Source organism: Zoogloea sp. (genome assembly GCF_044344315.1).
GTDB lineage: Bacteria > Pseudomonadota > Gammaproteobacteria > Burkholderiales > Rhodocyclaceae > Zoogloea.
This window is the reverse complement of record NZ_JBIJDC010000026.1, coordinates 1-48,350: the sequence shown is the minus strand read 5'-3', so window position 1 is coordinate 48,350 and position 48,350 is coordinate 1. Positions and strand designations below refer to the sequence as shown.

Genomic DNA, 48,350 nt, shown 5'->3' with positions numbered 1-48,350 from the left:
CTGATCTGGAACGAGATCCCCACCGTACTGGGCAACCTGGTAGGCGGCCTCACCTTTGTCGGCGCCACCCTCTACTCCACCCACTACAAGACGGCCCCCAAGCGCCGCCTCGCCTGAGGCTCTGCTGTAGGGGCGAATTCATTCGCCCTCGGACGTTGGTCAACGGCTTGCCTGTGATCAACGGGGAGTTGGCCGACCGAAGTCGCCCCTACAAGTCGCCCTTACACATCAGCGTGGTGCGCCGTCGATGAAGAACAGCTTGCGCGTCACCCTCGGCCAGGCCTCCCTGGCGGGTGGCCACGCCACCAACCAGGATTTCCACGGCGCCCTCCTTCCGCGGGGGCACCAACTGGCCAGCAAGGGCATCGCCCTGGCCCTGGCCGACGGCATCAGCTCCAGCCAGGTCAGCCAGCTGGCCAGCCAGACCGCCGTCCGCTCCTTTCTCGAAGACTATTACGCCACCTCGGAAGCCTGGTCGGTACGCCGTGCCGCCGAACGGGTGCTGGGCGCCACCAACGCCTGGCTGCATTCCCAGACCATGGGTGGCGACGGGCGCTTCGAAAAGGACCGGGGCTATGTGTGCACCTTCAGCGCCCTGATCCTCAAGGGCCGTGACCTGCACCTGCTGCATGTGGGCGATTCGCGCATCTACCGCCTGCACCCCCAGGCCCTCGAACAGCTCACCGACGACCACCGGGTGCGCCTGTCCTCCACCGAGTCCTACCTGGGCCGGGCCCTGGGCGCCGGCCCTTACGTGGAGATCGACTACCGTGGCTGGGAAGCCGAGGTGGGCGAGTGCTACCTGCTGGCCACCGACGGCGCCTACGCCCATCTGCAGGCGGACGACATCCACGCCGCCCTGGGCCGGCACCCCACCGACCTGGACGCCGCCGCGGCCGAGCTGACAGGCCTGGCCCGCAGCCGTGGCTCCATCGACGACGCCACCCTGCAGCTGCTGCGCATCGACGCCCTGCCCGCCAGCGACGCCCCCCACCCCGGCCTGAGCCGGGAGGCCCTGACGCTGCCCCCCACCCTCGCCCCGCGCATGCACTTCGAGGGCTTCACCGTGCTGCGGGAACTGCAGGTCAGCGCCCGCAGCCACCTGCACCTGGCCGTGGACGACACCACCGGCCAACAGGTGGTCATCAAGACCCCGTCCGTCGACCTGGCCCAGGACCCGGACTATCTCGACCGCTTCGTGCTGGAAGAGTGGGTGGCCCGGCGCATCGACAGCCCCCACGTGGTCAAGGCGTGGGCCGGCGAGCGCCGGCGCAGCCACCTCTTCGTGGCCATGGAATACATCGACGGCCAGACCCTGGCCCAGTGGCGGGTGGATAACCCCCAGCCCTCCCTGGACAGCGTGCGCGCCCTCATTGAACAGCTCGCCCAGGGCCTGCAGGCCCTGCACCGGCGCGAGATGCTGCACCAGGACCTGCGCCCCGAGAACGTCATGATCGACCAGCAGGGCACGGTCAGGCTCATCGACCTGGCCAGTGCCCACGTGGCCGGCCTGGCCGAATACCACCCCGACGCCCACACCCTGGCCGTGCCGGGCACCCTGCAATACACCGCCCCCGAATACCTGCTCGGCGAAGGCGGCAGCCCGCGCAGCGAGCTCTTCGCGCTGGCCGCCATCACCTACCAGCTCCTCACCGGCCAGCTCCCCTACGGCCTCGACGCCGCCCGGGTGCGCAGCCCGCAAGATCTGCGCAGCCTGCGCTACATCCCCGCCCGCCACCACCGCCCCGACCTGCCCGCCTGGGTGGACGCCGTCCTCGCCAAGGCCCTCCACCCCAGCCCGGTCAAACGTCAGGAAGTCATCTCCGAGTTCATCCACGACCTCAAGACCCCCGGCCAAGCTTTCCAGAATCAGCGCAACCCGCCCCTGATCGAACGCAATCCGGTCAGGTTCTGGCAGGGGCTGAGTGCCCTCCTCAGCCTCGCCGTCATCACCCTCCTCGCCCTACGCGTCCTCGAACGCTGAATCCGGCCGGCAAGGGGGCTTGCCCCCGACGCGGATTGCCCTTGCCACGCCTTCCAGTCTGGCTATGCTGTAGGCGCACCCTGCGCCCCCGCGCGCGCCGTGCAAAGCAACCGACGCAGGACAGGAAAGATGGCAATGCCCAACCCCTACACCCTCACCGACATCGAACTCAACGCCCTGCTGACCGACGACGCCCCCTGGGGCGACGCCACGTCCTGGGGCCTGGGTATCAGCACGCTGCCCGGCCGCATGCACTTTCGCGCCCGCCACGCCCAGGTGGTGTGCGGCAGCGAAGAAGCCGCCCGCATGGGGCTACTGCGTGACCTGAAGATCGACGGCGAGGTGGTGCCCAGCGGCACGGCGGTGGAGCCCGGCACCCTGCTCCTCACCCTCAGCGGCCGCGCCGCCGACCTGCACCGGGTGTGGAAGCCCGCCCAGACCCTGATGGAGTACGCCGGCGGCATCGCCAGTGCCACCGCCGAACTGCTCTCTGCCGCCCGCCGGGGCAACCCCCGGGTGCGGGTGGCGTGCACCCGCAAGCACCTGCCCGGCAGCAAGTCCCTGTCGGTCAAGGCCATCCTCTGTGGCGGGGCCGCCCCCCACCGCTTAGGCATCTCCGACACCCTGCTGGTGTTCGCCGAACACCGCGCCTTCCTCGGCGATCTGCCCCCCGATCAAGCCGTCGCCCGCCTGAAACAGGCCTGGCCCGAACGCCAGGTGGTCGTTGAAGTGGCCAGCGCCGACGAAGCGGCCCTGTGGATGGACGCCGGCGCCGACGTCATCCAGTTGGAAAAGTGCTCACCAGACGTGGTGGCCCAGGTGGTCGCCCGGGCCGGCACCCGCCACTGCCAGATCGCCGTAGCCGGCGGCGTGAACGCGGGCAATGCCCAGGCCTATGCGGCAACCGGGGCGCAGATCCTGGTGAGCAGCGCGCCGTATCAGGGGGCGCCGCGGGATGTGGCGGTGACGGTGGAGGCGGCATCGGGTTGAGCTCGCCCACACGGGGGAGATCTTTCCTTCGAAAGCGAGCCCCTCAGACCATCGAAGCTGACGCTTGCGATCCAAGCTGAAAATTCCATTGTCATGTAAAGGAAGTCTGCCGGATAATCCATCGAGATATTCCACGCACTCATTCCCGACAGACACGCCGCCATGACCCGCACCCTGCTGCCCGCCCTCACCGCGCTTACACTTTTCACCGCCTGTGCCCCGCTGATCCCTCACCAGGGCCCAACCGTGTCCATCGGAGATGCGTCAGGCTTCACCACGACGGTCAATCTCAGGCGCAAGGATCTCAAGCCGGTATGCAGCCTCGAGCACTTCCGGGAAGGTTTCCGCTACACCTACATGAGCATGTGGAACAAGCGCGTCGAAACCATTTTGGAAGCGAAGCCGGCCCCGGATGTCACCGCCTACTACTCCGGCAAACTTTTCCACTCCGGGCCGGGCATCAAGGCAGCACTCAACGAGAACCCGCGATCACGCGATGGATATACCGAATGCCAGGAAGCCAGTCATCAGCAGGGCACGATGCATGGTTTCCTTTACGCGCTCGATGATCTGAAGAGCCTGGAAGAAGGCGCGCCGAAATAGCCGCTTTGCGGTGTCCTGTCCGATATCGGTCACGCCGCCAGCGTGTTTCATGTCAGGTACCCTAACCGTTACCATTCCGGCAAAAGTGTCCTCGACCATCGCCATGTACTCATCCACCTTCATCTTCGCCAAGAAGGAATACGACGAAGACTTTTACCGCCTGGACGAGGCCATTGCCCAGGCGGCCAAGGACATTCCCGGCTACCTGGGGGAGGAAAGCTGGGAGAACCCGAGCACGGGGCTGATCTCCAATGTGTATTACTGGGACAGCCTGGAGGCGCTGCAGGCGCTCATCCAGCACCCGACACACCTTGAAGCCAAGGCGCGTCAGGCGAACTGGCTGGACGGATACCGGGTGGTGATCTCCCAGGTTCTCAAGACCTACGGTGACGCCAGGCTGCCCCAGTCGCCATTGAGCCAATGAAGCGGCTCCTGGAGGCCCGGCGAGCCCTGCTGGCCACTGCCTTCCTGCTCTCCGGCCTTTTGCCCAGCCCACCAGCCAGCGCCGAGCCGGCCCCGTGGTTCCTGTGGCAGAGCACGCTCAACAGCCGGATCGTCTGCGCCCAGACATCGCCGGGCAAAGGCTGGATCCGGCTGCGTGGGCCGTTCCGGGATGCGGGCTGCCGCAAGGCTGCCGCATAAAGGCCCGTGAGGTCGAATTCATCCTGATTTCCTCCGTTTGACGCGTTGTCTGACGGTCCATGCGGTCTCTCAGTGGGCGACTGGTAGGGGCGACTTCAGTCGCCCATCCGCGCCTTGATCACAGGCATACCCTTGATCGACGTCCGCGGGCGACTGAAGTCGCCCCCACAGTCACGCCAGCAGCCCTCAGCGCGTCCCATAAACCCCTTCAGCTTCACCATCGGGTGATCCGGCCAGTGGAGAGCAAACCCGCGTCAGCAAAGGGTTTGCGTCTGCTTCGGGGAGGACAACCGAGGAAACAGGTTCATTCGACTCCACGGGAGAAGGCGCGCAGCCCTCTTTACTTCTAGAAATTCACCCCCAGGCGCAGGTAATAGGACGCCCCGTTGTAGCCGAAGGGGGCGTACTGGGAGTACTGGATCACCTTGCCCGCGCCCACCAGGCTGTCGTCGGTCTGGCCCCATTTGTCGGGGCGGACGTCGAAGAGGTTGACGCCCCCCAGGGCCAGGGTCACGTCCTTGGCGAGACGCAGGCACAGCTCGGCATCCAGGGTCCATTTGGCGGAGAAGGTGACTCGGTCGTAGGCGCTGACGCTGTGGAACTTGCCGAAACGGTTGAGGTTGAGGACCAGGTCATAGCTGCCGTGGCTGTATCTTGACCACAGCTTGATGGCGTCGGCGGGCTGGCTGCCTTCGATCAGCACCCGCGTGAAGGGGTCGAGGATCAGGTCGGTCATGTTCACACCCAGCACCTCCGGCGCCTGGTTGAGCTCGGTGATGCGGGTGCGGCTGCGCTGGTAGGCGGCCACCAGCTTGAGGCGGGCGCCCTTGTCCATCTCACGGCTGTAGTCCAGGCGCAGATCGACGCCCCGGGTGCGGGTGCCGATGGCGTTGGTGAAGTACACCGCCCCGTCGATGTTGTTCTGGGCCAGCACGGCGGCGGCCTGGGGGCTGAGGGACGACAGGCTGTAGGCCGAGATATAGCCGGTGGGCAGGATGCGGTCGTGGATGTCGGTGACGAACACATCGGCGCTGGCGGTGAGCTGGGACGAGGGCTGGAAGACCATGCCCAGGGTCAGGTGGCGCGACTTCTCGGGCTTGAGGTCGGTGGCACCCAGCGCCCGGGCCACCGGGTGATCGACGGCGAAATTGCCCCAGAACTGGGCGGCGGCGTCGTTGCTGTTGCGGTAGGTGCCGGTGTACGAAAAATGGCTCTGGGACAGGGACGGCGCCCGGAAGCCGGTGCTCACGCTGCTGCGGAAGAGCAGGTCGTCGGTGGCGCGGTATCGCAGGGCCAGCTTGCCGTTGAGGGCCGAGCCAAAGTCGCTGTAGTGCTCGGCGCGGGCGGCCGCATCCAGCATCAGCCGCTCGGTGGCGCTGTATTTCAGGTCGCCATACAGGGAATGGGCCTGGCGGCTGGCCGACACGGCGTTTTCCGGGCTGAAGCCCGGGAAGCCCTGGGCACCGTAGGCAAAGTTGTCGGCCGAACCCAGCATGTAGGACGCCGCATCGCCCTTGATGATGCGGTAGTGCTCCTGGCGGAATTCGTAGCCGCCGGCCACGGTGTGACGCCCGATCTTCTTGCTGAAATCGGCGTTGAGGATCTGCTGGGTGTAGCGGGTGGCGCCACTGTCGAAGGACGTGGGCGTGGCCAGGCCAAGGGAGGTGTTGAGGGAGTTGTTGACGTAGAAGTGGTAGTCGTTGTGCCCGTGGGTGTAGCTGAGGTCCCAGCGGGCGCCGCCATCGAGCACGCCGCGCACGCCGGCCGTGGCCGAGAAGTCGAGGATCTTCGGTTCGATCCGCGGCAGGAAGCCATCCGGGTAGATCGCCGCGATGTTGCGGGCGTCGCCTGCCGTGCGGTAGAAGGCGCCGGCGCTGCTGCGCCGCCGGTCGTAGAGGCCATGCAGGTAAAGGGTGGCGTCGCCCCGGGGCAGCTCGGCATTGAGGGCGAACAGGCCGTCCTGGGTGTCGGCATCGCCAAAGTGGGTGTTGATGCGGCCCCCATCACTGGCGTCCGGCCCGGCCCGGTTGGTGGCGCCCCGGTCGCGCCATTCGGCGGTGAGGTTGATGAAACCATCGCCCGCCAGGGGCAGCGTATGGAACAGGGTGCCCTGCCGGGTGATGCCGTCGCCCTCGCCCGTACGCCCGTAGGTCACGGTGGCCTGGCTGCGCTGGCCGTAGCCCTTGAGGATGATGTTGATGATGCCGGCGATGGCGTCGGAACCATACTGGGCCGCCGCGCCGTCACGCAGCACCTCCACCCGTTCGATGGCCCGCAGGGGGATGGTGGCCAGATCCACCCCCGAACTGCCCCGCCCCACCGTGCCGTTGTTATGCAGCAGCGAACTCTGATGCAGCCGCTTGCCATTGACCAGCACCAGCACCTGGTCGGGGCTGAGGCCGCGCAGGGTGAAGGGCGGCGCGTGGTCGGTGCCGTCGGTGATGCTGGGGCGCGGGGCGTTGAAGCCCGCCACCAGCACCGCCAGGGCGCGCTGCAGATCGGGCTGGCCGGTGGACTGGAGCTGGGCCGAGGTGATGATGTCGATGGGCACCTCGGCGTCCAGCGCATCCCGGGCGCCCCCGCGGGAGCCCACCGCGGCCTTGGCCTGGGTTTCCACCTGCAGCAGCTGCTCCAGGGGGCGGCGGTAGTAGTCGTTGCTCTCCTGAACCGCCTTGTCGCCGGCCAGGGCCGCGCCGGCCCCTGCCATGGCGAGACACAACACGACGCGATGGGGGGCGCTCATGGCTTGTCCCCCCGCAGAACCGTGGCAATCGTCAGCAGGGGCGCGCCAATGCGCAGACCCGACTTGAGGGCCGCCCCGTGGTTGATCTTGATGCGCGCCTTCTGCTCGATGAAATCCAGCTGGATGATGCCGCCACTCTCGGCAAAGCCCTTGGCCTCGCTGATAGTCAGGATGCCGTTGCGCTGGGCGTGGTCGATGGCGGCAGCCCGGGCGGCCGAGCTGGTCAGGGTGATGAACAGGGCGTCCGTCTCGCCCACCTGCTCCAGCCGGGTGGCGTAACGCAGCTCGATGGGCTTGTTGTGGATGCGCTTGTCCCGGTACAGATCATCCAGCAGGCTGCCGAAGGGGTTGTCGTCGAGCAGGGTGATCACGAAGCGGTCCCGGGGTTTGGCCGGCCACTCGATGTAGCTCGCAAAACGCCCGATGAACACCGCCTCGAGCTTGCGCTCCTCGTCGCCCGCCCATGCCCATGGTGCCTGCACACAGCACAGCAGGCCCAGCACCCACAAGACCATCCTCACCCGAGCTCTCCCCTTACGCCACCACGTAGCGGTTGCGACCGGCCTCCTTGGCACGGTACAGGGCCTTATCGGCAGCCCGGATCATTTCCTCAATGTCTTCCGCGCCGGCGCGGGGCACGGCGGAATACACGCCCAGGCTCACCGTCACCTGAAGCGCCTCACCCGCAAGGCCGGAGATCGGCCGCCCCTCCACCCCGGCGCGGATGCGCTCCGCCACGGCAGTGGTCACCTCCTGCGTGCCGCAGTCGCAGACCACCAGGAACTCCTCGCCGCCCAGCCGGGCCACCAGGTCGTAATCCCGCGCGCTCGCCTGCAGCACCAGCGACACCTCCTGCAGCACCAGGTCGCCCATGGGGTGGCCGAAGCGGTCATTCACGTTCTTGAAGGAATCGATGTCGAGCATGATGACGCCCAGCGGCTCATCCTTGCGCTGGGCCCGCGCCGCCATGGTCTGCATCACATCCAGAGCATGGCGGCGATTGGCCAGGCCGGTCAGGGCATCCGTGGTGGCCAGGCGGCTCAGCTGATCGTCGCGCTCCCGGATGTCGGCCAGCATTGCGCTGAAGCCTGAGTAGAGCGTGCCGAACTCATCGCGCCGGTCCGCCTCAAGGGCTGCACGGTAGTTTTTGGTGCGCGCCACATCCTGCATGGCCCCCACCAGACTCATGATCGGGCGGGTGAACAAGGACTGGAGCTTCACCGACAGGAACAGCAGCAGCACCAACGTCACCACCGATGTGGCCACCTGCAGCAGCACCAGCTCACGGATCTTCGCCCACATCAGCTGCGTATCCGACACCACCACCAGCAGGCCGATGGGCTTGCCGTCAAAGAACACCGGGCGCACCACGGCCATGAAATCGTTGTCGATGTGCTCGACAAACCCGTCTTCCCGCCGCAGCGCCTCGGCACTCTCAAGGATCCGGCCCTGCACCTCAGCCCGGAACAGCGGCTCGACCGTCGCCGACAAGCCCGCAGACCGATACTCCGCCAAGGCCCGCCCCGACTCGTCGTTTACCACTGCCAGCAGGATATGGGGATCGGCGCGCAGGGACGCCAGCATGGTGTTGGCGCTCCCCGCATCCGCAAAAGCCAGCGCCGCCCGCATGTTCTCGCTGATCACATCCGTCAGCTGGTGCAGTACCCGCAGCGACGACCGCGACTCGCTCAGGTAAGTCGAGTAGATCGTGATCGCCGACGAGATCAACAAGGCCAGCGCCGCGCTCAGGCCAAGCAGAACTATCAGCTTGTAGCGAATCGAGATCCTGTCAAACATCTGCTCTGCCAGTCATGCGCCCGCGTGGATCGTCGGGGCCGGAGAGCCCCCGCAGGGCTGTTCTTGTTTATTGTTGTGTTCGGGCCCGGCGGGTCTGCCGCACACGGCCTGAGGGTCTCCAGAGAGATGTTACCCCAAGCCCGGATGTGATCCTGCCTGTTGCGGGTGGGGGTGTCTATCGTTGTGTCGGAACCGCAGGGACAAGGCAAGGAGCAGGCGCTCAGACCGCGTCAAGGGGTGACACCACCCCGCGGCCGGCTTTGTTGAGCACATGGGTATAGATCATCGTGGTGGCCACATCCGCGTGGCCGAGGAGCTCCTGCACGGTACGGATGTCGTAGCCTCCTTGGGCCATGCGGGCCAGCATGGCATTGCCCCCATGCGTGTCAGCCCCAATGGAAGACTTGCAGGACGCTTCGTCCGAATCATTTTGACCAACTGGGGTGAATCCATTTCAAGCACTTCTCAATACAGAAACAGCAGCGCTGACGAGATATTGCGCAACACGGCAAGATCAATCAGAAACGCCACACGCACCTCACCTGAACGTCGCCTGTCATTAAATGGGATGAGCAGAATACTCGTTTGACATAAAATGCCTCCATCCGTATGCTTTGGTGCTTTAGACGCGGGCGGTCGCTAAGTTGATCAAGCAACTCAGGTGGCTGCGGTACATCACGGGAGGCATATCCTCGTCCCTGCATGCAATAAAGGAAGATTGAACAGCAGAAAAAGGGGGCAGACCGATTTCCGCCGCAGGAAAAAGCCGCAGAGCGTTAGCAACGCCCGGTATTGGGCATCATTTTTTAAGATCACCACAAGAAATGAAGATAGTTTTTTCTCTCCCCCTGATAGTCACGACCTTAATTTCAATCAATGGATGCGGCACTATTACTGCCAGCCTTGTAGATCTCTCAAAACGGTATGAAGATACTGCCGAGCCGCAGAAATCCAAATTAAGAGTTATTTATGACATGTTTGACAACATACATATATCTCCAAATGGCATTTGTTCAAATGAAGCCGACCCGCAGCAAGGAAGGTTGATATCCAAGCCTCTTGGGAAAAGCGGAATAAATATCGTATCTGGAAATAGTGTAACTTTTGAAGAAAAAACTCTTGGGATGCCACTCCCGCCATTCCCAATGACAAAAAATTCGTCCAGGGTATTTTCCGAATTTTATATACCCGCAAATCGAAAAGTACTTATAAAGTACGGAAGCCAACCCCAAGGAAACGGGGGTAGTTACTGCCCAGAAAAGACATATGCATTTACACCTGAACTGGGAAAAAACTACGAAACAGAAATAATTGTAGTTCGGAATAAATGCCTTTATCGTATGCAAGAGATTACCAACGAGGGACGAGCATTTATTCAAGATAATTTTTACCCGGCCGACCCAGCAAGTTGCACGACTGTCAATGCGCAACCAGGAAAATAGGGCTCCCTCCATGTGTTTCGCCTCCGGTGTTGAACTGGGAGGCGAGCAGGGAATCAAGAGACAGACCCCGGTATATCCAAGATTGGGTTGTTGCGGCGCTGAATGCCCATGCTGGATCAGCTAGCATCGTGCAGGTTGCCGAGCACATCTGGGCACACCATGAGAATGAGCTCCGCGGATCCGGTGAACTCTTCTATACATGGCAGTACGACATGCGCTGGGCATGCACCCGCTTGCGGAAGCGAAAATTGTCCAATCAACTGAGATTTCAAAGCGCGGGGAGTGGCGCCTTGCAGCTTGACAACTCATTCAAGCCGATGCCGCTTCGCGGTACGGCTTACTTCGAGCGTTGGGCGTCATGAAGATCCGGATCGGCCTAGTAGTCTCACTCTTGGCAGTAGCCCTCCAATGGCTGATCGTTATAGGTTTTGTCGCGCATTCATATACATTTTGGCTAAAGGCGGGCGACCCGGCTTTGACAGCGGGTATTGCGGGCACTGCTGTCTTTACTATTGGCTCATTGTTGACTGTGGTTTTTTCGCTGTGGGCACACGGGCAGTTTTATGAACAAAAGTCTCGCCTCAAGTATGTAGCGCAACGGCTCGGGATTGCGGGGCTAGCTGGCCTTTTGGTTTTCTTTGGCATGGTGTCCGTCGGCTATGTGTTGCTTGTCAACCGCTAGCTGCCCAACCCGGTGGTCGAGAGGGATGCGTCACCGACAGGCTGGCTTGCGCACCTCACTTCCACGTTGAACGTCATCGCGATGACTCGTGGCTTCTTCATGCAACTCGTACCGAAATCCAGGCTGGCGAACTATTTAGAGTTTCAAGTAATGGCGGCGGGCTGGAATGGCGATGCGTCGAAGATTGTTGAAGTCGGCCAACTTAGTCTGAATGTCCGCGCACAGACCGCAACTTTTTCACCCTCTGGCCCATGGAAAAATTACATCGTCGCCCAAGCATTTACGGAGCGCCCTATTGGAGTGCTTGACTCGGACGGCTTGTGGACGCGTTGGCTTCTTGAGCTTGGAGCGAGAGCTCTGGCAGGCTCACCTCATTTAACGAGGTTCGTCTAGTGCTGCCCACCCTACAGCCGTGATCAGCCTTAAACATCTCGCGTTAGTCACTCTTGGTGGCGCAGTCATGGTCTGTGGCCAAGTGGCAATGGCGATAGTCTTGCCACCGCTCGGTGCAGTGTTCTTTCTGATCACCATTGCGTTTCTTGAAGCAATCGAGGGGCGCGGCATTTCTACGCTTCAAGGTTCCCCGGATGGCTGGCCTATACCAACCCAATTGGGCTGGTGCTATGCAGTGGCGATCTGGTGGATGGTTTGGTCAGCAACGTTGGCACTGGTCATCTGGCGTCGCTCTCATCGGTCTTTGTGCCGCGATGTGTAACCCCGCGGCACCTCACCATGTTTGCTGTGTATCCCCTAGCCTTTCAGTCACCACTGAACTGGCACGTTGGGCGTCCCAAGATCCACAGTTTCGGAGCCCGCCATGAGCAGCCCCTTTGACGACTTCGATCTATCGGACTTTTGGGAGGACTCCGAGTACTCCCGGAGAGAGTATGAAGACGATCCACTCACGGCCGAGAAAATCGCGACTGTCGAGACGGCCCTGGGCTACCGCCTCCCTACTGCCTATATCGCGCTCTCGCAACTGCAGAACGGCGGCATGGTACGGAAGGATTGCCACCGCACATCAACGCGAACTTCATGGGCCGAGGATCACATCGCCATCACAGGCATCCTTGCCATTGGAAACTCGAAGCCTCGCGCCTTACTGGGTTCGTTCGGAAGCGATTTCTGGGTTACTGAATGGGGCTATCCTCCAATTGGCATTTACTTCGCCGACTGCCCTTCGGCTGGGCACGATATGGTTTGCCTTGACTACCGAGCCTGCGGGCCGACGGGTGAGCCTTCGATTGTTCATGTGGATCAGGAACGCGATTACGCAATCACTCATCTCGCAGACACCTTCGAGTCCTTCATTCGCGGCCTTGAGTCGAGCGAGAACTTTGACTGACACGACGCTCAAGCGCTCGCTCCACCGTAGCGGTCGCGGCAAGCTACACCAACTGCCGTGAATTCATATGCCAGGCCCACACGGGATGCAAGCATCAGGGGACTGATCACTACATGTATGGGATCACTTCCCGAGCGGGCTTTCTTCTACTGATCTACGTTTCTTGCATGCAGGGGCGATTCGGCAGCCGTTGAAGCGCGACAGTACAACCCCGACGAAATCCCTTTTTGCATACAATCACGACCCATCCCAAAAGCATGCCTGCCACGCCGGCTGTCCGCCCCATGCACCTCCAAGTCATGTATCGCGCCGCCGCAGTCCTCACCGCGCTGACAGTGCTCACGTTTGCCCCCCAGGCCCAATCCCTCCCTCCGCCGGCGAAGACCGTGTTCAAGTGCGAGGAGAACGGAAAAGTCATCTATTCCGACAGCCCCTGCCTCGGCGCGAAGACGGTGGATGTGGAGCCCCCGCGCGGGGTGAGTCGGCTGTCGGGGCAGGAGCGGGTGGGGTCGGCGGTGCAGCAGGAGCGACTTCGTGAGCATATTGCCGATGCCATGCGGCCGCTGACCGGGATGAATCCTAAGCAGTACGAGACTTTCGGACGACGGCAGAAGCTCCCCGCAGACACCCAGCGGGAGTGCCAGCGGCTGGATGGGCGGATTCCGTTGGTGGAGGCGGAGGAACGCCAGGCCAGCGGGGAGGCGCTGGTCGATATCCAGTTGCGGCTCCTCGGATTGCGAAAGCGCTTCAGGGAGTTGGCGTGCTGAGCACAGGGGGCGGTTCCCCGATGATCTGCAATGTCGCGGCCCGATGCTTCCGTGGGGGCGGGGGCGGACTCGCTCGGCGTTCACTTGCGGATGCGTTGGCCGCCTGCTGCTCCAGGCCCAAGGTCAACTGAAGAATTCGAATTCGATCCCCCGAGCCCTCCACCCATCCGGGGCAACGCACATTACCCACATCTCGCCGTCAGACCCATGAGTTCACACATCTCTCACTCGCTCCCCACCCTTGCGCTGGTCGCCAGCCTGTCGATCGGGGGCTGTGCGAGCACACCGGAGACGCGGGAGGCGGGCACTTACACCCAGGCAGGGAGCGGCCCGGTGGTGGTGTTCCAGTCCGGGCTGGGGGATGACCGGCAGGTGTGGCGGGATGTGCTGCCGGCGCTGTCAGCCAAGTACACGGTGTTTGCCCATGACCGGCCGGGCACGGGCACGGTGCCGGCCAAGGCGGGGCCACGAGACCCTTGCACGCTGGCCGCCGAGCAGCGGGCGGCGCTGCGCGCGGCGGGGCTCAAGCCGCCCTATGTGCTGGTGGGGCATTCGTTGGGGGGCTTGTATCAATATGCCTACGCCAGCCTCTATCCCGATGAGGTGGCGGGTTTTGTGCTGGTGGACCCGACCCATCCGCGCAACTGGGCCGAGATCCAGCGCCAGTTGCCGGGCACGGCGACGCTCCTGAAGGGGATCAAGTCGGTGGCCTTTGGTGCCGCCCAGGCCGCCGAGTTTGACGACCAGACCACCTGCCTCGACCGGCCGGAGTTCAAGCACCCGCCGGGCATGCCGGGTCGGGTATTGGTGGCCGGACGGCCACGCAGCGCCGACCCGGAGGAATACGAGGCGCTGCACCTGGCCCTGGGGCGTGAGTGGGCGGCGCTGGCCGGTGTGCCCAGGGTGGAAATGGTGTGGGATTCGTCCCACTACATTCAGCGAGAGCGCCCCGAACGCGTGATCGCGGCGGTTCAGCAGCTTGCGTCGCCCCAGGCCTGCGGAGAGGCCTGCCAGACGGCACCGCAAGGTCGCCTTCTGGGTGTCGAGATGGGCGGCCGCGATGCCTTCGACATCACTTTTGGCGAAACACGCCGTGCCCGGATCGAATCCCTTGTGGGGCCACCCCGCAAGACCTACCGGGATGACACCTCCCGGGGCGGCGAGGTAGGCGTCTATCACCACAAGCCGGCCAAGGTGCCGGTGGTCGTGGGCATGATCCCCGTGCTTGGCGATCTCGTGGAGGCCGTGGAGACGGTCCAATCCCTGCGGGAATGGCGGGAGTTGATTGTGGAGTACGACGCCTCGGGCGTGGTGCAGCGCGCGAGCCTGCGCCGGATCGACTAAGCCCCGGTGGCTCGGCACCCCGCAGAACTTGATTAAAATCCGGATGAATCAGCCCCTCCCGACCAACCCGCCCGGCGCATTCGCACCCATTAGCCGTCCGTACCATCGAGCCTACCCATGACAAAATGGATCGTCATTGCCCTGGTCGCTTTTGTGGCCTTCTTCCACTGGAATTCCGGCCGTACCGCACGCGCCTTTGAGAAGGCGACCGCCGAGCTGCAGCGGCGTGCACCTATGGATCTGACACCAGAGGTTCGCCTGGAAAAGGCAGAACTCAAGGGCAAGGAACTGGCTTTGTCCCTGACGCTGCGGGATGAAGACGCAGATACGCCCGAGGTTCAGCAAAGCCAGGGCATCCATCTGCTCAAGACGATGCTGACAAAGGGCTGGTGCGCCAACAAGGATCTCCGGCCTGCGATCAACGAAGGGTATGTGATTTCGGTGACTGCCCTGCGTGCCGATGGTTCGGTGCTTACCCGGCTAAGTGTGACGGAAGAGGAGTGCATCTGTGCCGTGCAAGGCGATGTCTGTGTGATCCGCTGAGAGGGTGTGAATAAATCTACTGCGCGGCCCGAGCTCTTGCCAACAATGCTGTATATGTATACAGTTTTATTGGCAGTTCGCCCGCTACCACCTCACACCAGGAGCAACCCAGCATGCTTGACCACATGACTTTCCGCGTAACCGACATTGCCCGGGCCAAGGCCTTCTACAGTGCGGCGCTTGCCCCCCTGGGTTACAGCGTCGTCTTCGAGGGCAACTATGGCATGAACATCCTGGGCTTCGCCTACCCGGACGCCGCGGAGCCCGACGGCAAGAAAGCCGACGTGTGGTTTATCGATGACCCCTCCCCCTATGGCGGCCCCCCGGCAACAACGGGCTGCCACCTGGCCTGGCGAGCCCTTGATCGTGCGCAGGTCGACGCCTTTCACCAGGCTGCGATCGCCGCCGGCGGCAAAGACAACGGTGCCCCGGGCCTTCGTCCGGAATACCACCCGCACTACTACGGGGCTTTCATCATCGACCCGGAAGGCAACAACATTGAAGCGGTGTGCCATCAGCCCGAGAATTGAGTCACCTACGGGCTTCGTCCTTCACATGTGCTTGATGCACGGCCCCGGCACCAGGGGGCGCACAACATTTCAAGTCCTGACACCATGCCAGCCGACCGCATCTCAAGATTGCTCGACGACATCCGCCTTCTCGATTCCGGGCGCTTCGAACTGGTTCAAGCACTGAGAGAAATCATCCTCGGTCTTGCCCCTTCGGTTTCCGAAGAGGTGAAGTACGGCGGGCTTCTGTTCTCATCGGGCAAGCCGTTTTGCGGCATCTTCTCCTACACGAAGCACGTTTCGCTGGAGTTCGGGGAGGGCGCATCGCTGCCCGATGCGTTCAAGGTGCTGGAAGGCGCGGGCAAGTTTCGTCGCCACATCAAATTGCTGTCGGTTGAAGACATCCGCGGCAAGCATGTCCGGGACTATCTCGTTCTGGCGCTTGGGCTGGCGGCAGAACCTTGAGCGCGGGCATCTTCCTGTCGACGGCTGGACAAGGCTAGAATGCGCCGCGGGCTGCCAGGACGCCCACCTCGCGAAAGCGCAAGCACCTTACATCGCAAGCCTTGCTTGCATACCCTCCGTGGCCAACGGCGAGACCGGCCACTCGACTTCGGAGTCGGTATGCCCATTTCATCATTCCAGCCGCCGTGCGCGGATCAGATCTCTTCCGTTCAACTGGTGCTGCGCGAGGCAAGACGCCTTCATCGCGCTGCAGCCTCGGACGCCCTTTCGGAGGCGCTCCCCATCCTCCGGCGACTCTTGGCAACCCATGCCGTGACAGACCGGTCGCTACCCGGCCTCTTCCACGCCCGCGGCACCGTACAGCGCAAACATGTACTCCGGGCGCTGGCCCGCGAAGCCGGGTACGCCAGTTGGGAGGATTACCGCCACGCCCTTCCGCATCTCGATGCCAGCGACCTTCAGCAGCTTGTCTCAGTGCAGCGCGGCACCTCCGTCCTGAAGCTCTGGTTCTCCGATACGTCGGCAGCGAGGCGTTTTGCCGCGGAACAGGGTGGGCAGGCCGTGCGTTTCGGCGCGCAGGCCGTCGTCCTTCCTGCCGCGCCATCCGACGACGCTGAGGCGGGGCAGCCACCAAGGCCGATACCATTGCCCGGCGCCTGACGCTAACCAACGGCCATCCCGAGCGGGATGGCCTCCAGCAACTGAGCCCCATTGAAAGCCAATGCACAAGAAATCCGCACTCATCCCCCTCTACCATGCGCTCGCCGTGGTCGGATTGTTGGCCACCTGGTATTACAACGGCCAATACATTCTGGGCGGAGGGGGTCTGGCGCCCGCTGAGTTCTTTGGAAGCGCATTTGCCAATGTACTCACGACGGCCATCACCATCGACGTGTACCTCTCTGCGGTGACGTTCTCCGTGTGGGTCGTCGTCGACGCACGGCGCAACGGCCTGAAGCGGCCCTGGCTTTACCTGGTCCTCTGTTTCCTTGTCGGCCTGGCCATTGCCCTCCCGCTCTATCTTGCGCACCGCGAACGCGCCCTTGGCATGAAGGAAGGCTGGGCCTGACCGGCCCGGGGTGATTCTCGCCCCGGGGCAAGCGCCGAGGACGGGGTTGGGCGCGTGGGCAGGTTGTCGCTAGCCGATCGTCCCCGGCTTGTTGCCCAGCATGGCGCGCAGGTTGGCAATGCGGGCCCTGGCGTCTTCCTTGGTCACGGGTTCGGCCGATTTGCGGTCGTTGCGCCGGATGCCTTCGGCGCCCATCTCGTCGATGAAGCGGGACGGGTCGCAGGTGCGCACGTCGCGGCCGGCCTTGCGGCGTTCGCAGTAGCTGATGGTGAGGCTGCGCTGGGCGCGGGTGATGCCCACGTACATCAGGCGGCGCTCTTCCTCGATCTTGTCTTCGTCGATGGATGACTGGTGAGGCAGCAGGCCCTCTTCAACGCCCACCAGAAAGACGTGCTTGAACTCCAGGCCCTTGGAAGCATGCAGGGTGGCGAGCTGGACCTGGTCGAGCTCTTCGTCGTCCTTGTCGAGCATGGTGATCAGGCTGATGGTCTGGATCATGTCCGACAGGGTCTTTCCGTCTTCCTCGCCCTTACGGCCCAACCAGCCGGTGAAGTCACCCACGTTGCTCCACTTGGTTTCGGCTTCGCGGGGTTCGCAGCTTTCGTACAGCCAGGCCTCGTAGTTGATGGCCTTGAGCATGTCGTTGATGACCTGCCCGGCGGGCTCCCGCGGGGCGCGGTGGGCGATGCGGTTGATGAAGTGGCAGAACTCGCGCAGGCCCTCCAGCTGGCGCGCGGCCACATGCTCGGCGGCGCCTTCCTCGAAAACGGCGGTGAACAGGCTGATGTGGCGGTTGGCAGCGTAGCGGCCCAGAGCTTCGATGGTGGCCGGGCCGATGCCCCGGCGCGGCACGGTGATCGAGCGGATGAAGGCCAGATCGTCATCCTCGTTGGCGATCAGGCGCAGGTAGGAGCACAGGTCCTTGATCTCGGCGTTCTCGAAGAAGCTGCGCCCGCCGGAGATGGCGTAGGGGATCTTGTGGTTGCGCAGCTGCTGTTCGAACAGGCGGGCCTGGTGGTTGCCCCGGTAGAGAATGGCGTAGTCCTTGAAGTGGGTGCGGTTCTCGAACTTGTGGGCGGAGATCTTCATCACCACCGATTCGGCCTCGTGCTCAGGTGTCTGGCAGGCCACCACGGTCACCGGCTCGCCGGCGCCGTGCTCGGACCACAGCTTCTTGTCGAAGAGCTTTTCGTTGTTGGCGATGACGGTGTTGGCGGCGTGGAGGATGCGCGTGGTGGAGCGGTAGTTCTGCTCCAGCTTGATGACCTTGAGCTTGGGGTAGTCCACCGGCAGCTGGCGCAGGTTCTCCACGTCGGCGCCGCGCCAGGCATAGATGGCCTGGTCGTCGTCGCCCACCGCGGTAAAGGCACCGCGCACGCCGGCCAGCAGCTTGAGCAGGCGGTACTGGGCGCGGTTGGTGTCCTGGTATTCGTCCACCAGCAGGTAGCGCAGCTTGTTCTGCCAGCGCTCACGCACCTCGGGGTGCTCGTCAAAGAGCTTCACCGGCAGGCGGATGAGGTCGTCAAAATCCACGCCCTGGTAGGCGCGCAGGGTCTTGTCGTACTCCTGGTAGAGCAGTGCAGCCGACGAGGAGATCTCGTCGTTGGCCAGGTGGGCGGCCTCGTTGGGCTCGATGAGGGCGTTCTTCCAGCTGGAGATCTGCCACTGCAGGGCCTTGGCCCGGTTCTTGTCCGTGCTGCCGATCATCTCGGCGATGATCTGGGTGGTGTCTGACGAATCGAGGATGGAGAACTGGGGCTTGAGGCCCAGCAGCTTGGCCTCCTGGCGCACGATGCGCACCCCGAGGGCGTGGAAGGTGCACACCGTCAGCCCCTTGGTGGCGCGGCCGCCCATCAGTTTGTTGATGCGCTCCAGCATCTCCTTGGCCGCCTTGTTGGTGAAGGTGATGGCGGCGATGTTGTGGGGGTTGAAGCCGCACTCGGTGATCAGATAGGCGATCTTCTGGGTGATCACCCGCGTCTTGCCCGACCCGGCGCCGGCCAGCACCAGGCTGGGGCCGTCCAGGTAGTGGATGGCTTCGCGTTGGGGCGCATTGAGGAGCAGGGCAGACATGGAGATGTGCATCGGGTGAAGCGGGAGGGCATTCTACCGCCCCGGGCAGCAGGCTCGCCCATCCCTTGGGGTCGAATTCACTCGACCCCGGACTTTGGTCAGCGGCGTGCCAGTGATTGGCGTGAGCAGGTCGAATGAATTCGACCCCACCGGAGTGGCTGCGGTAAGCTCCGGCCATCATGTCCGTCTTTACTCCCGTCACCGACGCCGATCTCGCCGCCTGGCTGAAGAACTACGCCATTGGCCGCCTGGACAACCTGCAGGGCATCTCTGCCGGCGTGCAGAACAGCAACTTCTTCGTCACCACCAGCCTCGGCCGCTATGTGCTCACCCTGTTCGAGACCATGCCCCGGGCGGAGCTGCCTTTCTACCTGCACCTGATGGCCCATCTGGCCCGCCACGGCCTGCCCGTGCCGGCCCCCATTGCCAACCGGGACAACGAGTACCTGGGCAGCCTGTCGGGCAAGCCGGCGGTGCTGGTCAGCCGGCTGGCCGGGCGCTCCGAAATGGCCCCGGACGCGGCCCGCTGCGCGCGCATCGGCGCCATGCTGGCCGGGCTGCACCTGGCCGGCCTGACCTTCGGGCGCAAGCAGGCCAACCCCCGCGGTGCCGAGTGGCGGCGCGACTGCACGGCCCGGGTGCGCAGCCATCTGCCGGCCGATGAGCAGGCCGAGCTGGATGCGGAGCTGGCCTTCCAGGCCGGCTTCGACCTGAAGGCCCTGCCCCAGGGCGTGATCCACGCCGACCTGTTCCGCGACAACGTGCTGTGGGACGGCGACTACATTGGCGGCGTCATCGACTTCTACTTTGCCGGGCACGACGCCCTGCTCTTCGACGTGGCCGTCACCGTGAATGACTGGTGCGCCGCTGCCGACGGCAGCCTCGACCCGGCACGCAGCACCGCCCTGCTGGCGGCCTATGCCGAATCCCGCCCCTTCACCGCGGGCGAGCAAGCCGCCTGGCCGGCCATGCTACGTGCGGCGGCGCTGCGTTTCTGGCTGTCACGGCTGGAGGATTTCCACCTGCCACGGGCCGGTGAGATGGTGCTGGTGAAGGACCCGGGCGAGTACCGGCAGATCCTGCGCCTGCGGGCCGGGGCCACCGCCCTGCCGCCCCTGCCGGGTTGAAAGCCCCGTCCGTCGCAGACCGCCGGTTTGAACTTGACAGCGGATTTGGGCTAGCATCTCACCGCAGTGCAACATCCTGATTTTTCACCCCGTTTTTCCCGTCACCCGCAATGAACGAACCTGCACCGAAGGCAGCCCACCCCCACAACGCCGCGCGCCATCCGCAGCCGCAGCGCGTTTCGCCCGCCGAAGCGCTGGTGTGGCTGAAAGCCGGGTGGGGCTACTTCATCGGCAATCCGGGCGTGTGGATCGCCATCAGCGTGATCTTCATCGTGATGCTCTTCGTGCTCGGGCTGGTGCCCCTGCTGGGCTGGGCGGTGGTGCTGATCGGCTTTCCGGTGATGGTGGCAGGCATGGTGCTGGGCTGCCACGCCCAGGCCGAGGGCGAGCCCCTGCGCATCGAACATCTCTTTGCCGGTCTCAAGGTGCATGCCGGCAATCTGGCGCTGGTAGGGGTCTTCTATCTGCTCGGTGGCCTCATCGCCGGCTTCGTGTCGGTGATCATCGTCGGCGGCGCGGCCCTTACGGGCTACATCATCGAGGCACTGGCCGGGCTTGGCCTCGGGCTGGTCAGTGGCGTGGTGCTGGGCAGTGTGGCCTTCTCGGTGCTGTGGGTGCTGCTCATCACCGCCCTGTGGTTCGCGGCGCCCCTGGTGGTGCTGCGCGACACCCCGCCCCTCGATGCCATGAAGCTATCCCTCTCTGCGTGCTTCAGCAACTTCGGCGCCTTTGTGGTGCTCGGCGTGCTGATCTACGTGCTGATCTGGGTTGCCATGGTGCCCGCCGGTCTGGGCGTGCTGGTGTTGGTGCCGGTGCTGGCAGGCACCGTGTATTCGTCCTACCAGGATGTCTTCGGCGAGGTGCCGGCCCTGCCCGCGCCGGCCGATACGCCCCCCCAGGAAGGCACGGAGTAAGCCGATGCAGGCACGTATGTTGCCCGCCCAGCGCGGCTGGGCCTGGATTTTTGACGGTTTTTCCCTGTGGCGGCGCAACCCGGCCCTGATCACCTTCCTGGTCTTCGGCTGTTCCCTTTGCCTGCTGCTGATCGCCACGGTGCCACTGATCGGCCAGGTGATCATGTCCCTGATCATGCCGGCCCTGTCGCTGGGCATCTTCAACGGCTGCAAGGCGGTGGCCGAACGGCGCAAGGCCGGGCCGGACATCCTGCTGTCGGGCTTCCGCCAGAACCTGCCCGAACTGGTCAAGATCGGCGGCATCTACCTGGCCGGCACCCTGGCGGTGATGGGCATCAGCCTGCTGATTGACGGGGAGATGAACACCAAGCTCTCCAAGGCCATGCTCGGCCGTGTCAGCTGGGGCGAAACCCTGGACGACCCGGTCTTTGCCCTGGCCCTGCTGGTCGCCACCATCGGTTCCACGCCGCTGATGATGGCCTATTGGTTTGCCCCCCTGCTGGCAGGCTGGGGCAAGGTGCCGGCCGCCAAAGCGCTGTTCTTCAGCTTCATCGCCTGCCTGCGCAACTGGCGGGCCTTTCTCGCCTACGGCATCGGCCTGCTGGTCATCGCCCTGGGCGCGGGGCTCTTGATCGCCATCCTCGAACTGGTGTCGCCGCTGCTGGCCCTGCTGCCGGCCCTGGTCTTCCCGGTGGTCTTCATTCCGGTGATCTTCTCCAGCTTCTACGCCAACGCCCTCGACGTCTTCGAGCGCATCGGGCCCGATGAGCTTCTCTGAGGCCGGCGCCAGCGCGCTGGGCATCTTCGGCGGCACCTTCGACCCCATCCATTACGGTCACCTGCGCCTTGCCGAAACCGCGCGGGAGGCCCTGGGGCTGGCGGGCGTGCGCCTGACTCCCGCCGGGCAGCCGCCCCACCGGGCCACCCCGGGCGCCAGCGGCGCCCACCGCCTGGCCATGGCCCGGCTGGCTGCGGCAGACAACCCGGCCTTCGAGGTAGACCCGGCCGAGGTGGAATCGGCCCAGGCCAGCTTCACCATCCTGACCCTCGAGCGCCTGCGCGCCACCCTCGGCACGGAGCGACCGCTGGTGCTGCTGCTGGGCGTTGATGCCTTCCTCGGCCTGCCCACCTGGCGGCGCTGGACCGAGCTGTTCGACTTCGCCCACGTGGCGGTGGCCAACCGGCCCGGCTACAGCCTGGACGAATCCCGCCTGCCCGATGACCTGGCCCGCCACGTGGAACAGCGCCGCGCAGCGCCCGAGGCCCTGGCCGGAGCCCCTGCCGGGCACCTCACCAGCTTCTCGATGACGCCCCTGGCGATCTCCGCCACCGATATCCGCAGTCGTGCCGCCAACGGCCAAAGTCTGCGTTATTTGCTCCCCCCGCCGGTTCTTGACTATATTTCCCGGCACCAACTCTATTTTTGAATCAATGGACATCAGCCAAACCGAAAGCCTCGTCGTATCCGCCCTCGAAGACATCAAGGGCAAGGACATCGAGGTCATCAACACCACGCGCCTCACGTCCCTGTTCGAGCGCGTCATCATCGCCAGCGCCGACTCCAATCGCCAGACCCGCGCCCTGGCCCGCAATGTGGCCAACAAGGCCCGCGAAGCCGGCCTCACCGTGCTCAGCATCGAAGGCGAAGATGGCGGCGAATGGGTGCTGGTGGACCTGGGTGATATCGTCGTCCACGTGATGCAGCCCGCCGTGCGCGCCTACTACAACCTGGAAGAACTGTGGGCCGGCGGCGCGTCACGCGCAGCCCGCGCCGGCAGCGCCGTGGCCCGCAGCGCCTGACCCCTCTCCCACTGGGGCGGCCCACCCGCCGCCTGCCGCGATGAAACTGCTCCTCGTTGCCGTCGGCACACGCATGCCCGCGTGGGTCGACACCGCGTTCGACGATTTCGCCAAACGCATGCCCCGTGAGCTGCCCCTGCAGCTCGTCGAGGTGAAGGCTGAACCCCGCACCACCGGCAAGACCGTGGAGGCCATGATGGCCGCCGAGGCCGCCCGCATCGAAGCCGCCCTGCCGGCCCGCTGCCGGCGCCTGATCCTCGACGAACGGGGCGAGGACCTCACCACCAAGGCCCTGGCCCGGCGCCTGGAACGCTGGCAGGACGGGGGCGACGACGTGGCGCTGATCATCGGTGGCCCCGACGGGCTTGATCCGGCCCTCAAGTCCACGGCCCACGAGACGATGAGACTCTCTAGCCTCACCTTGCCCCATGCCATGGTGCGGGTGATGCTGGCCGAGGCCCTTTACCGGGCCTGGAGCCTGTCCAGGAACCATCCCTACCACCGGGAGTGACATGAACCATCCGCCGATCTACCTCGCCTCCAACAGCCCGCGCCGACGCGAACTGCTCAAGCAGATCCACATTCCCTTCGAGCCCCTGCTGTTCCGCGGCCCCGGGCGCGACGACCACGACATCAACGAGGACGTACGCCCCGGCGAGGACGCCATCGCCTACGTGCGCCGGGTAGCCCGGGCCAAGGCCGAGGGCGGCATCAACCGGGTGCGCTGGCGCGCCCTGCCCTCCCGGCTGCTGCTGGCCGCCGACACCACCCTGGAACTGGACGGTGAGATCATCGGCAAGCCCGACCACGGCGAGCACGCCATAGCCATCCTGCGGGAGCTCTCAGGGCGCACCCACCAGGTGCTGACGAACGTGGTGATCACCGACGGACAGCGCTTCGAGGAACGCCTGTCCACCAGCCAGGTGCGCTTCCGGCGTCTGAGCGACGACGAGATCCGGCATTACGTGGCCACGGGCGAACCCGCCGACAAGGCCGGCGCCTACGGCATCCAGGGCCGCGCCGCCCTCTTCATCGAGGAGATCCGCGGCAGCTACACCGGAATCATGGGCCTGCCCCTGTTCGAGACCGCGGCCCTGCTGCAGGAATTCGGCTATCCTCTCTGACCTGCCCTGACAGCATCAGGGCAGACCTGGCGGCAGAAGAGAACAACAACACCACGACGCGGAAAAAACCGCGCGACCGATGCCGGACGAGCGGCGATCGGCGATGGCGCAGCACACCCTGCGTCATCGCCCATCTCCGTTTGCCTCCCGCATCATGTCTGAAGAATACCTGATCAATTTCACACCCCAGGAAACCCGCGTCGCGCTGATGCAGCAGGGCGTGGTCCAGGAAGTCCACGTCGAGCGTACCGCCAGCCGGGGCATTGTCGGAAACATCTACCTGGGCAAGGTGGTGCGCGTGCTGCCGGGCATGCAGTCGGCCTTCATGGATGTCGGCCTCGAACGCACGGCCTTCCTGCATGTGGCCGACATCTGGTCCGACCGCCACACCGGCGACGCCCCGCGGCCCATCGAGCGCATTCTCGCCGAAGGCCAGAACCTGATCGTCCAGGTGCTGAAAGATCCCCTGGGCACCAAGGGTGCGCGCCTGTCCACCCAGATTTCCATCGCCGGCCGCATGCTGGTGTACCTGCCCCAGGACAAGCACATCGGCATTTCCCAGCGCATCGGCGACGAAGCCGGGCGCGAAGCCCTGCGCGAGCGGGTCAGCCGCCTGCTGCCGCCCAACGAGCCGGGGGGCTACATCGTCCGAACCATGGCCGAGAACGCCTCGGACGAGGAGCTCGCCGCCGACATCGCCTACCTCAAAAAACTGTGGGCGGAGATCAAGAACCGCGCCGTCGGCGCCCGTCCGCCTTTCGTGCTGTACCAGGATCTCAACCTGGCCCAGCGGGTGATGCGCGACCTGGTCACCGATGCCACCACCCGCATCGTTGCCGACTCCCGCGAGAACTTCCAGAAACTCAGCGCCTTCGCCACCGAATACATGCCCCAGGTGGCCCCGCTGCTCGACCACTACACCGGTGAGCGCCCCCTGTTCGACCTCCACGGCGTCGAGGCGGAGATCGAAAAGGCTCTGGCCCGGCGGGTGGATCTGAAATCCGGTGGCTACCTGATCATCGACCAGACCGAGGCGATGACCACCATCGACGTGAACACCGGCGGCTTCGTCGGTGCACGCAACTTCGACGACACCATCTTCAAGACCAACCTGGAGGCGGCCCAGGCCATTGCCCGCCAGCTCCGGGTGCGCAACCTGGGCGGCATCATCATTGTCGACTTCATCGACATGGAGAGCCCCGAACACCGCAACGCCGTGCTCGAGGAGTTCCGCAAGGCCCTGTCGAAGGACCACACCAAGATGACGGTGAATGGCTTCACCAGCCTGGGTCTGGTGGAGATGACCCGCAAGCGCACCCGGGAATCCCTGGCCCACCTGCTGTGCGAACCCTGCCCCACCTGTGGCGGCCGGGGCGAGGTGAAGACGGCCCGCACGGTGGCCTACGAAATCCTTCGCGAACTCCTGCGCGAAGCCCGCCAGTTCAATGCCCGCGAGTTCCGGGTGCTGGCCGCGCCCAATGTGATCGACCTCTTTCACGAGGAAGAATCCCAGTCCCTGGCCATGCTCTCCGACTTCATTGGCAAGACCATCTCCCTGCATCCCGAGGCCAGCTACGGCCAGGAACAGTTCGACATCGTGCTGCTGTAAGGGCCAGAAAAATGCCTTTGGAATAAACGCACCAATACAGTGCAATCCCAGTATTGGTGCGGCTTTCACGGGTTTTACGCCCCGTGTCAGTGCATCCAAAAATTCAATCGCCAATTGATTGACGCTGTAATGCCCGGGCCCGCAAAATCGCGCCCCTCGCACAGGCAGGATAATCTCAGGATGCACACCTCCAACACCCTCCAGGCCACCCCCGGCCAATCCTCCGGCGCTGTCCGGATCGGTCTCAACCACGGCTACGCCTTCGACGGAGACAGCGTTCAGCTCGACGCCGAACTCCTGGTGACCGACCCGAAAGAAGCCGCCGACCACGAATGGGCACTCCAGTTGTGGGCCTGTGAAGCCCCCTTCAACGGCCAGCCCGTCCGTGCCGCCAAGGTTGCCGAACTGACCGTGGGTTCCCTGGATGCCGGCAGCCCGGCCTGGGTCAGTGCCTTCACCACCGCCTGCCCGCCCGCCGGCCAGGCCGGGCACAACATGGTGCTGGTCCTCGCCGCCGGCCGTGATGGCCAGTTCGACCAGGTGCTGGATTACGCCAACTTCCCCCTCATCGAAACCTTCGTGCAGCCCCGCCTCGTGGGCAGCACCGCTTTCAACGCCGGCGAGGCCACGGTCCGCCTGAGCGTCGATGGCATCGAGAACCCCCGTGGCGCCGACAACCTGAGCGGCACCCTGTCGCTGGAACTGTGGGCCCTCGACGCGCCCTACAGCAATGGCATCCCCAAGGGCGTTCAGCTGGCCGCCAGCGCCATCGGCAGCCTGTCAGGCCAGAACGGCTGGCAAGACCTGGCCCTAGACCTGCCCCTCGCCGCCCGCCCCGCCGGCACCTGGCACATCGCCCTGCTGCTGCGCGAATGGACCGCCTTCGGCTACGTGACCCGCGATTTCACCAACTTCCCCCTGCCCCTGAGCTGGGAAGCCGAAGCCGTGGCCGCGCCGGCCGTCGAGGTGGCAGCCGAACCTGTCGCCGTCGCCAAGACCGTAACTGAAGCCAAGCCGGCCCCCAAAGCCAAGTCTGCAACCAAAGCCGCAGCCCCCAAGGCAGCCGCCCCGGCCAAGGCCTCCGCAGTCCCGGCCACTGTCTCGGTGAACAAGGCCAGCGAAGCCGAACTGGCTGCGGTCAAAGGCCTGCCCAAGGCCGTCGCCAGCGCCATCATTGCCGCCCGCCCCTTCAAGACCCTCGACGAACTGGTCAAGGTCAAGGGCATGGGCGTGAAGATGCTCGACAAGCTCAAGGGCAGCCTGAGCCTCTGATCGTCCGGGTGTTGAACCTGCGCATGTCGCCGGTTCAACACTACGCGGGCCAGTGAATTCGCCCCAACCTGAGCCGGACGCAAACCCAATACTGACACGGGTTTGGGCGCCCGGCCGGGTCACCCGATGGATGTAGCGGGTGGGTGTAGGGGCGACTTCGGTCGCCCGCGGGCTTCAATCAGGGGCATGCCGTTGATCGGGGCGCGGATGGGCGACTGAAGTCGCCCCTACAGTCGCCCCTACGGGAGCGGCAGCTCCGATCGTCAGACGACGCGTCAGACTGAGGAGCTCAGCTTGAATTCGACCCAACACAAGGGCCGTCTCACGAACGCACCCTAGGCGCCGGCCCCATCCTCCCGCGCGCCGCTCCCCCACAAGGCTTCTCCGCCCGCCTCCAGCCAGCACAACCACGCCCGCAGGTCGAACTCCAGCTGGTGGTAGTCCGGCTCCATCCGGCAGCACAGCTGGTAGAAGGCCTTGTCATGCTGACGCTCCTTCAGGTGCGCCAGCTCATGCACCACGATCATGCGCAGGAATTCCGGTGGTGCCTCGCGAAACAGCGTGGCGACCCGGATCTCGCGCTTGGTCTTGAGCTTGCCCCCCTGCACCCGCGACACGGTGGTGTGGGTGCCCAGAGCGTTGTGGAGGGTCTGCAGCTTGCCGTCGAAGGCCACCTTGCTGAGGGGCTCGGCATTGCGCAGGTGGCGCGCCTTCAGCTCCGTCACATAAGCGTACAGGGCGCCGTCATTGCGCACCGGGTGGGTCTGGGGATACTTGCCGAGCAGCAGGGGGCCCAGCCGGCCATCGGCAAGCAGCTGGCGAACCGGGTGCACCAAATGCTCCGGGTAGCCATGGAGGTACTTCAATGGGGCCGCAGGTGGCATGAGGCTGATCCAGGGAGGGTGGCCGGGATTCTAGCTTCAGTCCGAGGGAAATTTGATCTCCCGCAAGACAGACGCCCCCCTTAGGCGTAGTTTACTGACCAATTGGTCAGTAAACTACCGAGGTGGATGCGATGAGATCTCCCCATTCCGCCCTCTCCCCAGACGGCCGCACATGCGTGTCCGGCGCGCGCAGGCTGGCACTTCTGCTCTTACCCCTGCTCCTCGCCACGGCCTTTCCTGCACCTGCCGCCGAAACCCTGGCGGACGCCTGGCGGGCGGCGCTTGCCGTGGATGGGCGCCTGCGGGCCGCCGATGCCGACTCCGATGCGGCCCGCGCCAGCCTGGAAGCCGCCCGGGGCCTGGCCCTGCCCAAGGCGACCGCCAGCTCCAGCTACACCGTCCTGAGCAAGGAGCCCGCCGCCCGCATCGGCCTGCCGACAGTGCCGGGCATTGCCCTGCCCAATCAGATGCCGCTGTCGGAGCGCACCTACGCCACCTACGCCCTGCAGGCGACCCTGCCGGTATATACCGGCGGACGCATCACCGCGGCCATCAATGCCGCCGACATCGGTGTGCAGGCCAGCGCCTTCGAGCGCAGCCGCAGCGAGCAGGCGGTGAAGCTGGACGTGGCCGAGGCCTGGCTGAGCGTGCTGCGCAGCCGCCGCGCCCTGGCCGCCGCCGAGCGCCACCTGGCGGCCCTGGACGCCCATGCCCTCGACGTGGACGACCTCCACAAGCAGGGCCTGGTACCCCGCAACGACGTACTGTCGGTGGCCGTTGCCCGGGCCGATGCCCGCCAGCAGCTGACCCGCGCCCGCCACGGGGTGGATCTCGCTGCGGCGGCCTACAACCGTCTCCTGCGTCGCCCCCTGGACTCGCCGGTGGACGCCGCCGAGCCGCCCCCGGTGGACACCCATCGTGACGCGCTCGCCGCCCTCGCAGCCCGGGCCCGCAGCCTGCGCCCCGAGCTGGCCCTGCTGGGCGCCCGGGCCGAGGCTACCGACCAGGAGGCCGAAGTGGAACGCGCCGCCCGCCGCCCGCAGGTGGGCCTCAGCGCCGCCCTGCTCCACGAGGACAACCGCTACCGGGTCAATCAGGACATGGCCCAGGTGAGCATCGGCGTACAGTGGGATCTGTTCGACGGCGGCATCCAGCGCCAGCGTGCCGACGCCGCATCAGCCCGGGCCCGCGCCGCCCGGGAGCGTCAGACCGACACCGCCAGCCTGATCGAACTGGAAGTGCACCGTGAATGGCTGGCCGTGGATGAGGCCACCGAACGCCTTGCCACCACCTCCACGGCCATCGCCCAGGCCGACGAAAACCTGCGCGTGGCCCGCGACCGCTATCGCAACGGGGTGGGCACCCACACCGAAGTCCTGGATGCCGAAGCCCTGCGCACCCTCACCGACGGCAACCACCTCAACGCCCACTACGACTTGCACCTCGCCCGCTACCGTCTGAAGAAGGCGGTGGGTGAGCTGTAAGGGAGTCACGCCATGCCACTCGACAGGAAGACCCTCAGCATTGCCCTCGCCGCCGTGGCCGTTCTGGCTGTCGGCGCCTGGGCCTGGCAGCACTTCACCGGCACCACGGCGCTGCCCGAAGGCCTGATCCAGGCCAACGGGCGCATCGAGGGCGACCACACTACCGTGGCCAGCAAGCTCCCCGGGCGCATCGCCGAGATGAAGGTGCGGGAAGGCGACAGCGTGCAGGCCGGCCAGCTCCTCGCCCGCCTCGAGGACACCCAGCTCGCCGCCCGCAAGCAGCAGGCCGATGCCGCCGTGGCCACCGCGCAGGCCCAGCTGGATGCCGCCCGCGCCCAGCTCGCCATCGCCCGCCGCGAGGTGCCCCTGGCGGAGGCCAGTGCCGGCGCCCTGCTGGCCAAGGCCCGCGCCGCCGAAGCCCAGGCCGCGAAGGACGCCCGCCGCTTCGACGAACTCGCCGCCCGGGGCACCGTGGAAACCCGCCGCGCCGAGCAGATGCGCCTGGCCCACACGGCCGCCGCCGCCGACCTGCGTCAGGCGGAGCAGTCGGTCAGCTCGGCCCACCTGGGCAATGACAAGGTGAAGGCCCGCGAGAACGACATCGCCGCCCTTGCGGCCGGTTTGCGCCAGGCCCAGGCTGCGGCAAGCGAAGTCGCCGGCCTGATCGACGACCTTAACCTGCGCGCCCCCACCGGCGGCGTGGTGCTGAACCGCCTGCGGGAGAACGGCGAGATGGTGGCCGCCGGCACGCCGGTGTTCGACCTGGTGGATCTCGACAAGCTCTACCTCAAGGTCTACGTCCCCGAAAAGCAGATCGGCCAGTTGCGTCTGGGGCTTCCCGCCCAGGTGTACACCGACGCCTTCCCGGGCCAGGCCTTCGCCGCACGCACCCGCTACATCGCCTCACGCGCCGAGTTCACCCCCAAGGAAGTGCAGACACCGGACGAGCGGGTCAAGCTGACCTACGCGGTGAAGCTCTACTTCGACAGCAACCCCGAGCACCGGCTGAGCCCCGGCGTGCCGGCCGATGCGGTGATCCGCTGGAAGGACGAGGTGCCCTGGCAGGCGCCCCGCTGGTAAGCCCATGGACACCCCGGCCATCCGCGTCGAAGGCTTCACCAAGCGCTACGGCAAGCGCGTGGCGGCCGACGGGCTGAGCCTGACCGTGCAGGCCGGCGAGATCTACGGGCTGGTGGGCGCCGACGGTGCCGGCAAGTCCAGCCTGATGAAGGCCGTGGCCGGCGTGCTGGCCTTTGACGCAGGCACGGTGGAGGTTTTCGGCACCCGGGTGGACTCCGAACGGAGCGCCGAACAGGTCAAGCGCCGCATCGGCTTCCTGCCCCAGGGGCTGGGCCTCAACCTCTACCCCGACCTGTCCATCGAGGAGAACGTGGACTTCTTCGGCCGCCTGCGCGGCGTACCCGCGGCCGAACTCCTCGAACGCAAGCGCCAGTTGCTGGAGATGACCCGCCTGGACAGCTTCCGCGCCCGGCCCATGCGCCAGCTGTCGGGGGGCATGAAGCAGAAGCTGGGGCTGGTGTGCACGCTCATCCACGAGCCCGATCTGGTGATCCTCGATGAGCCCACCACCGGCGTTGACCCCGTCTCCCGGCGCGACTTCTGGGCCATTCTCGGCAAGCTGCTGGAGGAAAAGGGCGTCACGGCCCTGGTGTCCACCGCCTACCTGGACGAGGCGGACCGCTTCCACCGGGTGTCCCTGTTCCACGAGGGCAAGGTGATGGGCGAGGGCAGCCCCGCCGAGCTGGTGGCCACGGTGCCCGGCACCCTGGCCCTGTTCCGCGCCGAACCCCAGGCCGACGCCCTGCCGCGACTCAAGGCGGCGTTTCCCCAGACCGAGGCCTTGGGCGCCTGGCTGCGGGTGTTTGCCGAGGGCCTGGACGCCCCCCAGGCCCGGGAGGCGGTGGACAAGGCACTCGCCGGCATCCCGCCGACGGACTGGTTCGCCCGCGAGCCGGAGCTGGAAGACGTGTTCGTGGCCATGCTGCGCCAGCGCGGGGCGAAGCTGGAATCGGCCTTTCCGGCCGACAGCCGCGTGCCCGCCGCCAGCACCGATCTGGCCATCGAGGCCCGCGGGCTGACCCGCCTCTTCGACGACTTCCGGGCCGCCGACGCGGTCAGCTTCAGCGTGCCCCAGGGCGAGATCTTCGGCCTGCTGGGGGCCAACGGCGCCGGCAAGACCACGGTGATCAAGATGCTCACCGGCATCCTCAAGCCCTCCTCGGGCGAGGGCCGGGTGGCCGGCGCCGACATGCGCAGTGCCGGGCTGGCGATCAAGGAGCGCATCGGCTACATGAGCCAGGCCTTCTCCCTGTACCACGACCTCTCGGTGATCGAGAACATCCGCCTCTACGCCGGCATCTATGGCCTCGACCGCCGTCAGGCCCAGCGCCGCAGCGACTGGGTGATCGGCATGGCCGGGCTGGCCGGCTTCGAGAACGACGCCGCCGGGCGCCTGCCCATGGGCCTGCGCCAACGCCTCGCCCTGGGCTGCGCGCTGGTGCATGAACCGCGGGTGCTGTTCCTCGATGAACCCACCTCCGGCGTCGACCCCATCGGCCGGCGCATGTTCTGGGACATCCTCTTCCACCTGTCACGGCGGGAGGGCGTGGCCATCCTGGTGACCACCCACTACATGAGCGAGGCCGAACACTGTGACCACCTGGCCCTGATGTACGCCGGCCGGGTGGTGGCTGACGCCTCGCCCGAAGCGATGAAGGCCGAGGTCAGCGCCGAGTCGGGCCAGTTGCTGGAGTTGCGCGTGGATCGCCCGGTACCGGCCCAGGCAGCCCTGCGCGCCGCCGGCTTTGCCAGCGCCACCCTGCATGGGCGGGCGGTCCACCTGTTGTCCCGGGATGCCGCAGGCGATCTGGCACGCCTGCCGGGCAAGCTGGCCGAGGCCGGCATCACCGTGCAATCGGCGACGCTGCGCCCCCTGTCCATGGAGGATGTGTTCGTGCAACGCATCACCGCCCTGGAAGCGGCCGACCGGAAGGCATCATGAAACTTCAGCGCATCATCGCCCTGGCCTGGAAGGAATGGCGCGAGATCGTCCGGGACCGGCTGTTCTTCTCCCTGGCCTTCATCGTGCCCACCATGCTGATGCTGCTGTTCGGCTTCGGCCTGACCCTGGACGTGGAGAACCTGCCCTTCGCCGTGGTGGACCACGACCGCAGCGCCGCCAGCCGCGACTACACCTATCGCTTCATCTCGTCCCGCTACTTCGATTTCAAGGGTCAGGCCAGCGACGAACGCCAGCTCGACACCCTGCTGGCCGACAACCGCATCCGCCTGGCCCTGGTGATACCGCCACGCTTTGGCGAGCGCCTGGCCCGGGGCGAGGCCGCACCGGTGCAGGTGCTCATCGACGGCACCTTCCCCATGCGCGCCCAGACCACCCAGGGCTACGTGGCCGCCATCAACAGCGCGGTGAGCCTGGACAACATGGCCCGGGCCCTGTCGGCCGGGCGGGGCGTCCCCCTGGTCGAGGCCCAGGCCCGCGTCCAGCCGGTAAAGCTGGAGGTGCGCTACCTCTACAACCAGAGCGTGAAGAGCATCTGGTCCCTGGCCCCCAAGCTGATCATGCTCATCATGATGCTGTCGCCCCCCTTCCTCACCGCCCTGGGCGTGGTGCGGGAGAAGGAGTCCGGCTCCATCTTCAACATCTACTCGTCCACCGTATCGCCGGGCGAATTCCTGATCGGCAAGCTCGCACCCTATGTGGCGATCTCCTTCACCAACGGGTTGATCCTGTGGGCCCTGGCGGTGGGGCTGTACGGCACGCCCTTCAAGGGCGACCCGGCCTTCTTCGCCCTGGCCCTGCTGCTCTACGTGGTGTGCACCACCGGCCTGGGGCTGGTGATCTCCATGCTGGTGCAGACCCAGGTGGCGGCGATGATCGTGGCCAGCATCGTCAGCATCATCCCGGCGGTGCTGTACTCGGGAATGCTCCTGCCCCTGTCGTCCCTGGCACCCGGCGCCTCGGCCATCGCCCATGCCCTGCCCCCCATGTATTTCACCAACATCGTGGTCGGGAGCTTCCTGAAGGGTGTCGGCTGGCAGGCCCTGTGGGCCGACATGCTGGTGCTCGCGGCCTATGCCAGCAGCCTGTTCGGGCTGGGCTACCTGCTGTTCAGCAAGAGGCCGTCATCATGAACGCCTTCTTCTCCGGCGCCGGCCTGCGTCGCCTGCGCGTGATGACCCACAAGGAGCTGCTCCAACTCTTTCGCGATGTGGCCCTGATGGTGTTCTTCCTCTATGCCTTCACCGGCGACATCTACATCGCCGCCTCCGGGGTCAGCATGCAGCTCAAGAATGCTGCCATCGCCACCCTCGACGGTGACCACAGCCTGGCCTCCCGTGAGCTGGCCAGCCGCTTCCAGCCGCCTTACTTCCAGGCCGCGGGCAGCGCCGGCACTCCGCAACAGGCCATCCGCCACCTGGATGACGGCGACGTGATGGCCGTGCTCGACATTCCGCCGCGCTTTGGCGAGCGTCTGGCCCGGGGCGAACAGGTGGCCGTGCAACTGCAGGTGGACACCTCCAACTCGGTGCTCGGCTTCCTGGCCTCCAGCTACGGCGCCCAGATCGTCGGCCGCTACGGCCTGGAGGTGGCCGCCCTGCGTGAAGGCCTGGGCAGCGGCGGGATCAGCGGCCCGGTCATCCAGGCCGATACCCGTATCTGGTACAACCCCAACCAGAACGACGCCTGGTTCATGGGCATCTCCGAGTTGCTGACGGTGATCACCCTGTTCGCCATCCTGCTGCCTGCCGCGGCAATGGTGCGCGAAAAGGAGCGGGGTACCATCGAGCAACTGATGGTCACCCCGCTGACCGCCTTCCAGATCCTCTTCCCCAAAGTCATCGCCATGACCCTGGTGATCCTGGCGGGCACCGCCATCGCCCTGTTCGGTGTGCTTGGCCCGGGCTTCGACCTGCCCATGCGCGGCAGCCTGGTGCTGTTCTTCCTGATCACCGCCCTCTACGTATTCACCACGGCCGGGCTGGGCCTGCTGGCCGCCACCGTCGCCCGCAACCTGGCCCAGGTGGGCATGCTGACGGTGGTGATCCTGATGCCGATGCTGCTGCTCTCGGGGGCGTGGACACCCATCGAGGCCATGCCAGAGTGGATGCGCATCCTGGCCTGGATCTCTCCGCTCCATTACTTCCTCGACGCGGCCTACGGCATCCTGCTCAAGGGCACCGGCATGGACCTGCTGTGGGACTCGGTGCTGGCCATGGGGTTGCTGGGCGTGGTGGTGTTCGGGGCCGGCATGCGCCGCTTCGGCAGGCAGTTCGGCTGATCTCAGCGCCCCAGCAGGGCGGCCAGGGGCGTCAGGATATCCTCACCCACCGCCTCGAAGCGGGTGAAGCGCAGGTCGTCCAGCACCCGCAGGCCGGCCGGGTCTTCATGCATGGCGCACAGGATGCGCTGGATGGCTTCACGCTTGTCGGCCCAGTCGGGGGATACCATGAAGCAATGGAAGGCCAGCCCGTCGTGGCTTTCCCCCACCACCTCCAGCTGGCCGCGGGTGCTCGCGTTGAGGCTGTTCCAGGTCTCATTGAAAACGATCCCCAGATCGGCGCTCCCGTCCATCACCGCCTTGGCGGCGTTGAGGTGATTGCCGACGAAATGGAAGTCCGCCTGGCGCACGTCGATGTCCAGCCCGTCGAGCACCTTCAGCCCCAGGTCGTGGATGATCAGCTTGTCGGTGGCGCTGGCGACGCCCAGGGCCGGCCCCCGCACCGCCCCTGGGCGTGCCACTACGACGGCCTCATCCACAATGCCGGCGGGCCGGGCCACCGGCACAAAGCCCCGCTCCCGGGCGAAGCACAGGACGCTGTAGGGGTTGGCATAGACCACGTGATGGGGCTGGTCGAGCACCGCCTGGCGCTCTTCGAGAAAGCTGTCGCGGGGGTCGAAGTGGATGCCGATACCGAGCTTGCGCTGCAGGTAGGTGTTGAGGGTGAACCAGCCGAGCAGATTCTTGGCCGTGTCATGGGGACAGACGCTGAGCTTGAACGGGCTGACCATGGATCAGACCGCCCGGGAGATCGCGAAAAGGGAGGACATGACGGGTACCGGATGGTGGCGGAAAGTTGATCTGCGGCCCTGTCGGGCAACGTGCCAATCGCATGATTCTACATGCCTGTTATGTCAGCTCCAGCACGACACGCAGCACATTCCGCCACCGCCCGAGGGGTCACACCAAGAAAGAAGAGTGGTCGAAAAACATACAGATTCTTCAAAAAAGGCGCTATTCAACATAAGTTCGCGTATTTGCCAATTTCAAACCAAGATCGGGCAGTCCAGATTTCTTCAACAGCCCGCAATCCGGATAACATGATGGCATCTACCGGAAAGTCATCTGCCATGCCCCATTCGCCCGCCCTTGTCCGGCTTCGGCCTTTCCTCCTCCTGGCCGTCCTGGTAGCCGTCGTGCTGTACTACAGCTACCCCTCGGCCCTCCGCCTGCATAGGGCGGGGTACTTCCTGCTGGCCCGGCCCTTGTATCTGATCTCCGCCGTGGCAGGCAATCACAAGGCACAGCACAACCTGGCCACCATGTATATCGAAGGTGAGGGCGGTCCTCCCAACCCGGCCACCGCCGCCTACTGGTACGACAAGGCCGCCAAGCAGGGCAGCAGCATGTCCGCAGAAGCGCTGGGGGCGCTCTATCTGGAGGGGGATGGCTTGGACACAGACCCGGTAAAGGCGGTAGCCCTGTTCGAGCAGGCCGCCAACCAGGGCGAGCCAAACTCCATCGTGCTGCTCGGCGAGCTCTACGCCGAAGGCCTGGACGGACTGCCGAGGAATGGCAAGCAAGCCCGCTACTGGTTTCAGCAGGGCGCGGATCGTGATCTTCCCGCAGCCCAGTACGGCCTCGCCACCCTGCATGCTTCCGGCGAGCTCATCCCCCGGGATCTGAAACAGGCGGAGTTCTGGTATCTCAAGGCCGCCCGGCGGGGCCATGCCAAGGCTCAGCTGGAACTGGGCCTGCTCTATCTCAATCAGCCGGGAAGCAGCGCCGGGCTCAAGGGCGCACAGGTGTGGCTCACCGAGGCCAGCCGGCAGGAAGAAACTGCAGCCGCGGCACGTAACCACCTCGCCCGCCTGTGCCGGGCCAACCCGGCGCTCAACTGCCAGCTCAGCTCGGCCGGCCCCAGCCTCGGGGCCCTCCTTCCCCCCGCGGCACGGCGGCGCCTATAGCCAGTCCACCAGGGCGACGCCCACCCCCAGGGTGGTCTGGCGGTGGTTGTAGTCGATCAGGGTTTCACCGAATCCACTGAAAACCTGGACGAAGCCCTTCAGGTTGCGGTGGATGGGGAAGCTCCAGTCCACCTGGGCCGAGCCCCGGCCCCCGCTCTGCCACAGGGGCCCGCGCAGGGTCAGGCCGAGGCCGTGATCGCCCAGCTTCCACATGGCCTGCACGTCGCCGTAACCCAGATAGCGGCCGATGTCCGGGTTGTCATCCTTGCCGTCCTTCTCGGGAAAGCGATACCAGGGGCGCAAGACCAGCGCAAAGTCGCCGCGCTCGATGCCCACCTGGGCGGTGAGGCGGTTCCAGCTGCGCGACAGGGGCTCGGCCCGGCCGTTGGACTGGTGGTTGAAGCCCACCGACAACAGCTTGACCTTGAAACCCGCCCCGGCATCCAGGTTGGTGCGGAACACCGCCATCAACTCGGGCTCGTAATTGGTCTCACGAAAGGGCGACGAATTGCTCTTGTTGTACACCTGCCAGCTGGATTGCTGGGTGTAGCCCATCCACAGGTCGCCATGCCGGCCAAACAGCCCTTCCCACAGCTTGGTCTTGAAGCTGATCTGGTACTTGGCCTCCACCGGCGACACATCCAGGGGCTCGGTGACCGAACGATCCGGGCCCGGAGAGCTGGGCAACCGATTGGCCGAATTGGTGATCCGGCCCAGCAGGATGTAGGTCGGTCGATAGGGCTTGATCAGGAAGGTGCCGCGCTTATCCTCGGCGTCCAGCTCCCAGCGCGCCGAGAAGGGGGTGTTGTCGGGAGGCGGCGGGGCTGGCGCCTCCTGGTGAGGGCGCCCGACAGCGTCGTCGTAACAGGCCAGGCGCTCGGTGTTGTCGGCGATGGCCGCGCAGGTGGAGGGGGTGCCAGCCGCCAGGGCAGGCACAGCCCCCAGAGCCGCCAGCAAGGCCAGGGATGAGTGGGAAAGACGATGGTTCATGAATGCTCACTCTCTTTTGGGGTTCAGCTTGCCCGTCGGGCCGCCATGAATTCAACCAGGATACGCCCTGTATGGGAGCGGGCCACCTGCACCACGGCTTCCGGCGGGCCTTCGGCCACGATCTCGCCGCCCCCGTCCCCCCCTTCCGGCCCCAGATCGATGATCCAGTCGGCCTCGGCCATCAGGTCCAGGTCGTGCTCGATCACCAGCACCGTGTGGCCTGCGTCAGCCAGGCGGTGGAGCACGTGGATCAGCTTCTCCACGTCGGCCATGTGCAGGCCCACGGTGGGCTCGTCGAGCACGTACAGGGTGTGCTTCTCCGGCGGTAGCGGGCGGCCCGGCCCGGTGGCGGATTCACCGGCCCGGCCGCGCACCTTGGCCAGCTCGGAGACCAGCTTGATGCGCTGGGCCTCGCCCCCCGACAGGGTCGGGCTGGGCTGGCCGAGGGTCAGGTAGCCCAGGCCCACGTCCTGCAGCAGGCGCAGGGGGTGGGCGATGGACGGATGGGCGGCAAAGAAGTCCACCGCATCCTCCACCGCCATGTTCAGCACCTCGGCCACGCTCTTGCCCTTCCATTGCACGGTCAGCGTCTCCGGGTTGAAGCGGGCCCCGCCGCAGGCCTCGCAGGGCATTTTCACGTCGGGCAGGAAGTTCATCTCGATGGTGATCTGGCCCTGCCCCTCGCACACCGGGCAGCGCCCGGCGCCGGTGTTGAAGGAGAAGCGGGAGGCCGTCCAGCCGCGCATCTTGGCCTCGGTGGTCTCGGCGAACATCTTGCGGATGGCGTCCCAAAAGCCGATGTAGGTGGCCGGGCAGGAACGCGGCGTCTTGCCGATGGGGGTCTGGTCCACCTCCAGCAGGCGGCCGATCTGCTCGCGTCCGTCCAGGGCCGCGCAGCCCACCGGGGCAGCGGCGGCCAGGCTGGCATGCAGCACATCGCGGGCGAAGGTGGACTTGCCCGAGCCGGACACGCCGGTGACCACCGTCAGGCGCGCCAGGGGCACCCGCGCCGACACCCCCTTGAGGTTGTGCAGGGTGGCATTGCGGACCACCAGGGCCGGGTGATCGTCAGCCACCGCCCGGCGCGGCGCCAGAGGGTGGATCAGCGGGTGCTTGAAGCAGCGCCCGGTGGCCGAGTCCGGCGCGGCCATCAGGTCGGCAAGGCGGCCCTGGGCGATGATCTGCCCGCCACGCACACCGGCCCCGGGGCCGATATCGATGACGTGGTCGGCGCGACGGATGGTGTCCTCGTCGTGCTCCACCACCAGCAGGGTGTTACCGCGCGCCTTGAGGGCCTCCAGAGTGTCCAGCAGCAGCTGGTTGTCCCGCGGGTGCAGGCCGATGGTGGGCTCGTCGAGGATGTAGCACACACCGGTGAGGTTGGAGCCCAGCTGGGCCGCGAGGCGGATGCGCTGGGCCTCGCCGCCGGAAAGCGTGGGCGCGGCCCGGTCGAGGGCCAGGTAGCCCAGGCCCACCTTCTGCAGGAAGTCGAGCCGGCCGCGGATCTCGGCCACCAGGTCGCGCCCGATCTCGGCCTCCCGATGGGCCAGCTGCAGGCCCTCGAAAAAGCCGGACACCTTGCCCACCGCCAGGGAGGCCAGCTCATGCAGGCCCAGGTCACGGAAGCGCACGGCCCGCGCCACCGGATTGAGTCGCGCACCGTCGCAGCTGGGGCAGACCTCATCGGTCTCATGCTCCAGCTCGCCCAGGTCCAGCGCGTCCGGATCCTCCACCTTGGCGGCGATCTTGATGCCGGTGCCGTAGCAGTCGGGGCACCAGCCATGCTTGGCGTTGTAGGAGAAGAGTCGCGGGTCTGGCTCGGGGAAGCTGGTGCCGCAGTCCGGGCAGGCGCGCAGCGTGGACAGGGTGGTGAGCGCCCCGCCGGGCTCATCCAGGGGCAGCAGCTTGAGCACGCCCTTGCCGTGTTCCAGCGCCGCAGTCACGTGCTCGCGCAGCAGCGCCTCGGTGCCGGCCTCCACCTTCACCATGCCCACCGGCAGCTCGATGTTGTGCTCCTTGTAGCGGTCAAGGCGTGGCCACTTCTTCGTCGGCAGATAGTCGCCATCGACACGCAGCTGCTCGAAACCCTTGCCCCGCGCCCACTTGGCCAGGTCGGTGTACAGGCCCTTGCGGTTGATGATCAGCGGCGCCAGCAGCTCGATGGAGCGGCCCTTGAAGTCGCGCATGATGTGGGCAACGATGGACTCGAAGCTCTGGGGCGTCACCGGCACGTCGCAGCAGGGGCAGTACTGGGTGCCCAGCTTGGTGTACAGCAGGCGCAGGAAGGGCTGGATCTCGGTGAGGGTGCCCACCGTGCTCTTGCGTCCGCCGCGGCTGACCCGCTGCTCGATAGCCACCGTGGGGGGAATGCCGAAGATCGCGTCCACCTCGGGCCGGGCCGAGGGCTGGGCGAACTGGCGGGCGTAGGCGTTGAGGGACTCCAGATAGCGCCGCTGGCCTTCGCCGAATACGATGTCGAAGGCCAGGGTGGACTTGCCCGAGCCCGACAGACCGGTGATGACGGTGAACTGGTCGCGGGGGATGTCCAGGCTGATGTTCTTGAGATTGTGATGGCGGGCGTGACGGATGGTGATGGCATTATCGGCCACCGGCCGGTAGCGCACCGGCGGCTCCGCCACCACCGGGGCGGCCTGCATGTTGGCAAGCTGGGCGGCGTAGTCGGCCAGGGCCTTGCCGGTGTGGGAGGCCGGGGTGGCGATCAGCGTGGCCGGCGTACCCTCGGCGACAATCCGCCCGCCACCGCTGCCCCCCTCGGGGCCCAGATCCACCAGCCAGTCGGCGGCGGCGATCACGTCCAGGTTGTGCTCAATGACCACCAGGGAGTGGCCGGCATCCAGCAACTTCTCGAAGGCCGACAGCAGGCGCGCCACGTCCTCGAAGTGCAGGCCGGTGGTGGGCTCGTCGAACAGGAAGAGCAGGCCGGGCTCATCACCGGAGGCAGCTTTCTTCGCCTTCCTGGCGGCCAGCTGGGCGGCCTCGGCCAGGTAGCCCGCCAGCTTGAGGCGCTGGGCCTCGCCACCGGAGAGCGTCGGCACCGGCTGGCCGAGGCGCAGGTATTCCAGCCCCACGTCAGCCAGGGGCGCCAGGGCCGCCACGACGGCCTTCTGGTCGGCGAAGAAGGCCAGGGCCTCGGAGACGGTCATCTCCAGCACGTCGGCCACGCCCTTACCGCGCCACGACAGGGCCAGGATCTCCGGCCGGTAGCGCTTGCCGTCGCAGTCTGGGCAGCGCAGGTACACGTCAGAGAGGAACTGCATCTCCACGTGCTCGAAGCCCGAGCCGGTACAGGTGGGGCAGCGCCCGGTGCCGGAGTTGAAACTGAAGGTGCCCGGCGTGTAGCCCCGCTCCTTGGACTCTTCCAGGTTGGCGTAGAGCTTGCGGATGGCGTCCCAGGCGCCCACGTAGCTCACCGGGTTGGAGCGGGCGCTCTTGCCGATGGGCGACTGGTCCACCATCACCACGCCCTTGATGGCGTCCACGCCGGCAAAGCCATCGAAGGCGCCCGGCACGTCGGCGGGCTGGCCGAAATGCTTGGCCAGGGCCGGATAGAGCACGTCCTGGATCAGGGTGGACTTGCCCGAGCCAGAGACGCCGGTGATGCCCACCAGGCGCTGCAGCGGGATGGCCAGATCGACGCCCTGCAGGTTGTGCTGGCGGGCGCCCTTGAGGGTCAGACGTGGCGCATCGGTGGCCACGGGGCGGAACCTGCGGCGGGCATCGACGCGCTTGCGGCCGGCCAGATAGGCGCCGGTCAGCGAGCCCGGATCATTGGCGATGCTCACCGGCGGGCCGTAGGCGACGATCTCGCCGCCCCGCTCGCCGGGGCCGGGGCCGATGTCGAGCAGACGGTCGGCGGCCAGCATCAGTTGGGGGTCGTGCTCCACCACCACCAGGGAGTTGCCGGCATCACGCAGGCGCTCCATGACGCCCAGGATGCGGTTGATGTCCCGCGGGTGCAGGCCGATGGAGGGCTCGTCCAGCACGAACAGGGTGTTCACCAGCGAAGTGCCCAGGGCCGTGGTCAGGTTGATGCGCTGCACCTCGCCACCGGACAGGGTGCGGGACTGGCGGTCCAGGGTGAGGTAGCTCAGGCCCACGTCCTGAAGGTATTTGAGGCGGCCCTTGATCTCGCCGAGCAGCAGCTCGGTAGCTTCATCGAGCGGCGCTGGCAGCACCAGACCGGCCACAAAAGGAACAATCTCGTCCACCGGTCGGGCCATCAGCTCATGGATCGCCCAGTCGCCCCCCGCCGCGGGCAGGCGCCACAGCAGGGCGTCGGGCTTGAGGCGGGCGCCGTGGCAGGCGGGGCATTCGGTGTAGCTGCGGTAGCGCGACAGCAGCACCCGGATGTGCATCTTGTAGGCCTTGCTCTCCAGCCAGTCGAAGAAGTGGCGGATACCGTACCAGTAGCGCGGCCACGAGCTGTCCCAGCTCTTCCACTTGGGGTCGCCCTCGAACAGCCATTCCCGATGCTCGGCGGGCAGGTCACGGACGGGGATGTCCATGGCCACGCCGTACTTCTTCGCCATCTTGGTCAGGTCGTCCTGGCACTCCTTGAAGCTGGGGCTCTGCCAGGGCTTCACCGCCCCCTCCGCCAGCGTCTTGGACTCGTCCGGCACCACCAGGGAGAAATCCACCCCGATGACCCGGCCAAAGCCCTTGCAGGTCTCGCAGGCACCGATGGGCGAGTTGAAGGAGAACAGACTGGGCAGCGGGTCGGAGTAGGCGATGTCGCAGTCGGCGCAATGCAGGCCGCTGCTGAACTTCCAGCGCGTCTCGCCCGCATCGGCCAGGGCATGTACCGACAGGCGGCCGTGGCCGGCAGAGAGGCCGATCTCCAGCGCCTCCATCACCCGGGCATGCTCGGCGTTGCCGAGGCGAAAACGGTCCTGCACCACATGCAGCACGTCGCCGTCCCGGGCGTGGATGCGGGTGTAGCCCTGCTGGGCGAGGAGACCGGTGATCTCCTCGTCGCTGAAGTTACCTGGCACCGTGACCGGGAAGCTCACCACCAGGCGCGGGTCACCCGCCGCGGCGACGCGGGCGGACAGGTCTTCGAAGATCGTCGCCGGGGTGTCGCGGCTCACCGGCTTGCCACAGCAGCGGCAGTGGAGCTTGGCGGCCCGGGCGTAGAGCAGCTTGAAGTGGTCGGCCAGCTCGGTCATCGTCCCGACCGTGGAGCGCGAGGTGCGCACCGGATTGGTCTGGTCGATGGCGATGGCCGGGGGCACACCCTCGATGCGATCCACCTGGGGTTTGTCCATGCGGTCGAGAAACTGCCGGGCGTAAGGAGAGAAGGTCTCCACGTAGCGGCGCTGGCCCTCGGCATACAGGGTGTCGAAGACCAGGGAGCTCTTGCCCGAACCGGACACCCCGGTCACCACCACCAGCTCGTTGTGGGGGATGTCGAGGGACAGGTTCTTCAGGTTGTTCTGGCGGGCGCCGCGGATGCGGATGGCGCTGGGCCCGGTGGACGGCGGGGCGGAGTCGGAGGGCATGGCGGGCGGGTCGGAGAAGTTGCAGGGCGGAATTGTAGGGCCTGTTGGCAGACCCGCCCCACCGCCTTCGGTTCCCCTGCCCGCCGCAGGCTCAGCGCTGCTTCAGGGATTGATCAGCCGGTCGGTGGCGGCCTCGTCCACCAGGGAGGTGTCGCGGAACACACGGGTGACCGGCAGCATCGCCTGCTGGGCCAAGGCCCGGGCGGTGACGGCCAGCACGGCCGGGCTATCGCCGTCGGCAATCAGCACGAGCTGCTGGGCAGGGCCGATGAGGGCCACGAAACCCCGCATCACGCTGCCGTCGGGCAGGCCCAGGGCAACCCGGGAGCCCACATCCACGTCCGCCCATTCGGCAGGCAGGGTCAGCTCACCGGCAAAGTGCTGCTTGTGCTTGAGCACCCGCAGGTGAGGCGTATCCGCCAGCGGCGCCAGACTCGGCCCCATCAGCGGACGACACGCCGGGGCCGGCTGCGGCTGGCCGGCGATAAGAGCCGTCAGCAGCGCCTTGCACGGCGCCAGCCCCTCGCGGACGTGCGACTCACCCAGCCCGATGTAGCGCAGGCCCTCCTCAAGCCCGGCCAGCAGGGCCGGCAACTGGGTCATCAGCTGTTGTCGGGTGGCTGCGTCCGGATTCGGGCGGGTGCATTCCAGCAGGCGCTTGGCCACCTGCAGGCGGGCAGCCCACTTGTGACCACCAGGGCCGTAGCGGTAGGCCACCTTGGCCAGGACATGCACCCAGTAGCCCTCGATGAACTCACGGGCCACCGCATCAACGGGTTCGGCCGTCATGCCCTGCACCGTCTGGCTGGCCTGGAGCAAGGCTACTTCGCGGCGCTCCAGGCGATGCGCGGCATCAATGCAGGCCGCGGCACGCTCCAGGGCGGCACGTTGGCGTGACTCGAGCAGCGACTCGACGCTGCCGAGGACACTCAGCAGATCCTTGTCCGTGATCCGTAGTGCCTTGCCCAAGGACTGAGCAAGGCGCAGCAGGGCCTGGCAGACAGGCAGCTCGAGTGAAGAATCGGGCGCCATGCTGCGCCCCAGGTCGGCAATCAAGTCGAGCATGCGCAGGGCCGGGTGACGGGGCTCTGCCAGCAGGGTTTCACTGCGCAGGGCGAGGCGCAGCAGGGGAACCCGAAATTGCCCGATCACGGTACGAATGGGTATCGGCAGATCCGGAGCCCGGGCAGCATGGTTGCAGGCCGACTCGATGATCTCGACCGCCACGGCCTGGTTCGGCGTAAGCAAGGCGCCAAGTTCGCTCGCACCCAGGGATACAGGCACCCCCTCCCCGAACTTCTGGCGCTCACCCAGCCAGGCTTCGACCCGCTCGATGAGTACAGATGCCAGTCCTGCATCCACGCCGCCCGCCCCACCCACCGTTGCCTCGCGGCGAGCCAGCACGGACAGACGCAGGGAAGCCAACGGGTCAATGGGCAGGCTGCTGCGTGCCGCCGGGCCATCTATCCAGGCCTCCGGATCGACGACTCGGGGCACCGCGACCGGTGACGAGGCAAGCGCGGCAAGTTGATGCTCCAGCCTTCGGTAAAAGCTGCACAGGTGGTTGCACAGGGACGATTCCAATTGCCCGATCAGGTCCAGCGCCTCATCGGGGTTGAGCTTTTCCCTGTCTCTCAGGGCGCGCAAAGCCCGGCAGACCACCTCGGGGCCGAGAGGCAGTTCACTGCCCAGGGTCAGGCCTATGGCCTCGAATACCTCCTTGAGACGCAGGTGCACGGCAGCCAGCTCACGGCCGCAGAAGCTGCGGAGGCGCTGCTCCAGGTTCATCAGCTCGACGGCATAGTCCATATCCTGATCATGCACGAGGCTGATCCTCGAGGCCGTGAGCCCCTGAACCTGCTCACCCCACCGACGGTTCTGTTGCCCCATCGCATCATCGAAACACTCGCCAGCCACCACGCCCAGCACCTCGGGCCAGTCCGGGTGATGGATCGCCTCGTCGGCGGCCTCGCGGAGCGTCTGCAGGAAGCCTTCGCGACAACAGGCGAGCCGGGCTTCGGTATGGCCCGGCGAAGGAAAATGAGAGGGGTGAGCGCGCTGCATGAAGGGCTGACAAAGGGAATGTCAAACAATGTTATCGAGAAGCGCTCCCCCTCGCCAATTCTCCACTGCCTCAGTGTGACGTAGTCCATAGCCTCTTCAGCAGTCGGTGCGCAGTAATCCACGCAAACACCGCCGCCAGCATCCACTTGGCACTGGAACACAGTGCCGAAACCGGAATCACAATACTGGCGAAGCCCATCTGGCCAGACAACAGCCGCAGTTGCAGCAGGTTCTCGCCCAGATCAAACAGGCCGGCCACGGGCAGGATCGCCGCCACGCGCAGTTCCAGAGCACGCTCACCGGGTCCGAAGAGGCCGGCACCGCGCGCCAGCAGATAGCCAAAGATCGAGAAGATGGCAATGTGCAGGAAGTCGTGGGCAAAATGGTCACGATAGGCTTGCCGCCCTGCGTCCCCCCACAGCGCAAGGATTTCCCAATATCGATCGGGTGAGAAAGTTAACTGAAGTTCGATGAGATTCGGCCGTAAGAAGTGGAGAAGGCTGATAAGGTAGGTTTGAGAAACAACGAAAGCCACTGCGGCAACAATGACAATCAGTTTGGATGAATGCTTCACGGGATCACTCCAGGGGTACTCAGCGTGGTACGAAACAGTGAGCAAATTCGGCCGGCCGCTCATTGAACGGAAGCACCCGGGGGGACACATGACAAAACAGTGATGATTTTGTCAGATGCTCGAATACACCAGATTTATTATTGATTATCGCCATGAACACAGCACTTGCTCCTCGCTCCCTCACCCATGCAGAACTGGAAAGCGCCCTTGCGGCCGTTCGCATCCCCGCCTACCCCGCAGTAGTGGCCGAGGTCATGCGCGAAGCCCAGAAGGACGACCCACAGGTCAAGGTCCTGTCGCGGATCATCGCCTCCGACGTGGGCATGTCGGCCATGGCGGTCAAGCTGGCCAATTCCCCCCTGCTCGGTGGCGCCAGCCCGGTCAAGAGCGTTCAGCAGGCCGTCACGCGTCTCGGCACCAGCAACATCCTGAACGTAGTGATCGCAGTGGCCCTGCGCAACTCCACCGAAGGCCTGCCCGAAGACCTGATGGCCCGCTTCTGGGCTCGGACGTCGACCCTGGCCCTGGCCACCGGCGTCCTTGCACGCAAGCACGTGGGGATTTCACCGGAACTGGCCTATACCTACGCCCTGTTCCACGACGCCGCCATCCCGGTGATGATGCTGAACTTCCCGCGCTACACCGACCATTGCGGCCATCTCCTCGACGACCCGGAAGCCCTGAGCGTCCTCGAGCGGGAGCACTTCAAGTGCGACCACGCCGTCGTCGGCTGGCTGCTCGCCCGCAACTGGGGCTTGCCCGACAGCATCGCGGCCGCCATCCGCTACCACCATGACCCGGACGCCTACATCATTCCCGAGCGGGAGCTGCCATCCAGCGCCCTGGCACTGATCGCGGTCACCGTCATCGCCGAGCATGTGATCGCCGACTGCACAGGCAGTGCGGCGGAAGTGGGCAACCGCGCCTTCGAGAACGCCAAGCTCTTCCTTGGCACTTCGGACGCGGACATCGACGAGTTTCACGAGTTGGTGGCAGCCGTCATGGTCTGATCCGGCAGCACGCCTCATCAAACGCACAAAGCCCGCTGCAAGGCGGGCTTTATGCATTCCGGCCACCGAAAGCAAAACCTACTCGGCAGCGGCCTTTTTCCGGGTCGCCGGCTTCTTGGCAGCGGCCGGGGCCTTGGGTTCCTTCTTCTCGAACTCGAAACCTACCTTGCCGTCATCTCCCCGCACCAGGAAGGCCGAGAACTTGCGCTTGGTACGGCTGGAGACAAAGCCACGCAGCAGTTCCGTGCGCCCCGTGTCGAGGAGCTTGTGCATCTGCTCCCGCTCGATGGGCTGCTGCAGGATGATCTTGCCGGAGCGGAAATCGCAGGACTTCTCGGGGCCCACCGACTTCTCGCAGACGTAGGAGAGCCCGTGCTCGTACACCTGGCTACTGCACTTGGGGCACTGGCCGAGGGAATCTTGACCCGAGAAATCCACGGCCTCGGCGGCCTCGTCCTCCTTGGGCTGACCGAAGTCGAACTCGGGCTGCTTGTCGTCGTTGAGGCGGATCTCGGCGTTGAAGAGCCGCCCCATCTTGTTGCGGAAACCCAGCAGCGGCCCCACCCGTCCGGTGGACAGCAGGGCTTCAATCTCGGCGAGCTCGAACTGCCGGCCAGCGACGATCTTCCAGGCTTGCCAGTCACAGGCCTGGCAGGCGAACTTCTTGTAGTTCTCCTTCACCAGACCACCGCACTTGGGGCAAGGCGTCTGCAGCGTGGCGAAATCGCCGGGAACGGTGTCGGACTCATAGCGCTTGGCCCGCTCGACGATGTCGCGGGTCATGGCCTGGATGTGCTCCATGAAGTCGGCGCGGCTGAGAGCGCCCCGCTCCATCTGGGCCAGCTTGTGTTCCCACTCACCGGTGAGTTCCGGCGAGGTCAGCTCATTGGTGCCGAGACCGCGCAGCAGGGTGATCAGGGAGAAGGCCTTGGCGGTGGGGATCAGCTCCTTGCCGTCCCGCAGCATGTAGCTTTCGCCGATCAGGTTCTCGATGATCTGGGCCCGGGTGGCCGGGGTACCAAGGCCACGGCCGGCCATGGCCGCACGCAGCTCCTCGTCGTCCACCATCTTGCCGGCCCCTTCCATGGCCGACAGCAGGGTGGCTTCGTTGAAGCGTGCCGGCGGCTTGGTGACCAGGGCCTTGAGCAGGATTTCGTCGGTACTGACCTTCTCGCCGGGCTCAACCACCACCAGCTGGGGGGCACCGCCCTCTTCCTCGCTCACCGCGGCGGCCTTGCCATACACGGCCAGCCAGCCCGGATTGACGAGGATCTTGCCTTCGGTCTTGAAGGCTTCGCCATCGACCCGGGTGATGCGGGTGGTGATGCGGTACTCGGCCGCCGGGTAGAACACCGACAGAAAGCGCCGGGTCACCAGATCGTAGATCTTGGCCTCGGCCTCGGACAGACTCTTGGGTACCGTGCCGGTGGGGATGATGGCAAAGTGGTCAGAGATCTTGGCGTTGTTGAAGATACGCTTGTTGGGCCTGGCCCAGCCCTGCTTGACGATCTGGTTGGCAAAGGGCGCGTATTCATCCGGCAGCCCGCCGAGGATGCCAGGCACCTGGCCGACGTAATCTTCGGGCAGGGCGCGAGCATCGGTACGCGGGTAGGTCAGCACCTTGTGATTTTCGTACAGCGCCTGGGCCAATTGCAGGGTGGTGCGGGCCGAGAAGCCGAAGCGGCCGTTGGCCTCCCGCTGCAGGGAGGTCAGATCGAATAGCAGGGGAGACAGCTGGGTGGAGGGCTTGGAC

Annotated in this window: 42 protein-coding genes and 1 pseudogene; 31 read left to right on the top strand and 12 right to left on the bottom strand. The window is 65.7% G+C overall.

From position 1 onward, the window contains the following. The first annotated feature begins 247 nt into the window (after window positions 1–247). The 5 genes from ACIQ09_RS08105 to ACIQ09_RS08085 all read left to right on the top strand — a co-directional run bounded on the left by ACIQ09_RS08105 (window position 248) and on the right by ACIQ09_RS08085 (window position 4,219). Window positions 248–1,984 (top strand): protein kinase, encoded by a 1,737-nt coding sequence (locus ACIQ09_RS08105; RefSeq protein ID WP_398308018.1) that lies wholly within the window; start codon window positions 248–250, stop codon window positions 1,982–1,984. Window positions 1,985–2,113: 129 nt separating this feature from the next. Next, the gene (modD, locus tag ACIQ09_RS08100; RefSeq protein WP_398308016.1) at window positions 2,114–2,974 is read left to right on the top strand and encodes a ModD protein; all 861 of its coding nucleotides are present in this window, start codon (window positions 2,114–2,116) and stop codon (window positions 2,972–2,974) included. 162 nt (window positions 2,975–3,136) lie between these two features. Then, the gene (locus tag ACIQ09_RS08095) at window positions 3,137–3,577 is read left to right on the top strand and encodes a hypothetical protein (protein WP_374503190.1); all 441 of its coding nucleotides are present in this window, start codon (window positions 3,137–3,139) and stop codon (window positions 3,575–3,577) included. 49 nt (window positions 3,578–3,626) lie between these two features. Continuing rightward, entirely contained in the window at window positions 3,627–4,001 is a 375-nt protein-coding gene (locus tag ACIQ09_RS08090) for an antibiotic biosynthesis monooxygenase family protein (RefSeq protein ID WP_398308013.1), read from the top strand. Continuing rightward, complete coding sequence (locus ACIQ09_RS08085; protein ID WP_398308011.1) at window positions 3,998–4,219, top strand: hypothetical protein; 222 nt, start codon at window positions 3,998–4,000, stop codon at window positions 4,217–4,219. Before ACIQ09_RS08090 ends, ACIQ09_RS08085 begins: the two co-directional genes overlap by 4 nt. Window positions 4,220–4,565: 346 nt before the next feature. Here the strand turns inward: ACIQ09_RS08085 and ACIQ09_RS08080 are convergent, their stop codons facing one another. The 4 genes and pseudogenes from ACIQ09_RS08080 to ACIQ09_RS08065 all read right to left on the bottom strand — a co-directional run. Next, a complete protein-coding gene (locus ACIQ09_RS08080; protein WP_398308009.1) occupies window positions 4,566–6,962 on the bottom strand; it encodes a TonB-dependent receptor plug domain-containing protein in 2,397 nt (798 codons plus the stop codon). Further along, window positions 6,959–7,477, bottom strand: coding sequence for a YfiR family protein (locus ACIQ09_RS08075; RefSeq protein ID WP_398308022.1), 519 nt, complete (start codon window positions 7,475–7,477; stop codon window positions 6,959–6,961). Before ACIQ09_RS08075 ends, ACIQ09_RS08080 begins: the two co-directional genes overlap by 4 nt. Window positions 7,478–7,496: 19 nt before the next feature. Then, window positions 7,497–8,759 carry a diguanylate cyclase gene (locus ACIQ09_RS08070; protein ID WP_398308007.1) on the bottom strand — a complete coding sequence of 421 codons (1,263 nt, stop codon included), beginning with the start codon at window positions 8,757–8,759 and terminating at the stop codon, window positions 7,497–7,499. A gap of 220 nt (window positions 8,760–8,979) precedes the next feature. Next, window positions 8,980–9,114, bottom strand: a pseudogene (locus ACIQ09_RS08065) (tyrosine-type recombinase/integrase); the annotation flags it as partial. Between the two features lie 469 nt (window positions 9,115–9,583). On the opposite strand from ACIQ09_RS08065, the gene ACIQ09_RS08060 reads away from it, so the two are divergent. From ACIQ09_RS08060 to ACIQ09_RS08015, 10 genes are all read left to right on the top strand, one after another. Next, window positions 9,584–10,201, top strand: a complete 618-nt coding sequence (locus tag ACIQ09_RS08060; RefSeq protein ID WP_398308005.1) for a hypothetical protein — start codon at window positions 9,584–9,586, stop codon at window positions 10,199–10,201. Between the two features lie 358 nt (window positions 10,202–10,559). Continuing rightward, entirely contained in the window at window positions 10,560–10,883 is a 324-nt protein-coding gene (locus ACIQ09_RS08055; RefSeq protein ID WP_398308003.1) for a hypothetical protein, read from the top strand. 817 nt (window positions 10,884–11,700) lie between these two features. Next, on the top strand, window positions 11,701–12,228 hold the full coding sequence (locus tag ACIQ09_RS08050) for an SMI1/KNR4 family protein (RefSeq protein ID WP_398308001.1): 528 nt from the start codon (window positions 11,701–11,703) through the stop codon (window positions 12,226–12,228). A 284-nt stretch (window positions 12,229–12,512) separates the two neighbouring features. After that, window positions 12,513–12,995, top strand: a complete 483-nt coding sequence (locus ACIQ09_RS08045) for a hypothetical protein (protein ID WP_398307999.1) — start codon at window positions 12,513–12,515, stop codon at window positions 12,993–12,995. A 207-nt stretch (window positions 12,996–13,202) separates the two neighbouring features. Continuing rightward, on the top strand, window positions 13,203–14,339 hold the full coding sequence (locus ACIQ09_RS08040; RefSeq protein ID WP_398307997.1) for an alpha/beta fold hydrolase: 1,137 nt from the start codon (window positions 13,203–13,205) through the stop codon (window positions 14,337–14,339). 117 nt (window positions 14,340–14,456) lie between these two features. After that, window positions 14,457–14,882: a hypothetical protein gene (locus tag ACIQ09_RS08035; RefSeq protein WP_398307995.1), complete on the top strand. Its 426-nt coding sequence runs from the start codon at window positions 14,457–14,459 to the stop codon at window positions 14,880–14,882. Between the two features lie 113 nt (window positions 14,883–14,995). Continuing rightward, window positions 14,996–15,412 (top strand): VOC family protein, encoded by a 417-nt coding sequence (locus tag ACIQ09_RS08030; protein WP_398307992.1) that lies wholly within the window; start codon window positions 14,996–14,998, stop codon window positions 15,410–15,412. 108 nt (window positions 15,413–15,520) lie between these two features. After that, window positions 15,521–15,856, top strand: a complete 336-nt coding sequence (locus tag ACIQ09_RS08025) for a DUF1801 domain-containing protein (protein ID WP_398307990.1) — start codon at window positions 15,521–15,523, stop codon at window positions 15,854–15,856. 159 nt (window positions 15,857–16,015) lie between these two features. After that, the gene (locus tag ACIQ09_RS08020) at window positions 16,016–16,516 is read left to right on the top strand and encodes a hypothetical protein (RefSeq protein ID WP_398307988.1); all 501 of its coding nucleotides are present in this window, start codon (window positions 16,016–16,018) and stop codon (window positions 16,514–16,516) included. A 61-nt stretch (window positions 16,517–16,577) separates the two neighbouring features. After that, the gene (locus ACIQ09_RS08015; protein ID WP_398307986.1) at window positions 16,578–16,925 is read left to right on the top strand and encodes a DUF2834 domain-containing protein; all 348 of its coding nucleotides are present in this window, start codon (window positions 16,578–16,580) and stop codon (window positions 16,923–16,925) included. Window positions 16,926–16,994: 69 nt separating this feature from the next. Here the strand turns inward: ACIQ09_RS08015 and ACIQ09_RS08010 are convergent, their stop codons facing one another. Further along, window positions 16,995–18,998, bottom strand: coding sequence for a UvrD-helicase domain-containing protein (locus ACIQ09_RS08010; protein WP_398307984.1), 2,004 nt, complete (start codon window positions 18,996–18,998; stop codon window positions 16,995–16,997). 179 nt (window positions 18,999–19,177) lie between these two features. On the opposite strand from ACIQ09_RS08010, the gene ACIQ09_RS08005 reads away from it, so the two are divergent. The 9 genes from ACIQ09_RS08005 to ACIQ09_RS07965 all read left to right on the top strand — a co-directional run bounded on the left by ACIQ09_RS08005 (window position 19,178) and on the right by ACIQ09_RS07965 (window position 26,844). Continuing rightward, window positions 19,178–20,125 carry a homoserine kinase gene (locus tag ACIQ09_RS08005; protein WP_398307982.1) on the top strand — a complete coding sequence of 316 codons (948 nt, stop codon included), beginning with the start codon at window positions 19,178–19,180 and terminating at the stop codon, window positions 20,123–20,125. 110 nt (window positions 20,126–20,235) lie between these two features. After that, a complete protein-coding gene (locus ACIQ09_RS08000; RefSeq protein WP_398307980.1) occupies window positions 20,236–21,039 on the top strand; it encodes a BPSS1780 family membrane protein in 804 nt (267 codons plus the stop codon). Window positions 21,040–21,043: 4 nt separating this feature from the next. Continuing rightward, window positions 21,044–21,817 carry a BPSS1780 family membrane protein gene (locus ACIQ09_RS07995; RefSeq protein ID WP_398307978.1) on the top strand — a complete coding sequence of 258 codons (774 nt, stop codon included), beginning with the start codon at window positions 21,044–21,046 and terminating at the stop codon, window positions 21,815–21,817. Further along, window positions 21,804–22,466 (top strand): nicotinate-nucleotide adenylyltransferase, encoded by a 663-nt coding sequence (gene nadD / locus ACIQ09_RS07990; RefSeq protein ID WP_398307976.1) that lies wholly within the window; start codon window positions 21,804–21,806, stop codon window positions 22,464–22,466. The genes ACIQ09_RS07995 and nadD overlap by 14 nt, the downstream gene beginning before the upstream one ends. Window positions 22,467–22,470: 4 nt before the next feature. Continuing rightward, window positions 22,471–22,839 carry a ribosome silencing factor gene (gene rsfS, locus ACIQ09_RS07985; RefSeq protein ID WP_398307974.1) on the top strand — a complete coding sequence of 123 codons (369 nt, stop codon included), beginning with the start codon at window positions 22,471–22,473 and terminating at the stop codon, window positions 22,837–22,839. A 40-nt stretch (window positions 22,840–22,879) separates the two neighbouring features. Further along, on the top strand, window positions 22,880–23,350 hold the full coding sequence (rlmH, locus tag ACIQ09_RS07980; protein WP_398307972.1) for a 23S rRNA (pseudouridine(1915)-N(3))-methyltransferase RlmH: 471 nt from the start codon (window positions 22,880–22,882) through the stop codon (window positions 23,348–23,350). 1 nt (window position 23,351) lies between these two features. After that, complete coding sequence (locus ACIQ09_RS07975) at window positions 23,352–23,963, top strand: Maf family protein (protein ID WP_398307970.1); 612 nt, start codon at window positions 23,352–23,354, stop codon at window positions 23,961–23,963. Between the two features lie 154 nt (window positions 23,964–24,117). After that, window positions 24,118–25,572, top strand: coding sequence for a ribonuclease G (gene rng, locus ACIQ09_RS07970; protein WP_398308020.1), 1,455 nt, complete (start codon window positions 24,118–24,120; stop codon window positions 25,570–25,572). Window positions 25,573–25,752: 180 nt separating this feature from the next. Continuing rightward, entirely contained in the window at window positions 25,753–26,844 is a 1,092-nt protein-coding gene (locus ACIQ09_RS07965) for a ComEA family DNA-binding protein (protein WP_398307968.1), read from the top strand. Window positions 26,845–27,179: 335 nt separating this feature from the next. On the opposite strand, the gene ACIQ09_RS07960 is transcribed toward ACIQ09_RS07965, so the two are convergent. Beyond that, window positions 27,180–27,728, bottom strand: a complete 549-nt coding sequence (locus tag ACIQ09_RS07960; protein WP_398307966.1) for a M48 family metallopeptidase — start codon at window positions 27,726–27,728, stop codon at window positions 27,180–27,182. 131 nt (window positions 27,729–27,859) lie between these two features. On the opposite strand from ACIQ09_RS07960, the gene ACIQ09_RS07955 reads away from it, so the two are divergent. The 5 genes from ACIQ09_RS07955 to ACIQ09_RS07935 are packed head-to-tail and all read left to right on the top strand — an operon-like array spanning window position 27,860 to window position 34,533. After that, on the top strand, window positions 27,860–29,212 hold the full coding sequence (locus ACIQ09_RS07955) for a TolC family protein (RefSeq protein WP_398307964.1): 1,353 nt from the start codon (window positions 27,860–27,862) through the stop codon (window positions 29,210–29,212). A gap of 12 nt (window positions 29,213–29,224) precedes the next feature. Continuing rightward, window positions 29,225–30,292, top strand: coding sequence for an HlyD family secretion protein (locus tag ACIQ09_RS07950; RefSeq protein WP_398307962.1), 1,068 nt, complete (start codon window positions 29,225–29,227; stop codon window positions 30,290–30,292). Between the two features lie 4 nt (window positions 30,293–30,296). Next, on the top strand, window positions 30,297–32,234 hold the full coding sequence (locus ACIQ09_RS07945) for an ATP-binding cassette domain-containing protein (RefSeq protein ID WP_398307960.1): 1,938 nt from the start codon (window positions 30,297–30,299) through the stop codon (window positions 32,232–32,234). Continuing rightward, on the top strand, window positions 32,231–33,385 hold the full coding sequence (locus ACIQ09_RS07940; protein ID WP_398307958.1) for an ABC transporter permease: 1,155 nt from the start codon (window positions 32,231–32,233) through the stop codon (window positions 33,383–33,385). The genes ACIQ09_RS07945 and ACIQ09_RS07940 overlap by 4 nt, the downstream gene beginning before the upstream one ends. Further along, a complete protein-coding gene (locus ACIQ09_RS07935) occupies window positions 33,382–34,533 on the top strand; it encodes an ABC transporter permease (RefSeq protein ID WP_398307956.1) in 1,152 nt (383 codons plus the stop codon). Before ACIQ09_RS07940 ends, ACIQ09_RS07935 begins: the two co-directional genes overlap by 4 nt. Before the next feature lie 2 nt (window positions 34,534–34,535). Here ACIQ09_RS07935 and ACIQ09_RS07930 read toward each other — a convergent pair whose 3' ends face one another. After that, the gene (locus ACIQ09_RS07930; protein ID WP_398307954.1) at window positions 34,536–35,264 is read right to left on the bottom strand and encodes a PhnD/SsuA/transferrin family substrate-binding protein; all 729 of its coding nucleotides are present in this window, start codon (window positions 35,262–35,264) and stop codon (window positions 34,536–34,538) included. A 339-nt stretch (window positions 35,265–35,603) separates the two neighbouring features. Between ACIQ09_RS07930 and ACIQ09_RS07925 the strand changes: the two genes are divergently transcribed. Further along, window positions 35,604–36,440: a tetratricopeptide repeat protein gene (locus ACIQ09_RS07925; protein ID WP_398307952.1), complete on the top strand. Its 837-nt coding sequence runs from the start codon at window positions 35,604–35,606 to the stop codon at window positions 36,438–36,440. Here the strand turns inward: ACIQ09_RS07925 and ACIQ09_RS07920 are convergent. The 4 genes from ACIQ09_RS07920 to ACIQ09_RS07905 all read right to left on the bottom strand — a co-directional run bounded on the left by ACIQ09_RS07920 (window position 36,435) and on the right by ACIQ09_RS07905 (window position 45,587). Then, complete coding sequence (locus ACIQ09_RS07920) at window positions 36,435–37,430, bottom strand: phospholipase A (protein WP_398307950.1); 996 nt, start codon at window positions 37,428–37,430, stop codon at window positions 36,435–36,437. The genes ACIQ09_RS07925 and ACIQ09_RS07920 overlap by 6 nt on opposite strands. 23 nt (window positions 37,431–37,453) lie before the next feature. Beyond that, window positions 37,454–42,949 (bottom strand): excinuclease ABC subunit UvrA, encoded by a 5,496-nt coding sequence (gene uvrA, locus ACIQ09_RS07915; protein ID WP_398307948.1) that lies wholly within the window; start codon window positions 42,947–42,949, stop codon window positions 37,454–37,456. A gap of 102 nt (window positions 42,950–43,051) precedes the next feature. Beyond that, window positions 43,052–45,013, bottom strand: a complete 1,962-nt coding sequence (locus ACIQ09_RS07910) for a DUF1631 family protein (protein ID WP_398307946.1) — start codon at window positions 45,011–45,013, stop codon at window positions 43,052–43,054. 70 nt (window positions 45,014–45,083) lie between these two features. Next, window positions 45,084–45,587, bottom strand: coding sequence for a hypothetical protein (locus ACIQ09_RS07905; protein ID WP_398307944.1), 504 nt, complete (start codon window positions 45,585–45,587; stop codon window positions 45,084–45,086). A 152-nt stretch (window positions 45,588–45,739) separates the two neighbouring features. Between ACIQ09_RS07905 and ACIQ09_RS07900 the strand changes: the two genes are divergently transcribed. Further along, a complete protein-coding gene (locus ACIQ09_RS07900) occupies window positions 45,740–46,597 on the top strand; it encodes an HDOD domain-containing protein (RefSeq protein ID WP_398307943.1) in 858 nt (285 codons plus the stop codon). A 78-nt stretch (window positions 46,598–46,675) separates the two neighbouring features. Here the strand turns inward: ACIQ09_RS07900 and ACIQ09_RS07895 are convergent. Further along, window positions 46,676–48,350: DNA topoisomerase (locus ACIQ09_RS07895; protein WP_398307941.1), on the bottom strand; the 1,675-nt coding region annotated here is incomplete at its 5' end.

Excerpts from the sequence above, each read along its gene's own strand:
- rlmH (WP_398307972.1), top strand. The coding sequence starts at position 22,880 with ATGAAACTGCTCCTCGTTGCCGTCGGCACACGCATGCCCGCGTGGGTC.
- nadD (WP_398307976.1), top strand. The coding sequence starts at position 21,804 with ATGAGCTTCTCTGAGGCCGGCGCCAGCGCGCTGGGCATCTTCGGCGGC.
- rsfS (WP_398307974.1), top strand. The coding sequence starts at position 22,471 with ATGGACATCAGCCAAACCGAAAGCCTCGTCGTATCCGCCCTCGAAGAC.
- ACIQ09_RS08070 (WP_398308007.1), bottom strand. The coding sequence starts at position 8,759 with ATGTTTGACAGGATCTCGATTCGCTACAAGCTGATAGTTCTGCTTGGC.
- uvrA (WP_398307948.1), bottom strand. The coding sequence starts at position 42,949 with ATGCCCTCCGACTCCGCCCCGCCGTCCACCGGGCCCAGCGCCATCCGC.
- modD (WP_398308016.1), top strand. The coding sequence starts at position 2,114 with ATGGCAATGCCCAACCCCTACACCCTCACCGACATCGAACTCAACGCC.
- ACIQ09_RS07930 (WP_398307954.1), bottom strand. The coding sequence starts at position 35,264 with ATGGTCAGCCCGTTCAAGCTCAGCGTCTGTCCCCATGACACGGCCAAG.
- ACIQ09_RS08090 (WP_398308013.1), top strand. The coding sequence starts at position 3,627 with ATGTCAGGTACCCTAACCGTTACCATTCCGGCAAAAGTGTCCTCGACC.
- ACIQ09_RS08080 (WP_398308009.1), bottom strand. The coding sequence starts at position 6,962 with ATGAGCGCCCCCCATCGCGTCGTGTTGTGTCTCGCCATGGCAGGGGCC.
- ACIQ09_RS08095 (WP_374503190.1), top strand. The coding sequence starts at position 3,137 with ATGACCCGCACCCTGCTGCCCGCCCTCACCGCGCTTACACTTTTCACC.
- ACIQ09_RS08040 (WP_398307997.1), top strand. The coding sequence starts at position 13,203 with ATGAGTTCACACATCTCTCACTCGCTCCCCACCCTTGCGCTGGTCGCC.
- ACIQ09_RS07995 (WP_398307978.1), top strand. The coding sequence starts at position 21,044 with ATGCAGGCACGTATGTTGCCCGCCCAGCGCGGCTGGGCCTGGATTTTT.
- ACIQ09_RS08030 (WP_398307992.1), top strand. The coding sequence starts at position 14,996 with ATGCTTGACCACATGACTTTCCGCGTAACCGACATTGCCCGGGCCAAG.
- ACIQ09_RS08050 (WP_398308001.1), top strand. The coding sequence starts at position 11,701 with ATGAGCAGCCCCTTTGACGACTTCGATCTATCGGACTTTTGGGAGGAC.
- ACIQ09_RS08010 (WP_398307984.1), bottom strand. The coding sequence starts at position 18,998 with ATGTCTGCCCTGCTCCTCAATGCGCCCCAACGCGAAGCCATCCACTAC.
- ACIQ09_RS08015 (WP_398307986.1), top strand. The coding sequence starts at position 16,578 with ATGCACAAGAAATCCGCACTCATCCCCCTCTACCATGCGCTCGCCGTG.
- ACIQ09_RS07960 (WP_398307966.1), bottom strand. The coding sequence starts at position 27,728 with ATGCCACCTGCGGCCCCATTGAAGTACCTCCATGGCTACCCGGAGCAT.
- ACIQ09_RS07900 (WP_398307943.1), top strand. The coding sequence starts at position 45,740 with ATGAACACAGCACTTGCTCCTCGCTCCCTCACCCATGCAGAACTGGAA.
- ACIQ09_RS08000 (WP_398307980.1), top strand. The coding sequence starts at position 20,236 with ATGAACGAACCTGCACCGAAGGCAGCCCACCCCCACAACGCCGCGCGC.
- ACIQ09_RS07920 (WP_398307950.1), bottom strand. The coding sequence starts at position 37,430 with ATGAACCATCGTCTTTCCCACTCATCCCTGGCCTTGCTGGCGGCTCTG.
- ACIQ09_RS07925 (WP_398307952.1), top strand. The coding sequence starts at position 35,604 with ATGCCCCATTCGCCCGCCCTTGTCCGGCTTCGGCCTTTCCTCCTCCTG.
- ACIQ09_RS08085 (WP_398308011.1), top strand. The coding sequence starts at position 3,998 with ATGAAGCGGCTCCTGGAGGCCCGGCGAGCCCTGCTGGCCACTGCCTTC.
- ACIQ09_RS07935 (WP_398307956.1), top strand. The coding sequence starts at position 33,382 with ATGAACGCCTTCTTCTCCGGCGCCGGCCTGCGTCGCCTGCGCGTGATG.
- ACIQ09_RS08035 (WP_398307995.1), top strand. The coding sequence starts at position 14,457 with ATGACAAAATGGATCGTCATTGCCCTGGTCGCTTTTGTGGCCTTCTTC.
- ACIQ09_RS07945 (WP_398307960.1), top strand. The coding sequence starts at position 30,297 with ATGGACACCCCGGCCATCCGCGTCGAAGGCTTCACCAAGCGCTACGGC.
- ACIQ09_RS08045 (WP_398307999.1), top strand. The coding sequence starts at position 12,513 with ATGCACCTCCAAGTCATGTATCGCGCCGCCGCAGTCCTCACCGCGCTG.
- ACIQ09_RS08055 (WP_398308003.1), top strand. The coding sequence starts at position 10,560 with ATGAAGATCCGGATCGGCCTAGTAGTCTCACTCTTGGCAGTAGCCCTC.
- ACIQ09_RS07965 (WP_398307968.1), top strand. The coding sequence starts at position 25,753 with ATGCACACCTCCAACACCCTCCAGGCCACCCCCGGCCAATCCTCCGGC.
- ACIQ09_RS07950 (WP_398307962.1), top strand. The coding sequence starts at position 29,225 with ATGCCACTCGACAGGAAGACCCTCAGCATTGCCCTCGCCGCCGTGGCC.
- ACIQ09_RS08105 (WP_398308018.1), top strand. The coding sequence starts at position 248 with ATGAAGAACAGCTTGCGCGTCACCCTCGGCCAGGCCTCCCTGGCGGGT.
- ACIQ09_RS07955 (WP_398307964.1), top strand. The coding sequence starts at position 27,860 with ATGAGATCTCCCCATTCCGCCCTCTCCCCAGACGGCCGCACATGCGTG.
- rng (WP_398308020.1), top strand. The coding sequence starts at position 24,118 with ATGTCTGAAGAATACCTGATCAATTTCACACCCCAGGAAACCCGCGTC.
- ACIQ09_RS08005 (WP_398307982.1), top strand. The coding sequence starts at position 19,178 with ATGTCCGTCTTTACTCCCGTCACCGACGCCGATCTCGCCGCCTGGCTG.
- ACIQ09_RS08060 (WP_398308005.1), top strand. The coding sequence starts at position 9,584 with ATGAAGATAGTTTTTTCTCTCCCCCTGATAGTCACGACCTTAATTTCA.
- ACIQ09_RS08075 (WP_398308022.1), bottom strand. The coding sequence starts at position 7,477 with ATGGTCTTGTGGGTGCTGGGCCTGCTGTGCTGTGTGCAGGCACCATGG.
- ACIQ09_RS07910 (WP_398307946.1), bottom strand. The coding sequence starts at position 45,013 with ATGCAGCGCGCTCACCCCTCTCATTTTCCTTCGCCGGGCCATACCGAA.
- ACIQ09_RS08020 (WP_398307988.1), top strand. The coding sequence starts at position 16,016 with ATGCCCATTTCATCATTCCAGCCGCCGTGCGCGGATCAGATCTCTTCC.
- ACIQ09_RS07940 (WP_398307958.1), top strand. The coding sequence starts at position 32,231 with ATGAAACTTCAGCGCATCATCGCCCTGGCCTGGAAGGAATGGCGCGAG.
- ACIQ09_RS07975 (WP_398307970.1), top strand. The coding sequence starts at position 23,352 with ATGAACCATCCGCCGATCTACCTCGCCTCCAACAGCCCGCGCCGACGC.